Here is a 53,907-nt window from a genome sequence, read left to right on the forward strand (position 1 = left end):
CTGAGCAAAGCGTTTTTTCAGTTCCGCCTCATAGGGCAGATGCCGGTTGGCCACCATCCACAGATCGCCCTGCCCCGAGAGGATCCGCGCGGCAGCGGCCACAAAGGCCTGACCGATCTGCGGCTCGGCAGCGCGGCCTGTGTGGAAGGGCGGGTTCATCACCACGGTATCCATCCGGTGCGGCGGCTGCCACTGGGTGGCATCCTCCCAATGGAACACGGCGCGATCGTCGGTGACGTTATGGCGCGCGCATTCCAGCGCCATATGCCCGGCCTCGACCAGATGCACCGTCTTCACCTTGGGCCGCGTCAGAACATGCGCCGAAAGGAAACCCCAGCCTGCCCCCAGATCGGCCACTTCGGCCCCGAGGTTGTCGGGCAGTACATCCACCAAGAGCGCCGAAGCCAGATCGACCCCATCGGCAGAGAACACCCCCGGCGCGGTCCAAAAGCCGCCGTCGGTCTGGGCAGGACCGGCCTCCCAATCAGCGAAAAAATCGCTCGCGCCGGCTTCGATCCAGTAAAGCTTGCCATGCGCCTTGGAGATCGGCCCCTGCACCGTCACCCGCGCCCGCATCTCGCGCAGAATGGAATCCGCGCCATCGGTCTTTTGCCCGTCGACCACCACCGGCCCGTCGCTCACGGCACAGGCCTGAGCGACCAAAGCGCGGGCCTCATGTTTGGCCCGCGGCAGACAGACGATGGCCGCGGCATAGCGCCCCTCGACCGAATGCGCCGCCTCATAGCCCCGCGCGGTCCATGCATCATAAGCAGGCTTGAAATCGTGAATGATCTTGCACCGCTCCGGCGGCAGACCGGCCAGATCCGCATCCACGGGGGGCTGAAACACAGCGATCGCCCCAGTTTCAGGCAGGTCCAGCCCACCGCCGTTCAGGGCCAGTTCCAGTCGCGGATCAATCACGTGTTATTCTTCTTTTTCCATGGTGCATTGCAGCGGATGCTGGTGACGCCGGGCGAAATCCATCACCTGCGCCACTTTCGTCTCCGCGATCTCGTGGCTGAAAACGCCAACCACGGCCAGCCCCTTCTTGTGAACCGTCAACATGATCTCGAACGCCTGCGCGTGGTTCAGACCAAAGAAACGTTCCAAGACATGCACCACGAATTCCATCGGGGTGAAGTCGTCGTTCAGCAGCATCACCTTGTAGAGCGGCGGGCGTTTTGTCTTGGGACGGGTCTTGGTCAACAGCTCGCTGTCGCCGTCATCCTTGGGGCCGTCCGCCATCATCCACGCGCCCGATGCGGACCGGCCTGCGGGCTGGATCGTCCAATCTGATTTCACGTCGTCACGGTGCATTGCTGCTCCTGCGGCTGGGGGTAGAGCTTGTTCGTCGTGCAGCCGTCTATATAACCCCTGAACCAATTTAGGAAAGAGGCAGCACATATGGGCGGGGCACTCACAACCATCGGTTTCGATGCGGATGACACATTGTGGCATAATGAGCGCTACTTTGCACTCTCTCATGACCGTTTTGCAGCCCTTCTGGCCGAACATAGTGAACGCGATCACCTCATGGCACGATTGCTGGAGGCTGAGCGGCGCAATCTGCCGCATTACGGCTATGGGATCAAAGGCTTCACCCTGTCGATGATCGAAACCGCGATCGAGGTGACCGAGGGCAAAGTCCCCGCCGAGGTGATCAGCGATCTGCTCGCCGCCGGGCGCGAGATGCTGGACCACCCCATCGAACTGCTGCCCCATGTCGAGGACGTGCTGGAAAACCTGCGCGGCGACTACCGGCTCATCGTGGTGACCAAAGGCGACCTGCTGGATCAAGAGCGCAAACTGGCGCAATCGGGCCTGCGCGACAGGTTCGATGCGGTCGAAATCGTCTCTCACAAGACCGAAGCCGCCTATCGCCACATTTTTAAGCAGCACGGGCAGGGCGCCGAACGGGGGCTGATGGTCGGCAACTCGATGGCCTCGGATGTGCGCCCGATGATCGCCGCAGGCGGCTGGGGCGTCTATGTGCCGCATGACCTCACATGGGCGATGGAACATGCCGAAGCGCCAACCAATTCGCCCCGTTTCGCCGAGATCAGCGATCTCTCGAGCCTCCCGGAAACGGTGCAAAGGATCGTGTCGGGGTGACTCGCCCCCGCAACTGAGTCGCCCTAACGCACCGCCCCAAAATGCCGCACTTCGAGCCACTTATTGCCCTATTCTTGCCTTATTCGCGCTTATAGTGGGTAGCTCTGCACAAGCCTCTACATATTGCAGGAGAGATCCGCCCCTTTTTCCATGTTCACTGGATTCGACGGCTTCCGCGATGCGGTATCCTATGCTAGCCTTGAACCAATCAATAAATGGTCAGCCAGAAATCGGCGGCCTGAGGCAGTAAAAGGCAGGCAAATATGAAGGCTCGGCGCATTCAGCCGGCCCGTTACGGGCTATTTCTATTCGCGGCACTCTGGGTTCTGGTTGTCCTACCCCTCAGCGCGATCGCTGCCCCCTACGCCGCCTATGTCATCGACGCCCGCACCGGCAAAGAAATCCACGCCGAGAATGCCGATACCCGCCTGCATCCGGCTTCCCTGACCAAGATGATGACCCTCTACATCGCCTTCCAAGCGGTCGAACAGGGGGAAATCTCTCTCGATACCCAAGTGACGATCTCGAAAAATGCGGCATCCGAGCCGCCCAGCAAATTGGGCATGCGCCCGGGCCAAAAGATCGCTCTGCGCTACCTCATCCGCGCCGCCGCCGTGAAATCCGCCAATGATGCCGCCACCGCGATCGGTGAGGCCATCGGCGGTTCTGAGGCCGCCTTCGCCCGCCGGATGAACCGCACCGCCAAACAGCTTGGCATGACGCGCACGACTTTCAAGAACATGCACGGTCTGACCGAGAGCGGCCACCTCTCCACCGCGCGTGACATGACCCGCATGGGCCGTCACCTGCTCTATGATTACCCGCAATACTACAACCTCTTTTCGCGCATCACCGCCGATGCGGGCGTGCGCAAGGTCTCCCATACGAATCGCCGGTTTCTGGGGTCCTACAAAGGGGCGGACGGCATCAAGACAGGCTACACCCGCGCCGCCGGTTTCAACCTCACCGCCTCGGCCGAACGGGGCAACGAGCGCATCATCGTGACCGTCTTCGGCGGCAAATCCACCGCCTCACGCAACGCCAAAGTGGCCGAACTTATGGACCTCGGCTTCCGCCGCGCGCCCTCCTCCGCGCCGCTGCGCAAACCGGTCCCGCCGGTCTATGCCGATGTCGAAGACACACCCGCCCCCGGCGCCGCAGGCAAAACGATTCGCCTCGTGGGCGCTGTCACCACCTCCAAACGCCCGCAACTGCGCCCCCGCAGCGACGTCGTGGTCGTGGCCACCGCCGCCGCCCCCGAGGCAACCAGCGTGGTATCCAACAGCGATATCACCGCAGCGCTGCGCGAAGCGGTTGAAACGGCCCCAACCCCGCCCGCCGCCACGCCCACACCAGAGGCTAAGGAGGCAGAGGTCGTTCTCGCCACCGCCAAAGCCTCCCCCCGCCCCGAACCGCGCCCCAAGGACGTGACACTGGCCGTCCAGCAAGCGGTAGAACAGGAAATCGTAACCCGCGTCTCCACCTCCGGTGGGCGCCACTGGGGCGTGAACGTGGGCCGCTTCCCCAGCCGCTACGCCGCCGAGAAAGTCCTGCTGAAAACCGCATTGGCCGAAATGTCGACCCTCGATGGCACGCTGCGCAAAGTGGTTCAGCGCCCACAAGGCTTTGACGCGAACTTCCTCGGCATGTCCCGCGAAAGCGCCGACCTCGCCTGCCGCCGTCTGGCCGCGCGCAACGTCAGCTGCTTCATGATCGGCCCCAGCGAGGGCTAAAGCGCTACCGGGCAGCCAAAGCGCCGCCAAACCAACTTCATTCTTTCAAAAATACCGCGGGGGAATCGCGCCCCCGGCGCGATGGGGGCAGCGCCCCCCCCTTCCCTCTCCGCAAACGCGACGCCCGCTTATCCTGCCGCCTGCAACAGGTTCCGCGTGTATTCCGTCTGCGGATCGTCATAAAGCGCATCGACGTCGCCGTATTCCACCACGTCGCCGCGCTTCATCACCATCACCTTATGCGACATCGCGCGCACCACCTTCAGGTCGTGGCTGATGAAAAGGTAGGCCAGCCCGTATTTCGCCTGCAAATCCCGCAGCAGATCGACGATCTGCACCTGCACGGTCATATCCAGCGCCGAGGTCGGCTCGTCCAGCACCAAGAGCTTCGGCCGCAGCACCATGGCGCGGGCGATGGCGATGCGCTGGCGCTGGCCACCTGAGAATTCATGTGGGTAACGGTCCATCGTCGCGGGGTCGAGCCCCACTTCGGTCATCACCTCGGCGACCAGCTCGCGCTTGTCGCGGCCCTTGTCGATCTTGTGGATCGCGAGCCCTTCGCTGATGATCTGAAAACAGGTCATCCGCGGGCTGAGCGAGCCGAAGGGGTCCTGAAAGACGATCTGCATGTCGGCGCGCAACCGGCGCAGTTTCTTGGTCGACCATTTGCGCAGGTCCTCGCCGCGGAAGGTCACCTTCCCTTCCGAGCCGATGAGCCGCATGATCGCCAGCGCCGCCGTGGTCTTGCCCGAGCCGCTTTCGCCGACGATGCCCAGCGTCTCGCCCGCGCGGACCGAGAGGCTGGTGTCGTTCACGGCCTTCACATGGCCCACAGTGCGGCGCAACAGACCCTTCTGGATCGGGAACCAGACCTTGAGGTTGTCGGTGCGCAGCACCTCGGGCGCATCCTCGGCCACGGGCGCAGGCGCGCCGGTGGGTTCGGCAGCCAAGAGCTTCTGGGTGTAGGGGTGCTGCGGGTTGTCGAAGATCTCGCCCGTTGGGCCTTCCTCGACCACCAGCCCCTTCTGCATCACGAAGACGCGGTCGGCGATGCGGCGCACGATGCCGAGGTCATGGGTGATGAACAAAAGCCCCATGCCCATCTCGTCTTTCAGATCCTTCAACAAGTCGAGGATCTGCGCCTGAATTGTCACGTCGAGCGCGGTCGTCGGCTCATCCGCGATCAGGATGTCGGGCTTGTTGGCCAGCGCCATGGCGATCATCACGCGCTGCCGCTGCCCGCCTGACAACTGGTGCGGATAGGCACCCATGCGGCTTTCCGCGTCGTTGATACCGACCTGCTCAAGCAGGCTCAGCACCCGCGCCCGCGCCTCGGCCCCTTGCAGCCCCTGATGCAGCGCCAGCGATTCCGCGAGCTGCTTCTCGATCGTGTGCAGCGGGTTGAGCGAGGTCATCGGCTCCTGAAAGATAAAGGAGATGTCGTTGCCGCGCACATCGCGCAACAGCTTGTCGTCGGCGCCGATCATCTGCTGGCCGTTATAGGTGACCGAGCCGCTGACCTCCGCACTCTCGCCCAGCAGCGACACGATCGACAGCGCCGAAACCGACTTGCCCGAGCCGCTTTCGCCCACCAGCGCCACCGTCTCGCCACGGTTGACGGCAAAGCTCACGCCGCGCACCGCCGGGATCAACTGCCCGTCCTGCCGGAAGGAAACTTTCAGGTCTTTGACGTCCAACAATGCAGTCACGAGAAGGTCTTTCTGGGGTCGAAGGCGTCGCGAATGCCCTCAAAGATGAAGACCAGGAGCGACAGCATGATGGCAAAGGTGAAGAAGGCCGAGAAGGCGAGCCAGGGCGCCTGCAGGTTCTGCTTGGCCTGCAGCGTCAGCTCGCCCAACGACGGCGCCGAAGAGGGCAGACCGAAGCCGAGGAAATCGAGCGTCGCCAGCGTGGAGATCGTGCCGGTGATGATGAAGGGCAGCATCGTCAGCGTCGCCACCATCGCGTTGGGCAGCATGTGGCGCAGCATGATCGTGCCGTTGCCAACGCCAAGCGCCCGGGCTGCGCGGACGTATTCAAGGTTGCGCGCACGCAGGAACTCGGCCCGCACCACGCCCACGAGCGCGGTCCATGAGAACAGCACCAGCAGGATCACCAGCAGCCAGAAACTCCGCCCCAGAATGGCGAACATGATGATGATGACGTAAAGCGACGGGGTCGAGGACCAGATCTCGATGATGCGCTGGAAGATCAGGTCGAGCCAGCCGCCGAAGAAGCCCTGCACCGCGCCGGCGAGGATGCCGATCAGCGAGGCCGCCCCGGTCACGATCAGGGTGAAGACCACCGACAGCCGGAAGCCGTGGATCACGCGGACCATGACGTCACGCTTGGTGCCATCGGTCCCGAGCCAGTTCTGCCCGTTGGGCGGGAGCGGTGCCGCGCCCGGACGGTCGACGGCGGTGTCGTAGGAATAGGGAATGACAGGCCAGATCGACCAGCCTTTCTCGATCGCCTCGCCCTCGACCTCGCCATCCTCGGCGTCGAGAATATAGCCCTCGGGATCGTCGAAACAGGCATCCAGCCCACCGGTGGCGATGAGGCATTGCACCTCCGGATCGCGGTAGGCGGCCTCGGTCTGGAAATCGCCGCCAAAGGCGGTCTCGGGGTAGAAGTTGAAGATCGGCGTATAGTACTCGCCGCGGTAGCTGACGAGGATCGGCTTGTCGTTGGCAACGAACTCGGCCAGCAGCGAAATGCCAAGGAGGATCGCGAAGATCCACAGCGACCAATAGGCGCGGCGGTTCGCAGTGAAATTGCGCCAGCGGCGCTGGTTCAGCGGCGACAGCGCCATCAGCCTTCCCTCTTCTCGAAGTCGATGCGCGGGTCGACAAGCACATACATCAGGTCAGACAGGATGCCGACGACAAGGCCGATGAGGCCGAAGATGAAGAGCGTGCCGAAGACGATCGGATAATCCCGCGCCACCGCGGCCTCGAAGCCCAAGCGCCCCAGCCCGTCGAGGCTGAAGATCGTTTCGATGATGATCGACCCGCCAAAGAAAACCGAGATGAAGACCGCCGGGAAACTGGCGATCACGATCAGCATCGCGTTGCGGAAGACATGGCCGTAGAGAACCTTGCTCTCCGAAAGGCCCTTGGCGCGGGCGGTGATGACATACTGCTTCTTGATCTCGTCGAGAAAGCTGTTTTTCGTCAGAAGCGTCAAAGTGGCGAAAGCCGAGATCGTGGAGGCCAGCACCGGCAGGGTGATATGCCAGAAATAATCGGCCACCTTGCCCAAGGGGCTGAGACTGTCGAAATTATCCGACGTCAGACCGCGCAGCGGGAAGATCTGCCAATAAGAGCCACCGGCGAAAAGCACCAGCAGCAGGATCGCGAAGAGAAACCCGGGGATCGCATAGGCCGCGATGATCGCGCCCGAGGTCCAGGTGTCGAACCGGCTGCCGTCGCGCACCGCCTTGCGGATGCCCAGTGGGATCGACACCAGATGCGCGATCAGCGTCGACCACAGCCCCAGCGTGATCGACACCGGCAGCTTTTCCTTGATCAGGTCAATCACGCTGATGGCGCGGAAGTAGCTCTCCCCGAAATCGAGCCGCATGTAATTCCACAGCATGTGAAAGAACCGCTCCACGGGCGGTTTGTCGAAGCCGAATTCCTTCTCCAACTCCTCGATCAACTCCGGCGGCAGACCGCGCGCGCCGACATAGGTGCTGTCGGAGCCGCGCGCCATGGTGTCGACCCCGGCATCGTTGTTGCCCCCGGCAAAGCCGCCGAAAACATCCCCGCCGCCCTGAATCCGGGCGATGGCCTGTTCCACCGGGCCGCCGGGCACGAATTGCACCAGTGCGAAGTTGACCAGCATGATGCCGAACAGCGTCGGGATCACCAGCAAAAGCCGTCTGAGAATATAGGCACCCATGTGGTGGCCTTACCGCAAGGCGCCCGAGGCGCGCAACTGCTGCGCGGCCTCTTCGTCGTACCACCAGAAATCGAGGTAGCCCAAGGCATAGGGCGGGATGTTTTCGGGGTGCTCATACTGGTCGTAATAGGCGACCCAGTAGCTGTCGTTGTACCAAGTCGGGATCATGAAGAACTCGTGCCGCAGCGCCCGGTCGAGCGCCATGAGGGCGGCGGATTCCTCCTCCGAGGTCTCGGCGTCGAGCGAGGCGTCGATGATCGCGTCCACCAGCGGGCTCGCGAGCCCGGCGGGGTTGAAGAGCGAGAACGCGGCGGCCTCTGAGCCATAGCGCTGCGCCAGACCGGTGCCGGTGCCGAGGAAGGCGGCATAGGCGTCGTAGATCATGTCATAGTCGCGGTCGCGCTCGCGGGCAGTGTATTGCGAGCTGTCCACCTTCTCGAGCCGGGCGTCGATGCCGATGGAAGTGAGATTGTTCACGAAGTTCTCGATCACCGCCGAGATCGTCGGCGACCCGGCGGAGTTCATCAGGAAGTTCAGCCGCAGGGGCTCGCCCGCCTCGTTCACGCGCATGCCGTTCTGCACGGCCCAGCCCGCTTCTTCGAGCAGCTTGGAGGCCCGGCGCGCGTTGCGGCGGTCCAGCAGCCGCGAAGGGTCGGAGGTATGCGGCACCACGGCGGGTTCGGTCAGCAACTCCTCCGGCACCAGATCGCCGAGGCTTTCCAGAAGCGCCAGTTCCGCCCCCTCGGGCGCGCCCTGCGCCATCAGCGGGGTGTCCTGCGTGAAAGAGGCACGGTGGTTGAACAGCCCATATTGCAGCGACTCGTTGGTCCACTCGAAGTTGAACATCAAAGCCACGGCCTCGCGCACGCGGCGGTCCTGCAGCGTCTCGCGGCCAAGGTTAAAGATGATGCCCGAGGGTGTGGGCGGAGAGCCGTCCGGCAGTTCGGCCTTGACGATGTCGCCATCGGTCACCTTGGAGAAATCATAGCCCGTCGCCCATTTCTTGGAATCCCCCTCGGCGCGGAAGGTGTATTCACCGGCCTTGAAGGCCTCGAAGGCAGAGGTGTCGTCGCTGAAGATCTCCAGCCGGATGTGGTCGAAGTTCATGCGGCCGCGGTTGATCGGCAGGTCGCGGCCCCAGTAGTCGGGGTTGCGTTTCAACACAATGCGCTTGGTCAGATCGACGCTCTCGACCATATAGGCGCCCGATCCGGGTGGCGGGTCCATCCAGCTATCTTTCAGGGTGTTGCCGGTCTCCTCGAACCAGTGTTTCGGCCAAGCGGGCACGCCGCCCACCGTCTCGATCAGGCTGCGGCGCGAGATGCCATCGGCGAAGTGGAATTTGACCGTGTGATCGTCCAGCGCCTCGACCTTGGGGATGCGCTTGCGCACCGCATCGGCGTAGGACTTCAGCCCCTCGTCCAGCAGCAGGTTGTGCGAGAATACGATGTCATGCGCGGTCACCGGCGTGCCGTCCGAAAACTTGGCCTCGGGCCGCATGTTGAAGATCACCCAGGACTTGTCCTCGGGGTATTCGAGGCTCTCGCACAGCAGGCAATAGCTCTCGCCATAGACGTCCGAGGGCAGCGCCTCGCCCGAGGGGGCTTCGCCCAGCAGGCTCTCGAAACCGAAGATCGAGAAGAGATGCGCGCGGCCCTTGCCGGAATAGGGGTTCATCGAATCCAACGTGCCGACGAAGGGGATCGAGATTTCCCCGCCCTTGGGGGCATCGGGGTTCACATAGTCGAAATGCTCATAATCCGCCGGATAGGTCAGATCGCCGTAGAAGGAATAGCCGTGGCTTTTGATGATCTTCTGCTCCTGTGCCACGGCGGCACCGGGCAGCAGGGCCGCCACCATCAGCGTCAGCGTCGCGCGCCAGAGCGGCAGGTCATCAAAGACCGAAGGACGGGTCGCGGCGCGGGTCTGGGCACGGGGCATAGGTCACTCCTTGGCGTGGCGTAGTCCGGATAGGCGTCATCTAGGCTAACGCTGTGCGACGCCAAGATACAAGTTGCGAATATGTAAGGTTGCCCCGCACGGGCGGTCCACCGCAAAGCCTGTCCCCGTGGATTGGCGGTTTCCCCCGCTCCCACTCGCGACAATGTGTAGCCCGCTGCCCCCGTATCTTCGCGGCCCGGCCCGTTTCTCGCCCTAAAGTTAACAGATTCTTCATGCAGGTTAACGATGCGTAAACTGGAGCTATACATGAGAACCTACCCGATTCCCTTTAATGAAGAAGCCCGTCTGCGCGCCGTTTTCGATGTGCCCGGCCTTACAGTCGAGAACGAAGCACTGTTCGACACCATTTGCGAGGCCACCCGCCGCCTGCTTGACTGTCCGATCGCGCATATCAGCGTCGTGGAAGCAGATACCCAATGGTACAAATCCGTGGTCGGCTACCCGCTGGAGCCGATGCCAAAAGATACCGGGTTTTGCAGCCATACGATCATGTCGGACGCGCCGCTGGTGGTGCCGGACCTCAGCAAAGACCCCCGGTTCGCGCGTCATCCCATGGTCGCCAAGGGCGGCCCCGAGGCGCGTTATTACTGCGGTGTGCCGCTGATCCTGTCGTCGGGCCACCGCTTTGGCAGCCTTTGCGCGCTGGACCTGCAACCGCATGAGGCGCCCTCTGATAAGCAGATCGCCCTTTTGGAAGATATGGGCCGCATGGTGGTCGCGGCCCTTGAACGCCGCCAGCCGGATGCGGCCGAGCAAGAGGCCGACAACAGCGCCGAAGCCACCTTCCTGACGCTGGTGGGCCATGAACTCCGCACCCCGCTGACGGTTCTCTTCGGCAGTCTGCGCATGTTGGAGGCCAAGGCCGAACAGGGGGTCAATCCGCTACTGATCCGCTCGGCCCGCCGGTCCGTCGACCATCTGAGCGCCTTGATCGAAACGATCATTTCCTACAGCAATGTCAGCACCGGGGAGCTGCGCCTGAACGAGCGGAAATGCAATCTGAGCGACCTTTTGCAATCGGTCTCGGCCTTGCATTTTGCGACTTTGGACGCGACGGCCAAGACCATCACGCTGCGCGATAGTTTCCCGCTTGAAGAGATGCACATCGACGGCGACCAGATCGAATTGGCAGTCACGGCACTTGTGTTGAACTCCGTCCTGCATGGCGGCAGCGAGATCGCCTTGGAGACGTTCAAGGACGCCGAGGGCAATATCGAGATTTCGATTGTCGACAACGGCTCTTTCGACGATCACGTCGATCTGGCCGAGCTTTATAAACCCTTCGTCGTCGGCGGCATGATGGAGCACCGTAGCACCAAGGGCGGGCTCGGCCTTGGCCTGCCGCTAACCCGCAAGCTGATCGAAATGCATGGTGGGGATTTCGAGGTGCATGTGGAAGCGGGCCAAAGCCGCGCCGTGATCCGCCTGCCCGCTTGGCGTTGCGATATCGGCGGAATTGCTGCTGCAAACGTCACCGCCCCGGTGATCGCCGCGCAGTAAAGTCGGAACGGGGCGCGCGCGATGTCGCGCCCCGCGTCAGATCACTGGCCGTCGACCCTTCTGATCAAGGCGTTGATCTCATACGCCAGCACCCCGGGATGATCCTCGGGCGTGAAATGCTTGCCCCCTTCGATCCGGCGCAGCGGCGCATTCCGGTCTTTCGCCAACCGCTCCCCATATTCGATCTTTTGGAAATCATCCGCAGCACCCCCAGACGATCCGCGCGGGGATATTGAGGGGGGGCAGCTTGCCTGCGATGGCCTTGGTATCTTCCATGTCCAGCGCCTGCGCCAGCCCGGACAAAGGCTTCGGCCTCCCCCGTGCTGCGCGTAATGCGGGGCGTATGCGTCGAAAGCCGCCTTGGCTGCGGCGCCGGACCAATGCGATCAGCTATGATTCGTGGCCCGTTCCGCTGGTCAGCGCGGTGGCCAAGACCGGCGGCGTGGCGAAACATGCGCCGATGGCTCATTCCACCCATTGCTGAAGATGATCTTCTCGAAAGGCCGACCGTGGTTTTGTGGCTTTGCATGGCGCGTCGCCTTTCGGTGTGGACGTTTCATGGCCCAACCTCTGCATGGATAAGACGTTCCGCCCCGCCCAAACGCAAAAGCCGCCCCGGGGGGCGGCTTTCTCTCACGCGATGGCGCGGGGTATCAGTTGGAGACGCTTTGCAAGTAAGCGATCACGTCGGCACGGTCTTCGACCTTACGCAGACCGGCGAAGCCCATGGTGGTGCCGGGCGCGTAGCCTTTGGGGCTTGCAAGGAAGGCGCTCAGCTCTTCCGGGGTCCAAGAGCCTTCGAGCGAGGTCAGCGCGCCGGAATAGCCGAAACCGTCAACCGAGGCGATATCGCGGTCGACCACACCGTCAAGGTGCGGACCAACGGCGTTGGACCCGTCGACCTTGTGGCAGGCGGCGCATTTGCGGAACACTTTCGACCCGCTGTCGGCATCGGCTTCGGCCATCACGGCGGCAAAATCGATCTCTTCGCCGCCTTCGTCACCACCGGCGTCGGCCACTTCGATGACATAGGACGCTTCCCCATGTGCATCGGCGTGGTAAATCTCTTCACCCGCCCATTTGCCCAGCAGAAGTACCAACCAGGCGCCGAATACGCCGGCTGCGATTTTGGTCAGGGTCATTGTATCGAACATGCGTCAGGGTCCATCACTTGGTATTGGCACCATGGGCGGGCCATGGTTCTTGGCATCGTTGCCCGCGTATCTATTGCTTTCCCTTGGCGCAGGCAAGGTGTAGTTACCGCGACCAATTGCCCTTCTCCGCGCCTTTTGCAGCAGGATACGATCCATGACCGCCCAGACCACGCCGCGCATCGCCTTCCAAGGGGCCCTTGGCGCCTATAGTCACGAGGCCTGTCTTCAGGCCTGCCCCGACATGGAACCGGTGCCCTGCCAATCGTTCGAAGGCGTGATCCGGGCCGTAAACGAAGGCCGCGCCGAACTGGCCATGCTGCCGGTCGAGAACACGACCTATGGCCGGGTGGCCGACATCCACCGCCTGCTGCCGGAAAGCGGCCTGCACATCATCGGCGAAGCCTTCGTCCGGGTGCGCATTGCCCTGATGGCCCGCCCCGGCGTGGCACTGGAAGACATCAAACATGTCCGCGCGCATCTGGTGCTTTTGCCACAGGCGCGCAGCTTTTTGCAGCAACATGGCATCACCTCTGAACCCGCCGCCGATTCTGCCGGGGCCGCCGCCGAACTGGCCGCAACCGAGGGCAGCACCGATGGCGTTTTGGCAGGCGAGGTCGCGGCAGAGATCAACGGCCTCACCGTGCTGGCCCGCGATATCGAGGATATGGACCATAACACCACCCGCTTCTTGCTGATGGCGCCCAAGATCGACCTCTCGCGCCGGGCCGAGCGGATGCTGACCACCTTTGTCTTCGAGGTGCGCAACATTCCCGCCGCGCTTTACAAGGCGATGGGGGGCTTTGCGACCAATGGCGTCAACATGACCAAGCTGGAAAGCTATATGGTCGGCGGCTCCTTCACCGCGACGCAGTTCTACGCCGATATCGAAGGCCACCCCGAAGACCCGGCGGTCAAACGCGCGCTGGATGAACTGGGGTATTTCACCAACAAGCTGGAAATTCTCGGCGCCTACCCTGCCCATCCCGGCCGGGGCGCGCCGACCGGGATGTGAGGCGGGGCGCGCAGGCTCAGACCTTGACGCCGCTGGCGTAGCGCTTTTCCATCCCGCGGGCATATTCCGCCACGCGGTCCTTGTACTTCTGGGTCAGGGTGGTCTTGGCCAGTTTGAGCGATTGCACCCAAAAACGCGCCGACAGGGTCAGCGGCTTGACCTCAAGAGCGACCAAAACCCGCGTGCTGTTACGCGACAGGGGCATCAATTCAAAGGACATCTGCCCCGCCAACCCCTGCGACATGCTGTCGATCACCATCTCGTTGGGCCGGTCGAAGGTCACCATCTCAAGCGTCAACTCGCGCCGCTTGCCGCGCAGGGGGAAGACCGCCTTCCATGTCATCCCGACGCCGGGCTGATGCAGCCTATCGGCGCGCTGCACCTCCGCCCCGCGCCGCATCGCTGCCCGCTCAAAGCTTTCAAAATCGCACAACATGTCAAAGACCGCCTCGATCGGCGCTTCGACGTCTTCTTTGGTGGAGAATTTCATCCGGTCCGTTCCAATTCTTCTGCTCGCATTTGCCACCCCCGCCGCTTCGTCCGGGCCTGTCAGCGCGGTGTGTCAGGTGAGTGTATCCGCAAGCCAGTTTTCCAGCAAGAAATGCGCGATGGCCCCGCGGCGGGCGGGCAGAAGGCGCGGATGGCTTCCGGCAAAGACCTCCATCATCTCTTCGCGGGTGACCCAAAGCGCGTCTTCGATCTCAACCGGGTCGATGGTCAACTCCCGGCTCAGCGCCTCGCCGGCGCAACCCAACATCAGCGAGGCCGGAAAGGGCCATGGCTGGCTGGAGAGATAGCGCACCGCGCCGACCTGCACGCCGGCCTCCTCGAAGACCTCCCGCCGCACGGCGGCCTCTACCGTCTCTCCCGGTTCGACAAAACCCGCCAACAGGGAATACATCCCCTCGGGCCAACCGGGGGAGCGCCCCATGAGGACCGAATTGCCGTGGGTGATCAGCATGATGACCACCGGATCGGTACGCGGGAAATGCGCGCCGCTGCAGTCAGGACAGACCCGTTGCCAGCCGCCCTGTGCCAGATCGGTGGCGCTGCCGCAGCGCGCGCAATGGCGGTGGCTGTCGTGCCAGCCGAGGATCGCCTTGCCGCTGGCGGCCAGTTCGGCATCGCGCGGATCAAGCCATGTCATCACCCTGCGCAATTCGGCAAAGGCCATGTCATCGCCCAGAAGCGGATGGCGCTGTTCGCTGGGGTCAAGGAACGCGCCCAGTTGCGATTGATCCAGATCGGCGGGTTCCCAGCCGGAGATATCCACGGCAAAGCGCGGCGCCCCATCCTCGCGCCCCAGCAAGATCGCTGTGCCTTCGGCCTCTTGCAAGACGGGGTGATCCATCGCCAAGCGCACCAAAGCGGCGGGGCGTTCGGGCGCGATCAGCGGCTTGCCGCGCCAAAAGACCACCGCCCGGGCCGCCGGGTCGGCGCGCAGCTGCGCCAAGGCTTCCGGATTGCCGCGTATCTCTCCCGCCCGATCAAGGGCCGAGCCTCCAAAGGTTACCGTCTCCGCGTGACGCATGGCGCTCTCCCGATACAGGCCCGATACAGGCTTTATGCGTTTTGCCCAGCCTTGCCATGGCACATGCGAGATTGGCAATCCCAAGCCCCTTGCCAGAACGGTTGAAATCTGGTCATATCAAAACATCTTAAAGTTGCAAAATTTAACGAGTACTTACCTTTTCGGTGAACAGGCGCAGCACATATGCCTCGACCGGTGTCGTTCCCTCTGAGGGTGGCATCCCGGCCGAGGCACGTCTGCGCATTTTGGCCACCACGGACCTGCATATGCAGATCGTGGGGCATGACTATGTGGGCGACCGTTCGGTGGGCCATCACGGGCTGGCCGGAATCGCCACCTTGATCCGCACCGCCCGGGCAGAGGCGGCGGAACAGGGGGCTGCCTGTATCCTGCTCGACAATGGCGATCTGTTGCAGGGCAATGCCTTGGGCGATCAACTGGCGCAGATGGCGGTCACCCATACGCATCCGCTCGTCGCCTGTGTGAACCATCTGCATTATGACGGTCTGGGTTTGGGCAATCACGACCTCGACCATGGGCTGCCCTATCTGCGCGCCGTGGCCGGGGCACTCGACATGCCGCTGATCTCGACCAATCTGCATCTGACCGACCCCGGCCCGCTGCGTCGTTGGGCCATTGTCTCTTGCCTGCTGCCTGCCACGGCCGGGCATCCCGCGTCTGAGCTGCGGGTTGGCCTGCTTTCCGTCCTGCCGGGCCGAACCGCGATCTGGAACCGCGAGGTTTTGGAGAATGAGGCCGAGATCACCGGCCCCCTCGAAAGCCTGCGCAGCGCCGTGCTGGCCTTGCAAGCGGAGGGGGCCGATCTGACCGTGCTGTTGGCCCATATGGGCATCGCCCAGAAAGGAGAGATCACCGCCGAGGAGGACATCTGCGCCCTTGCCCAGATCGACGGAATCGACGCGGTGATCACCGGCCACACCCACCTGCGCTTTCCCGGAGAGGACCACGGCCCGCGCGAGGGGGTCGATACGCAGGCGGGCACGCTGTCCGACCGTCCGGCGGCGATGCCGGGCTTTGGCGGGTCCGATTTGGCCGTGCTGGATCTGGCCCTTGTACGGGATGCGCAGGGAGGGTGGACGGTGTCGGGCCATCAAAGCCACCTGCGCGACAACAACACAGGAACGCTGGCCGATCCCACGGTGCTGAGCGCGGCCCGGGTCAGCCACATTGGCGTGCGCAGGCATCTGGAGGAGGTGGTCGGCCATACCGATACCGCGCTGCACAACTACTTCGCCCTTGCCATGCCCACCCCCATCGACGCGCTGAGCGCCCGCGCGCAGGCCGAGGTGATCCGCCGAGGCGTCGCGGGCACCGCGGACAGCGCACTCCCGATCCTCGCCGCCACGGCGGCACATACGGCAGGCGGGCGCGGCGGGCCGGGGCATTTTCTGCATATCCCGCCGGGCGCCGTGCAACGCCGACATATCGCCGGGCTGCTTCCCTATCAAAACGCGGTCTGGGCGCTGCGCCTCACCGGTGTCGACCTGCGGCGGCGTTTGGAAAAGGCGGCAGAGGTGTTTGCCCCGCTCGGCAGCACCCCGGGCCCGCTTCTCGACCCCTGCCGCCCGCCATTTCACTGCGACACAATCTTCGGCATCACCTATGCGATTGACCCCTGCCGCCCGCGCGGCAGACGGATCACCGCTCTGTCATGGCAGGGCGCGCCGGTGCGGCCAGACCAGAAGTTCCTACTTGCGACCAACCAGTTCCGCGCGGCGGGCGGCGGCGGGTTTGACCGCGCGGCGAAGGATGACATCGCCCTGCGCAGCCCGCTTCCGCTGGCCGACGCGCTGATCGCCGCTCTCGCGGCGCCGCAGGAGCGCCCGTGGTCTGACGCACCGCCATGGCGCTTTGATGCGGCGGGGGCGCAGGCGGTTCTGTATACCTCGCCCGAGGCCCTGCCCTTCCTGCACGACATCGCGCATCTGTCGCCCGCCCCCCGCGGCATGACCGCATCGGGCTTTGCCCAAATCGCGATCCGCTTGTGAGGCTTGCACTTCGATCCATGCCCTCCTATATGGGCCTTGAGAGGTTGGTGCGGGCAAGCGCCTCGCCAACCCGGTCAGATCCGGAAGGAAGCAGCCGTAACGAGCCCCGCTTGGGTCGTTATCAGCCTCTCACCACCCTTGCATTGCTCGGCAATGCAACGCCCCGGCAGTCGCTGCGCAGAAGCGGTGAGAGGGGCAGCTTCTTCTAAATCAGATGCATTTGAGATCTAAGGCGCCCCGCCCGGCGGCACGCCGAGCATAGCTCGTAAGGCGAGGCGCCACCCTAACCACAGACACGCCTCCATCCTTCATGCTACACGCATTTTCGATAGTGGCTTGGAGCCTTGCCCTCATGATGCGCCCGCCCGTGGGCACCACGGGCATCGCCCCCCCAGGGAGGGCGCTGCCCTCACCGCCTTATAGCCGATCCGCCTCAAACGTATCGCAAGCCGCAATCTGGCCACTCTCAAATCCCCGCTCAAACCACCCCGCGCGCTGCTCTGACGTACCATGGGTGAAAGTATGCGGTTGCGGCACCTGTCCGGCCTGCCGCTGCAGATGATCGTCTCCGATCATCCGCGCCGCATTGAGGGCTTCCTGAAGGTCGCCCTTTTCCATCAGCCCTTCGACATTCGACGCCCAAATGCCCGAAAAACAATCGGCCATCAGTTCAAGCCGCACCGTCAGGGCATTCGCCTCAACCTCGGAAGACTGCTGCCGCATCCGGGCCACCTGCGGCAGAACGCCGATCTCGTTTTGCACATGATGCGCAACCTCATGGGCGATCACATAGGCCGCAGCGAAATCGCCTCCGGCGCCAAGGCGCTGGTCCAAAGTGCGGAAAAACGCGGTGTCGAGATAGGCCATATTGTCCGCCGGGCAGTAGAACGGCCCCGTCGCGCCCGAAGCCCCGCCGCAGGCGCTTTGGGTCACATTCTCAAAGACCACAAGCTGGGGCGGTGTATAGGTCTCGCCAAGTTGCTCTTGAAAAATTCGGCTCCAAACCTGTTCGGTCGTGGTGAGCACGCGGGCAGCGAAATCGACTTGCGGGTCTTCGCTATCGCTCAGCGGGCGGGACTGCTGGACCTGTCCGCCGCCTTGGCCGGTCAACAGCGGCGTCACGTCGATCCCGGTGAAATAACCGATGGCCAAAACCGCCAGCACACCGACCAGACCTAGCCCCCCCGCCTTGCCAGCCCCACCGCTGCGGCGGATGACATTCTTGCTCCGCCCAATTCCACCCAACCGCATGAACCGTCCCTCGTTATGTGAAAGCCTATTGCCACATGAACGCGCAGGGCGCAGTTTGGTTCAATGAGTGATAAGACTGACTTGGCCGAAAGCCGGACCGACTGGGCAGAGGATCGCACGATCCTTGCCAATGAACGCACCTTTGCGGGCTGGATGCGTACCGGCATGGCGGCTGTTGCCGTGGCGATCGGCCTGCGCGCCGTTTTCGGTCAGTTCGAGCCGACATGGGTGGCGAAAGCCGTGGCCTCGGTCTTCATCTTTGCCGCGCTCTACGTCTATTGGGCCGCGCAGGCCTCGGCGGCGAAAACCCAAAGGCGGCTGAGCGACCATCACGCCCATGCCCAACCCAACAGCCGGATGAAAGTCTTGGCAATCCTGCTCGCCTTCGCCTCTGCCGGGGTCGGGGCGATCCTCTGGATGCTCTGAGCCTTCCGCAAGCACGGTAGACGCCACGGCGCGGAGCGCATAGTTTACGGCCTTGACCGAATCCGATCTGGGGCACCATGACAGATACATCCGCCTACCGCGTTCTGGCCCGCAAATACCGGCCCGAAACCTTTGCCGATCTCGTCGGCCAAGACGCCATGGTGCGCACGCTGAAAAACGCTTTTGCCGCCGACCGGATCGCGCAGGCCTTTGTGATGACTGGCATCCGCGGCACCGGCAAGACGACGACGGCGCGGATTATCGCCAAGGGGATGAACTGCATCGGGCCGGACGGCAACGGCGGGCCAACAACCGATCCCTGCGGCGTTTGCGAACATTGCACCGCCATCATGGAAGGCCGCCACGTCGATGTCATGGAGATGGACGCGGCATCAAACACCGGCGTCGCCAACATCCGCGAGATCATCGATAGCGTGCATTATCGCGCCGCCTCGGCCCGGTACAAAGTCTACATTATCGACGAAGTGCACATGCTCTCGACCGGCGCCTTCAACGCGCTGCTGAAGACGCTGGAAGAGCCGCCGGAACACGTCAAATTCATCTTCGCCACCACCGAGATCCGCAAGGTGCCGGTGACGGTGCTTTCGCGCTGCCAGCGGTTCGACCTGCGCCGGATCGAGCCCGAGGTGATGATCGCGCTTTTGCGCAAGATCGCCACCGCCGAGAATGCCGAGATCACCGATGACGCGCTGGCGCTCATCACCCGCGCTGCCGAAGGCTCGGCCCGTGACGCCACCTCGCTCTTGGATCAGGCAATCAGCCACGGCGCGGGCGAGACCGGGGCCGAACAGGTGCGCGCCATGCTGGGGCTGGCCGACCGTGGCCGGGTGCTGGACCTTTTTGACATGGTGCTGCGCGGTGATGCGGGGGCGGCGCTGACCGAACTTTCGGCGCAATATGCCGATGGGGCCGACCCGATGGCCGTGCTGCGCGATCTGGCCGAGATCACCCATTGGGTTTCGGTCGTCAAGATCACGCCCGATGCCGCCGAAGACCCCACCATCGCCCCCGAGGAACGCGCCCGCGGCCAGCAGATGGCCGAGACCCTGCCGATGCGCGTGTTGACGCGGCTCTGGCAGATGCTGCTCAAGGCGTTGGACGAGGTCGCAGCCGCGCCCAACGCGATGATGGCCGCCGAAATGGCCGTGATCCGTCTGACCCATGTGGCCGATCTGCCCTCGCCCGAGGAACTGGTGCGCAAGCTGCAAAACAGCAGCCCGCCGCCCGCGCCGAACGGCGGCGGGGGCGGCGGTGGCAATGGCGCCGCACAGGGCAGCACCGGCGCGCAGGCTGTGCAACAGGCGCAGCAGCGCATGGCCTCCAACCCCGGCCCGCAGGGGCAGACCACGGCGCTGGCGCAAGACCTCAACGCCGCGCTGGCCCGTTTCCCGACATTCGAACATGTGGTCGAGTTGATCCGCGTGAACCGCGACGTGAAACTGCTGGTCGAAGTGGAAACCTGCCTGCAGCTTGCCGCCTATCAGCCGGGCCGGATCGAGTTTGTCCCCACCGACGACGCGCCGCGCGATCTGGCGCAGCGGCTGGGGCAGAAACTCCAACTCTGGACCGGCAACCGCTGGGCCGTCTCACTGGTCAACGAGGGCGGGGCCGAGACCATCGCGCAGGTCCGCGATGCGCGTGAACTGGCGCTGAAGAAACAGGCGCAGGACCACCCAATGATGCAGGCGGTGCTGGCGCAGTTTCCCAAGGCCCGGATCACCGCGATCCGCACTCCCGAAGACATTGCCGCCGCCGCCACGGCAGAGGCGCTGCCCGAGGTCGAAGACGAATGGGATCCGTTCGAGGACGGTTGATCCCCCGGCCCCCGCGCCACATATAAACGACAACGCAACAAGGAGACCCAGATGCTCAAGGGATTAGGCGGCCTCGGTGATATGGCCGGGATGATGAAAAAAGCGCAGGAAATGCAGGGCAAGATGGCCGAGCTGCAAGAGGAGATGCACAACATCACCGTCGAAGGTGAATCCGGTGCGGGCCTCGTCAAAGCGACCTGTAGCGCCAAGGGTGAGTTGAAGGGGCTCGATATCGACCCGTCGATCTTCAACAAGGACGAAAAGGAAGTGGTCGAAGACCTGATCCTCGCCGCCATCAAAGACGCGCAGAGCAAAGCCTCGGAACGCGCCCAGGCCGAGATGAGCAAGCTGACCGAAGGCATGGGCCTTCCCGCGGGCATGAAACTGCCCTTCTGATCCCGGTGGGGCGGGCCGGTCCCGCCCCTCTTTCAACGCCCATAGGTGCCATCCTTGAGCTCTACCCGCGATATTGACGCCCTGATCGAGCTGATGGCGAAACTGCCCGGCCTTGGCCCCCGCTCGGCCCGGCGCGCGGTACTGCACCTGATCCGCAAACGTGCGCTTTTGCTGACGCCCCTGTCCGACCTGATGCAGACCGTCGCCGCCACGGCACGCGAATGTCTGAACTGCGGCAACGTCGGCACCGCCGACATCTGCGACATCTGCACCTCCGAAAAACGCGCGAACGGAGAGCTTTGCGTGGTCGAAGACGTGGCCGATCTCTGGGCGATGGAGCGCTCGGGCGTGTTCAAGGGGCGCTATCATGTGCTGGGCGGCACGCTCTCGGCGCTCGATGCCATCGGCCCGCAGGAATTGCGCATCCCGCGTCTCGTGGACCGGATCGATACCGAAGGGGTGACGGAGGTGATCCTCGCGCTCAACGCCACGATCGACGGGCAGACCACGGCACATTACATCGCGGATCAATTGGAGGGCCGCGTGCGGCTGACGTCGCTCGCCCAAGGTGTACCGATCGGCGGGGAGTTGGACTACCTCGACGACGGGACGATCACCGCCGCGATGCAGGCGCGCAAGTCGCTTTAGCCCCTCCCAGAATCAAAGCGGGCCGCCCGCTCCTCCCAAAGCAGACGGCCCTTTTCCGGGGCGACGCAGATCGCGCTGTCAGAGCACGATCACATCAAGCGGCGGAAATCCATTGAACCCAACCGAACTGTAAGAGCTTGTGTAGGCTCCGCAAGCACGAATCATCACTTTATCGCCATCGCGCAGGGCCAAAGGCAGGTGGATCGGGCGTTTTTCATAGAGAATATCCGCCGAATCGCAGGAGGGGCCGGCCAAAACGCAGGGTCCGGTCTCTTCCCCGTCATGCGGTGTGACGATCTGATAGCGAATCGCTTCGCCCTCAGTTTCCGCCAGACCCGAAAAGCGGCCGATATCCAGATAGACCCAGCGGTGCAGATCGTCCGCGGATTTACGGCTGACCAGCATGACTTCGGCAGCGATATGCCCCGCCTCGGCCACCAGACCACGGCCTGGCTCCGCCATCACCTGCGCGACATCGCCAAAGCGGGCTTTGACGGCGCGCATCACGGCGGCCGCATAGGCGCGGGGCGCTTCGATGTTTTCGCCATAGAAAGCCGGAAAACCGCCGCCGAGGTTCAGCAGTTGCAGGTCATGGCCATCCGCACGGGCGGCGTGCCACAGCGGGGCCACCTGATCCAGCACCGGGTTCCAGAACTCCGCCTTGCGGGTTTGCGAGCCGACGTGAAAGGACAGGCCAAAGGGCACGAGGCCCACGGCAACCGCATGGTTCAGCAGCGCAGGCAGCGCCGAACCGGCACAGCCGAATTTGCGGCTGAGCGGCCAATCGGCCATGGAGTTTTCGACGATCAAGCGCAGGTAAACCCGCGCGCCCGGCGCATGGGCGGCGATCTTGTCCAATTCGGCTTCGCTATCCGCCGCAAACAGGGTCACCCCCGCCGAATGGGCAAAAGCGATGTCCGAGGCACGTTTGATGGTATTGCCGAAAGAGATGTTCTCGGGCTTGGCCCCTTGGCTCAGGCACAGTTCGATCTCGGCCCGCGAGGCTGCATCAAAGCCAGAGCCTTTGTTGACCAGCAGACGAATGATTTCCGGCGCCGGGTTCGCCTTCACCGCGTAATGGATATGCGCCTCGCCCAGACCTTTGTGCAGCGCGTCATATTGCGCGGCCACGCGGTCACGGCTGATCACAAGCGTCGGCTTGTCAAAGCTGTTGGCGGCGATATAGGCCGCAGCTGGGTCGGCGTGAAAGGACGGTGCGGCGCGCAGGGCGCCGGGGACTGTAGCATTCATGGTCATCTCCAAAGAGCAGGTGGGGCTGGTTCCCCGCGTGTCGTTTCAAGAGACGTTACCGTCGCTACATAAACGCGGGTCAGTCAGAGTAGGAACTGACCGGCCAGAGGCGCGTGCGTTGGCGTCTGTAACGCGCCACATACGCCGTTTTTGGATTCGTACAAGGGGTAAAATTGCCCCTAGGGCAAATTGTTAGTTTTCCTCATCCTCCCAATCGCTGCCGATCGGTTCACGGTCTCTTTTCTGTTCTTCTTTGATCATATTCACGGCCTCTTGCTCTTCATCCGGGTTGGTTTCTTCGGGGTCGCTTTCGGCGGCTTCGGTCTCGGCCATGGCAAGGACGAACCACATCGGGAAGTGGTCCGATCCGATCTTGTCCAAACGGTCCATCTCTAGCAAACGGAACTGCGGATCGTGGAAAAGGTGATCCAAAGGCCAGCGCATCCAAGGCATCGTCGCGCTGAAAGTGTTGTACATGCCCCGCCCCACCCGCGGGTCCAAGAGCCCCGAGAACCGCTGAAAGCGCCGCGTCGTGGTCGACCAAGCGACATCGTTCAAATCGCCCGAGACCACGGCGGGCAACGGATCTTTCTCGGCCTCGATACCGACCAAGGCGATCTCACTGTCGCGCCCTTTGGTGTCATGTTCGATCACAGGCGGCTCGGGATGGACGACGTAGAGGCGGAAATCCTCCCCCACCGGCAGATGCACACGGGCGCGGATGGAGGGCACTTCTTTGGTAACCAACTCCCGCACTTCAACCTCCGACAGCGGCAGTTTCGACCTGAGGCAGAGCCCATAGCCATTGTCGAGCGGCACGTCGACGCGGTGCCCGTAGTTCTTGCCCAAACCCTCATCCAGCGCGTCGATCCAGGCCTGATCCACCTCGATTGCCATGAAGATATCCGGCACCCGCGCCTCGACCAATGCGATCAGTTTGCCGTAATCGCGGTTGGACTTTTTGACATTGGCGGCCAGCAGGCTGAACTGCCGGTCCGTCGCGCGACGCAACGCGGGCGAGGCCGCCAAAGACTGTTTGCGCCACAGCGGGGTGAACTTGGTGATGTAAAGCGCCTGAAGCGCTGCGACACCCAGCATCAGCGCAATCCCGGCGATGCCCGAAGGTGTTGTCACCCCCTGTGACAGGGCGAAACCGATTGCCAGCACCAGCGCCAGACCGAGGAACTGTTCCCGAGGAAAGGCCAGCCCGCGGATCGCCCCGAAGGGCAGCTTGCTCAGCGGCAGCAGGCTGCCCAGTATCAGCAAGCCCGCCAGCCCCCAGATCACCCAGTCCAATGCCGTTTCCAATTCCATCCCCCGGCGCGATGCACCCTTTCTTGCAAAGTAAAACAGGGCGTCGGAAATCCCGACGCCCTGTCAATTCAACACATCTTTACGGCGAAAGTTCCTTTCACCACACCGGCCTGAGAGGGGCCTGAGAGGGCTTAGCCCTTGGCTTTGTCTTCGTCCTCATCGTCTTCGTCACTGCTGTCGGGCAACGAGAAGAAGCTGTCGGCATCGGAGTAATCGCCCTTGGTGTGGCTCTCTTCTTCCTCGTCATCCGCGCTGTTGCCCGACAGGGTGAAGGTCTCCAGCCCTTCGATGGCCGTGGGGATCTTCGGCTCGCTCTCCATGCCAAGGCTCTGCTCGGTCGAGACCAGCTTGCGACGCTCGTCGTCGTTCATCACCTCGCCCGCAGCGGCCTTCTTCGCGGCGGCCTTTTGCACGGCGGCGTCAAGCTCGGACTGTTTGCACAGGCCAAGGGCAACCGGGTCAATCGGCTGGATGTTGGCGATGTTCCAATGTGTGCGCTCGCGAATCGCTTGGATCGTCGGCTTGGTGGTGCCCACCAGTTTGCTGACCTGACCATCGGAAAGTTCGGGGTGGAACTTGACCAGCCACAGGATCGACGCCGGACGGTCCTGACGTTTGCTGAGCGGGGTATAGCGCGGGCCGCGGCGTTTCTCTTCGCCCTCGGCGGCAGCGTTGAACTTGAGCTTCAGCTTATGCAGTGGGTTGTCCTGCGCCGCGTCGATCTCTTCCTGCGTCAGCTGGTTGTTGGCAACCGGATCAAACCCCTTCACGCCCTGCGCCACGTCGCCATCGGCAATGCCCTGCACTTCGAGTTCATGCATGCCGACGAAATCGGCGATCTGCTTGAAGCTGATGGTGGTATTGTCCACGAGCCAAACGGCGGTGGCTTTGGCCATAATCGGTTTTGCCATGTCACTCTCCTAAAAACGCAATTTTCCCGTCGCCTGAAAGGCTGTCCTGCTGGGCAGAACGGTCTCCATTGTCGGGGAAGTTGGCGGCTGTATACTGGCTCAAACGTCATAAGGGAAGACCCAATGCGGCCACTGCGCGCCTGTCTGCTGATCCTCGGGCTGATCGCCCCCGCTGTCACGCTGGCTGAAGGGGAGCGTTCGGGCAAATTCGACTACTACGTCATGTCCCTGTCATGGTCGCCCAATTGGTGCGAATTGACCGGCGACGCGCGGCAATCTCCGCAATGCGATGCCGCGAAAGACCACGGTTGGACCCTACATGGCCTCTGGCCCCAGTTCGCGCGGGGATACCCATCCTATTGCCAAAGCGGCCGCCGCCCGCCCAGCCGCGCCCAGACCGGGGCGATGGCCGATATCATGGGCACCGGCGGCTTGGCATGGCACCAGTGGAAGAAGCACGGCTCTTGCAGCGGTTTGGCCCCAGCGGATTATTTCGCCCTCTCGCGGGAGGCCTACGCCCGCATCAAGCGCCCCGAGGTCTTTCGCAAGCTCGACCGTACCGTGTCCCTCCCCGCGGCGGTGGTGGAGGAAGCCTTCCTCAAAGCGAACCCGGACCTGACCGCGCAGGGGATCACCATCACCTGCAAGCAAGGGCACATCCAAGAGGCGCGCATCTGCCTGTCCCGCGACCTTGAGTTCATCCCCTGCGGACCGGACGTTCGGCGGGACTGCACGCTTGATAACGCGCTGTTCACCCCTCTGCGCTAGACCCAACCGGGCCAATGTTCTGGCGAAAACGGGAGAGGCGTAATTTCCTCCCCCGCATTCAATGCCTTTCGGCTCTCTCTCCAACACGGGTGGTCAGCGTCCCGGCCACCCGTGCCTACAGTAAACGAAATACTGGTTAACAATTCGTTACTGTCTCAAGTTTTACTGATCTTCTTCACCTTGCAGTTCACCGCCCACCTTCAGGACGATCTTGCCGATATGGCCGCTTGCCTCCATCCGGCGATGCGCGTCATTCGCCTCGGACAGGTCATAGGTGCTGTCCATCACCGGCGCGACGCGGCCCTGTTCCAACAGGGGCCAGACGTTCTGCAAAAGCTCCTGAGCAATCCGCGCCTTGGCCAGATCGCTCTGCGGGCGCAGGGTCGATCCGGTCATGGTCAGGCGGCGGGTCATCAGCGTAACGAAGTTCACCTCTTGCTTGGCCCCTTGCAGGAAGGCGATCTGCACCAGCCTGCCGTCCTCGGCCAAGGCTTTGAGGTTGCGGTTGATATAGCTGCCGCCCACCATGTCGAGGATCACATCCGCGCCGCCCTCGGTCTGCATGACATCGACGAAATCCGTGTCCCGGTAGTTGATCGCCACCTCGGCCCCCAGCTTCATACAGGCCGCGCATTTGCTATCGGTGCCCGCGGTCACGAAGACCCGCGCGCCCAAGATGCGCGCCAGTTGGATCGCCGTGGTGCCGATGCCGGAAGAGCCGCCGTGAATCAGCACTTTCTCTCCGGCCTTCAGCCCACCGCGCATGAAAAGGTTCGACCAGACGGTGAAGAAGGTCTCAGGCAGGCAAGCGGCTTCTTTCAGCCCCATGCCTTCGGGAATGGGCAGGCAATGCGCTGCGGGGGTGGCCACATATTCGGCATAGCCGCCGCCGGGCAGCAGGGCGCAAACCAGATCGCCCGGGGCCAGCGTCGTCACCCCCGGCCCGACTTCGACCACCTCGCCCGAGGCTTCCAACCCCGGCAGATCGCTGGCGGTGGCGGGCGGCGCGTAGCGGCCCGCGCGCTGCAGCGCATCGGGGCGGTTCACCCCGGCATAGGCGACCTTGATGATGACCTGACCGTGTTTCGGCTGGGGCCGCGGGCGGGTGGTGCCTTGCAGAACGTCCGGACCGCCGGGTTCGGTGATTTCGATTGCACGCATGGTCTCTGTCATGTCTGAAGTATCCTCGGGTCTGGTTTCGCCGCAGCCTAACGGGCGGCCCCGGGGCGTGCACCCGGAATCTGAGACCCGACAAAAGAGGGAGAGGCGGATGCGCGCGCAAGGCAGGTTCAATTGGCATGAGGCCGCACGGCTGTATGCGGGGGAGCGGGAACTGCGCCGCGCGCCCACGCGTCAGCACGACAGCTTCCGCGCCTTGCCAGCAACGCCCGCCTTCGATGCGCTGGCGGCCCTAACCACAGCGATCATCCAGCAAGCCCCCTTCTGCCTCAGCGACCGCCCCCTGCCCGATGACATCGCCTGCCCGCCCGCTGCCTTTCTCACCCTCACGGGCGGCGCGTCGGGGCGGCCCAAGGCGGTCCGCCGCAGCCAAGCCTCGTGGATCGCCAGTTTTGAGGTCAATGCCGACCGGTTCGCCCTTACCCCCCGCGACAGCGTGGCCGTGTTGGGGCAGCTCAGCCATTCCCTATCGCTCTATGCGGTGTTGGAAGCGCTGCATCTTGGCCTCGACGCGCATGTACTGGCCGACCACGCCCCCCGGCGGCAGGCGGCTCACATTGCCGAGGCCGGGGCGACGATCCTCTATGCCACGCCCACGCAACTCCGCTTGCTTGCCCGCGCTGCCGCTGCTCCGCTGCCCTCGCTGCGCTTGGTTCTTTGCGGCGGCGGCGCGCTTGATACGGCAACACGGGTGGCGGTGGCGCGGCTCTGCCCCCATGCGGCAGTGCATGTCTTCTACGGCGCGGCAGAGACGAGTTTTATCACGCTGGCCGATGCCGATACGCCCGAGGGCGCGGTGGGCCGCCCCTATCCCGGCGTCGAGCTGCGGCTTTTGAATGCAGAGGGTGAACCCGCTACTGATGTTGGCGAGATCTGGGTGCGCAGCCCCTACCTCTTCGATGGCTACGCCCTCGGCCACAGCGAAGAGACCCGCTGTCAGGAGGGCTTCGTGACCGTGGGTGAGATGGGCGCGCTGGATGCAAGGGGCAACCTCTGGATCAAGGGGCGGCGGCAGCGCATGGTGCAGATCGCCGACCAGTTGGTTTTCCCCGAAACGGTAGAGGCCGTGATCAGCGCCCAAACCGGCCTGCCCTGCGCGGTTCTGCCCCGAGACGATGCGCTGCGGGGGCAGCAGCTGGTCGCGGTGGTCGAGGCCGCGGCAGGAGACCCGCCCGCCGAAAAAATCATCGCCCTCTGCCGCGCGACGCTCGGGCCGCTCGCCTCCCCCCGGCGGGTCTATTTCCGCCCCGACCTTCCCCTGCTGCCCTCGGGCAAGCCCGACCTGCGCGCGCTTTCGGACTGGGTGGAGGGGCAAAGGTGACCCGCGCCTATATCGTCTCGGCCTGCCGCAGCCCGGTCGTCCCGCGCGGCGGGGCGCTGGCGCATCTTTCCCTACCCGCGCTTGCCGCGCCGGTCCTTACTGCTGCCCTCAGCCGCGCGGGGCTGGGCTCTGCGCAGGTCGACGAGGTGATCTGTAGCACCGCCCTCGGCCCCGGCGGCAACCCCGCCCGCAGCATCGCCTTGGCTGCGGGGCTGCCCGAACATGTCGCCGGCCTGAGCATCGACCGGCAATGCGCGGGGGGACTGGACGCGCTGGCGCTGGCGCGGCAGATGGTCCTTTCTGGCGCCGCCGAAATCGTCGTGGCGGGCGGGGCCGAAAGCTATTCCCGCCAGCCAATCCGCTACCGCACCTTCGCCGATGGCCGCCCGGCTGAGGCCTATAGCCAAGCGCCCTTCACCCCATGGCCCGAACGCGACCCCGACATGGCGGAGGCTGCCGCGGCGCTAGGTTGGTCCCAAGGCATTTCCCGCGCCGCACAGGATGACTGGGCCGTGGAAAGCCACGCGAAGGCCCGCGCGCACCCCCCAACCGAAGCGGAACTGGTGCGGCTCGCGGGCGTCTTAACCGATGCCTTCACCCGCCGCCTCACCCCCGCGCTTTGCAGCCGCGCCAAGGTGCTTTCCGGCGACATCACCGCCGCCAATGCCGCCGTCGCCGCCGATGCAGCGGCCTTTTGCGTCGTCGTGTCAGAGCGGGTGGCGGCGCCCCTCGCCCTGCCGAAAGTCGAACTCATCGCGGCGGCGACGAAGGGCAGCCGCCTCGAAGAGCCGGGGCTGGCCCCTTTGGTGGCCATCGGGGACGTCTTTCGCCGCACCGGATTGCAAGCCAGCGATCTGAACCGCGCCGAGATCATGGAGGCCTATGCCGTGCAGGCCATCGCCTGCGTCACCGGCGCAGGGATCGCGCCGCGGATCGTCAACAGGGGCGGCGGCGCCTTGGCGCGCGGGCATCCAATTGGCGCCTCGGGCGCGATCAATGCGGTGCGGCTGTGGCATGAGTTGGTGGCGCGGGGATCGGGCACCGGCTTGGCGGCGATTGCCGCCGCCGGGGGGATCGGCTCTGCCGCGCTGATGCGGCTGTAGCGGCCCGCCCCCATGGGGAGCGGGCCAATCGTTTAGCTGCGCGACAGCACGCTTGCGGGGCGCGCCTTGGCCAGACCGGAGGTGATGAACCCCGCCAGCACGGCTTTGATCAGGTCACCGGGGATGAAGGCTTGGACCAGCAGGGTTGCCTCGACCAGCGTTTTGTTCAGCGTCATCATCATGCCAAAGATGCCGAAGGCATAGACCACGAGGATGCCGCCCAAGACCGCCGACACCCCAGCCGCGAGGCCCACCGGCGCGCTGCGCCACTGGTCCATGATAAAGCCGGTCACGAAAGCCCCGATCGGGAAGCCGATGAGGAAACCCACGGTCGGCGAGGCAAAGACGCCCAGACCGCCACGGCCCCCGGCCAGAAGCGGCAGACCCAGCGCCACCAGCGCCACGAACAGCAGTGCCGCAAGGCCACCGCGCCATGCGCCCAGCACCGTGCCACAAAGCATGACACCCAGCGACTGCGCCGTGATCGGCACGCCGAAGCCAAGCGTGAATTTCGGAATCAGGCCCAGCGCCGCGATCAACGCGGCAAAGAGGGCGATCATGGTCAGATTGCGTTCCATTGGGAGTATCCTTGGGTTGAATTTTCCATTGCCTAGGCCACCCCCCTGCCCCGGTCAAGCATTACAGCCCGCCCCGCGCGCGCAGCGCCTCGGCCACATGTTCGGCGTCATCAATGGCCAGAACCGTAAAGGGCATCACCACGCGCCAGCCCGCCCGCCTGCGCGACCGCGCCCGCCATGCCAGCGACAGCATCTGCCCCTTGGCCGCCAGCACCGGGGTGAAACGCACCACCAGCGCCACGGCCAACTCAAGGCTGCGCGTGCGCAGCCCGAAACGGCGCAGCGGGGCGGCGAGCCAATGCACAACCCCCATCATATCGCTGAGCTTCGTGGTCATGGTGACAAGGTTCGCCAACCCCACGGCGGTGACCATCCGCAGCGCGATCACGAGCCCCGCCTCCGCATCGTCGGTCAAGACATGCCACAGCAGGATCAGCCCGACGAAAGGCCAGAGCATCCACAGACGCCCCACCCCGGCCCGCAGGAAGGCCCGCCCCGGCAAGGCATAGAGCAGCAGCATCCCCGCACAGAAGAGGATTTGCCAAACCGGCTCCTCCACCCCGAAAAGCAGCAGGGTGGCCGCGCAGAGCGCCCCCAGCTTGGCCCCGGCGGGCCAGCCATGGGCGCGGGTCTCAACCGGCGAGGTCAGAGAGATCATCGCTCGCCCCCAATTCCTTCATCCGCGTTTCAAAGGCGCGCAGCACCGGGCGGGCGCTGCCTTGCTGGACGACCTCGCCGCGCTCCAGCCAAAGGGCGTGATCGTATGCCGCCACCGCCGCCGGATCGTGGGTGATATGGACCAGGGTCAGGTCCAGCCCCGCCAAAACCCGTTCAAGGTGCAACCGCGTGGGGATGTCGAGCCCGGCAAAGGGTTCGTCCAACACAACCACCCGCGGCTGCATCGCCAAAACCGCCATCAGGCAAACCAACTGCCGCTGCCCTTGGGAGAGTTGGTGGATCGACGCCTGCGCCCAATGGCGCTTGTCGAATTGACCAAGGATCGCCGCCACCCCCCGCGCGGCCTCGGCCTTGGATTGGCCCATTTGCCGCAGACCAAAGGCGAGTTCCTCTTCCACGGTGGGAAAGATGATCTGATGGTCCGGGTTCTGAAACAGGATACCCACCGCCCCGATCGCGCGGCGGCGGTCCCGGGCCACATCGACCCCGGCAATCCGCACTTGCCCCTCATCGGCGGCCACGAGCCCCGACAGAACCCGCGCAAAAGAAGTCTTGCCCGAGCCGTTGCGGCCCAGGATTCCAATCCGCGCGGCATCGGACCTCAAGCTCACATCCCGCAGCACCGGCGTGCCGCCGGGGGTGTAGCTGATGCTGTCGATATCAATGAGCGGAAGGGTCGGGTTGGTCATCGGGCGCCTGTGGTAATACCGGATGCCCCGCCCTACCACCTGCCGCCCGGGCGGGGAAGCCCGCAGCGCGCCTCAGCTCGGCGGCGTCCAACGGCCCGGCAGATCGGGATCCCGTTGCCCGCGCGGCGCCTTGATATGGCTCAACAGCCAGTTCGGCCCGGCCATCAGACGGCTCAGCGTCGGGCTTTCACGCACATGGGATTTGAGCTTTTCGATCTGCATCACATCGTCGATGCGCCGGTCGAGGAAAGACCATGTTGCCTGATGCCCCTCGCTGGCATCGCCCAGCCAGTAGAGCAGCGTGGCCGAATAGACCCCCGATAGCGTGGCCCGCTTGCTGTACCAATTCACATCTTCCGAAGTATCGCCAAGGGCGGTCCAAATCTTATCGCTGGTCTCCCAAATCAGCCCGGCCCCTTCGGGCGCGTGATGCGGCAGGGCAAAGAGCGTGCTGCCCCGCCGGATCGCTTCACGATCCCCGGCTTCGAGCCGCAGGCGCACCGCCTTGGCGATACGGTCCCTAAACCGCAACTCCGACAGAGCGGCCTGCGCCAAACCTTCGACCATCTTGGCGTCACCGCGCCGGTGATAGGCCACGGCGAGATCGACCGCCCCGCGCGGGCAGACCGCACGGGCCAGCGCCGGGTCCAGACCGCTGTCTTTGATCGCGGCATTGAAGGTCGCGGGCGACCAGCCGTCAAACGGCACGTGCATCAATGCGGCATCAAGCAATTGGTCCTTTGGGTCGGCCTTGGGCAGTGTCATGGCGGGCTCCTATCGCGGCGTGATGGGGTGGACAAACGTGATATAGGCTGTTATAGGTCCATTTCCTGCAATTCCTTGCAACTTTATCCTAGAAAGGTGGTGACAACCACATGCAGGTTAGTGTTCGCGACAACAACGTCGATCAGGCCCTTCGGGCTCTGAAGAAAAAGCTCCAGCGCGAAGGCGTTTTCCGTGAAATGAAGCTCAAGCAACATTTCGAGAAACCGTCCGAGAAAAAAGCGCGCGAGAAAGCTGAAGCGATCCGCCGTGCCCGTAAGCTGGCACGCAAAAAAGCGCAACGCGAAGGTATGATGTAAATCATCCCCGCGACACGCGACAGATATAGAACCCCCGGTGCCCTTGGCAGCGGGGGTTTTGTTTTGTGGGGGAGCGCAGCGGAGCCGGGCAGCGCCAGACCGCGGGATGGCGCTCGAAGGCCCTCCAACTAGGCAGTTTATGGCGACTACCCATGTGAAGGGCTTCGGGCCAGCACTCCGATTGCAAAAGCGCCAGCCCGTTCGGGCGGTCTGACGCTGCCCGGCGGCCTTCGGCCTTGATTCCGGGCTTTCCAACTACACCGGCAGCGCCGTGGTCTTGCAGACCGTCCTGAGGGCAAAACTCGACTGCATCTGCGCCACGCCGGGCAGCCGCGCCAAATGCTGACGGTGAATCCGGGCGAAATCTTCCGTGTTCTCGGCCACGATCTTCAACAGGTAATCCGCCGTTCCCGCCATCAGGTGACATTCCAAGACATCGGGAATGCGCGAGACCGACTTCTCGAAAGCCTCCAACACCTCTTCGGCCTGCGCCTGTAAAGTGATCTCAACAAAGACCGTCGTCGGCATATCCAGCTTGCGCGGGTCCAAGAGGGCCACATAATCGCGGATATACCCTTCCTTTTCCAACCGCTGCACACGGCGATGACAGGCCGAGGGCGACAGATGCACCACCTCCGACAATTCGGCATTGGACATCCGCCCATTGCGCTGCAAAGCCCGCAGAACACGCCGATCAATCTCATCCAAGGCCATATGCGCAATACTTTCGCGTAAAGGGGTAGTTGAGCGCGATTATATTCGAAGGATGCGCCCCTTGGCGACCCCAATTTCGCAGCGATATGCAAGGCAGATGTGATAAGCCTGTCCCACTACGGAGGAGGAGTGACCCCCATGAAAATCGGATGCCCGACAGAAATCAAACCGCAGGAATTCCGCGTCGGCCTGACGCCCAATGCCGCACAAGAAGCCATTGCCCACGGGCATGAGGTTATCGTGCAGGCGGGGGCCGGGGTCGGCGCGGGCTTTGAGGATGCGGATTACACCGCCGCCGGGGCGCGCATCATCGACACGGCCGAGGAAATTTTTGCCACGGCGGACATGATCGTCAAGGTGAAGGAGCCCCAAGCGGGCGAACGCAAGATGCTACGCGAAGGGCAATTGCTCTTTACCTATCTGCATCTCGCGCCCGACCCGGATCAAACCCATGATCTGCTGGCATCGGGCTGCACGGCGATTGCCTATGAGACGGTGACCGACCGCAATGGCGGCCTGCCCCTGCTGGCTCCGATGTCCGAGGTCGCAGGCCGTTTGGCCCCCCAGGTCGGCGCATGGACGCTGCAAAAGGCCAATGGCGGGCGCGGCGTGCTGATGGGCGGCGTGCCCGGTGTTGGCCCGGCTAAGGTTATGGTCATCGGCGGCGGCGTCGTCGGCACCCATGCGGCCCGCATCGCCGCGGGCATGGGCGCGGATGTGACCGTGCTCGACCGCTCCCTGCCCCGGATGCGCTATCTCGATGACATCTATGGCGGCACCTTCAAAACCGCCTATGCCAGCGCGGGCAACACCATCGAACTGGCGCGTCAGGCCGATATGATCATCGGCGCGGTGCTGATCCCCGGGGCGGCGGCCCCCAAGCTGATCAGCCGCGCGCAACTGTCCGAACTCAAACCCGGCGCGGCGCTGGTCGACGTGGCAATCGACCAAGGCGGCTGTTTCGAGACTTCCAAGGCAACAACGCACCAAGACCCGGTTTATGAGGTCGACGGAATCATGCACTACTGCGTTGCCAATATGCCCGGCGCCGTGGCGCGCACCTCGACGATCGCGCTTGGCAACGCCACCATGCCCTTCATGCTGGCACTGGCCGACAAGGGTTGGAAACAAGCCTGCGCGGATGACCCGCACCTCAAAGCTGGGCTAAACGTCCACGCGGGCAAGCTGACCTATGCCGCCGTGGGCGATGCGCTTGGGATCGACAGCATCACCGCGGATCAAGCCATCGCGAGCTGAACGACAGCGGCTAAACAAAAGGCCCGCCAGAGTGGCGGGCCTTACCATTTCGAAAACCGCGCTCAGCGCGTTTTCAATGCGTCGCGAATTTCCAGCAATACATCGAGTTGCGACGGGCCGGTCTTGACCTCTGGTGCCACCTCATCCGGCTTTTCCGCTGCCGCCTTCACCCGGTTCACCATCTTCACCAAGATGAAGACCACGAAGGAGATGATGAAAAAGTTGATCACGGCCATCAGGAACGAGCCATAGGCAAAGACCGAAGCCCCCGCTTCCCGTGCCTGCTCAAGCGAAGCATTGGCGGGCACATCGCCCGACAGCACCGCGTAGTTGTTGGTGAAATCCACCCCACCGGTGAAAAGCCCGACAATCGGGTTGATCATATCGGCGACCAACGACGACACGATCGCCGTGAAGGCCGCGCCGACGATGATGCCGACGGCCATGTCCATGACATTGCCCTTGGCGATGAAATCTTTGAATTCTTGAATCACAGTTCTGTCCCTATTTTGCTGCGCGCCGATGGCCCCGCTGTCTCACATGATAGTGCGGACTGCCGCGTAGAGCGGTCAATAAAGTTTTCCGATAAATCGCCCGTTTTACGGCTCTCGGGCCGCTTGATCCCGAAAACAGACCCGCAAAAGCGCGCCTTCGCTGGTAAACTCGGTGGTCAGACGCCCGTTCAACTGTTCGGCGGCCGTGGCCATCAGCATCCGCCCAAGCCCCGTGCTATCGGCCCCCGGAACGGCACCGTCATGGCCGCAGCCATTGTCGCGACATTCCAAAAGCCAGCCCAAAGACCCCTCCTGCCGCCGGAGAGAGATTTTTGATCTCCCCTGCCCGGTCCCCGGCAAAGGCGTGTTTGATTGAATTGGCCACGAATTCGCTCACGATCATGCCAAGAGCCGATGCCTGCGCGGCCTGCAACTCACCCGGCGCGGCCTCGCAAAAGATGGCGACGTGATCCGGCGCGCCGGCAGAGAGGAGCTTGTTCAGCTGTTCGAGGTAGGACTTGGTTTGCACCTTGCTTCGGCCACCCTGCCCCATCAATTCACTATGCAGCGATGCCACCGCGCCGAAACGGCGCTCGACAAGGGCAAGCACATCCCTGGCGTCGGGGTCTTGCACCTTGCGTGTCGCCATGCGCAGCAGGGAGGCGATGGTCTGGAACGAGTTCTTTACCCGGTGGTCCATCTCAGCGCGCAAAGCGGCTTCGATGCGGATCTTCTTGCGCAGTTCCAACTGCATCATCACATGACGCGACAGGGTTTGCAGCGCTTGGCGCTGGAAATCGGTCAAGGTCCGCGGCTTGGTATCCAGCACGCAGAGCGTGCCAATCGGCTGGCCATTCGGCGCGACAAGGTTTGCGCCGGCGTAGAATTTCACCCGAGGATCGCCAACATGCAGCGGATTGTCCGAGGTGCGCGGATCCGCCCCCATATCCGCAATCTCGGTATAGCCCTCGTCGAGAATGGCATGAGAGCAGACCGATTGATCAAGGGTCGTCTCATGCGGTTCGAACCCGACGCGCGCCTTGAACCATTGGCGATTTTCATCCACCAGACTGATCAGAGAGACGGGCGTTTCGCAGATTTTGGACGCAAGCTCGACGATGTCGTCGAAATCAGCTTCGGCTTCGGTATCGAGAATATCGTAGGAATAGAGCGTCTCAAGACGCTCGTCCTGCTCTGCGGGCGTGTCGGCTAAAATGGACCTTCTCCTTCCAAAGTTAACCCGCCGCGCAGCTATGGCACGACAGCGGGGGTCGGATATGGCCTGCCTTTCGGGGGGCAGATCTGGGCTGCTGAACCTCCAGCTTCGTGAAGGTTTAGCCCGCAAAGCAGCGGCGTCCACCTCGCTGCCGAATCGTTTTGCGTATAAACCCTTGATAAATGTTAAATTTTGATGCGGCTAGCCCTGCATCCGCATCAGCCCGGCAGCGTGCCGGTCAACACATAGCGCAAAATCTCGACCACCTGCGCAGGCTCGGACGCCACCGCGAGCGCGGCGGCGTCGACCTCTTTCAGCGCATGGGCGTGGTCGGGGCCGTGCAGGATGATCAGCGATTTGCCAAGCGCGGCGGCATAGCCCGCGTCGAAGGCCGCGTTCCATTGCTTGTATTGATCGCCGAAACGCACGACGACGACATCCGCCTCGGCAATCGCCTTGCGGGTGCGGATCGCGTTGATCTGCGCGCCCTTGCGGTCGTGCCAGAACTTGTCGTCCTCCGGCCCGAGGATCGCCACGCCGCAGTCATCAGAGGCGGCGTGGTCGGTGACGGGTGCGGTAAAGGTCACGTCGAGACCCTTGGCCCCTTCAGTGATCTGTTCGCGCCAATCGGTGTGGATCTCACCGGAGAGGTAGACTTTCATCGCTTCGGTCCTTCCTTGATTCAGCCGCGCAGCACGCCGCCGGTGGCCTTGGTCACCTTCTCGACCACCTTAGCACCCACGGCCTCGATGTCTGCATCCTTCAGCGTCTTGTCGCTGGGCTGCAGGCGCACGGTGAGGGCGAGGGATTTCTTGCCCTCGCCGAGGCTGCCGCCGATGAACTCGTCGAAGACGCGGACGTCTTCGATCAGATTCTTGTCGGCGCCCTTGGCGGCATTGACCAGCGTCAGCGCCTCGACATCGGCGTCGATCACAAAGGCGAAGTCACGCTCGACCGCCTGCAGGTCGCTGATCTGCAGCGCCGGGCGCGTGGCGCCGGTGTTGCGCGGCAGCGGCACTTCGGCGGGGTAGAGGGTGAAGGCCATCGCCGGACCTTTCACGTCCATCGCCGCCAGAACGCGCGGATGCACCTCGCCGAAGACGCCGAGCACCTTTTTCGGGCCGAGGCAGATCTTGCCGTGACGGCCCGGGTGCCACCACTCATCAGCGCCACGCAGGATCTGCACCTTGGCGGGCGCACCAATGGCGGCCAGTACCGCCTCGGCATCGGCCTTGACGTCGAAGACATCCACGGCGCGCGCCGCGCCATGCACGTCGCGCGGCCCGGTGCGACCGACCAGAAGGCCAGAGACCATGACCTGCTCCTCGCCCGGCTCACCGCCAGAGAAGGCGGGGCCGACCTCGAACAGCGCCATGTCGGCAAAGCCGCGCGCCTGATTGCGGGCGGCGGCCTGCAACAGGCCCGGCAGCAGGTCGGGGCGCATGTGGCTCATGTCGGCGGAGATCGGGTTCTCCAGCCGCGTCGCATCGGTGCCACCGCCAAACAGCGCTGCCGAGGCTTGGTCAATGAAGCTGTAGCTCACGCATTCGTTGTAGCCGAGCGCCGCGGCCGTACGCCGTGCGGTCTCCACGCGGCGTTGCATGGGCGAAAGCACCGGGCGCGGCACGCCCGTGGTCAGGCGCGGCAGGGGCTTGCCTTCAAGCTGCGTCAGCGAAGCGATGCGCGCGACCTCTTCGACCAGATCGGCCTCGCCCTGCACGTCCGGCCGCCAGCTTGGCACCTGCGCCATGTCGCCGTCGAGTACGAAGCCAAGCGCGGTCAGCGTCTCGCGCTGCGCGCTTTCGGGGATCGTCATGCCGACAAGCGATTGCACCCGCGCGGCGTCGAGCTTGTAGGCGCGCGATGTGTCCGGCACCTGCCCCGCGACCACGACCTCGGAAGCCTCGCCGCCCGCGTGATCGAGGATCATCCGCGTGGCATGCTCAAGCCCCTCGGGCGTGAAGGCCGGGTCGACGCCGCGCTCGAACCGGTAGCGCGCGTCCGAATTGATCTTCAGCGCGCGGCCCGCATAGGCGATCTGCACCGGATCCCAATAGGCGCTCTCGACAAAGACGTTCACCGTCTCCTCGGTCACGCCGGTGGCCTCGCCGCCCATGATGCCTGCGATGCTTTCCACGCCGCTGTCGTCGGAGATGACCATCTGGCCCTCCTGCAGGGTGTAGGTCTTCTCATCCAGCGCGGCGATCTGCTCGCCGCCCTTGGCGCGGTGCACGCGCAGGTTGCCCTTGACCTTATCGGCGTCGAAGACATGCAGCGGGCGGTTGCGGTCGAAGGTGAAGAAGTTGGTCACATCGACAAGGAACGAGATCGGCCGCAACCCGATGGCGCGCAGGCAATCCTGCAGCCACTGCGGGCTGGGGCCGTTTTTCACGCCGCGGATCAATCGGCCGTAGAACACCGGGCAGCCGTCGAGCGTATCCTCGTCGATGCTGACGGAGATCGGCGAGGCAAAGCTGCCCGCCGCCGCATCGCAGTCGCGCGGCTTCAGCTTGCCCAGACCCCGCGCCGCGAGGTCGCGCGCGATGCCGCGCACGCCGAGCGCATCGGGGCGGTTGGGGGTGATGGCGATCTCGATCACCGGGTCGACTTTCGCCGGGTCATTCTCGGCCAGCCAGTCGATGAAACGATCACCGGGCTTGCCCGAGGGCAGTTCGATGATGCCGTCATGCTCCTCGCTCAGTTCCATCTCGCGCTCGGAGGCCATCATGCCAAAGCTCTCCACGCCGCGGATCTTGCCGACGCCGATGGTGGTGTCGATCCCCGGCACATAGACGCCGGGCTTGGCCACGACGACGGTGATGCCCGCGCGGGCATTGGGCGCGCCACAGATGATCTGCATGACACCCTCGTCGGTCTCCACCTGACAGACGTTCAGCCGGTCGGCATCGGGGTGTTTCTCGGCCGATTGCACATAGCCGAGGGTGAAGTCGGCCAGTTTCGCCGCCGGGTTCTCGACGCCTTCGACCTCGAGGCCGAGGTCGGTCAGGGCATAAGTGATCTCATCAATCGACGCCGTGGTGTCGAGATGGTCCTTGAGCCAGGAAAGGGTAAATTTCATGAGTTCATTCCAACGATCATTTTTGCGGATCCATTTCAGCTTGATCTAGCGCGGATCCGTTTGGGGAGAGCATCCATTCTCATCTGACTTAAGACGCTATCGAAAAGCTGTTGAGCCTCATCGTCAAAGTAGTGAGCGATATTTCCATCTAAATCAGCTTCGTCTTCTTTTTGTCTCAGATGTTCGATCAGCAGCCGATGATCTTGGCGAATAGCGTCGGTTGCCACGATACTCAGTTTAGCGCCGAGTTTATTCAAACTATCCCGCCGAGCAAAATGGTGCTCTGAGTTGATATTAATCTGCTTGAACATGTGGGACGCAAGTTCCTCAGCGTACTGTAGATAGAGCGCTCGACGCTCAGAAAGGATAGCATGCTGGCGCCCTCTTTCTGCCTGCAATGCATAGGTCACCACCCCGACAAGTGCCGTCAAGAGGACTGTAGCAAAGCTTAACATTACCTACTCAACCCACCATGCAAATTCGGCTGATCCAAGCTTGCAAACCCATAATGCCGCAGCCACCGCAAATCTGAATCAAAGAACGCCCGCAAATCCGGAATGCCGTATTTCAGCATCGCGATCCGGTCGATCCCCATGCCAAAGGCAAAGCCCTGCCATTTGTCGGGGTCGATCCCGCCCGCGGCCAGCACCTTGGGGTGCACCATGCCGGAGCCGAGCACTTCCAACCAGCCGTCGCCCTCGCCGATGCGCAGCTGCCCGTCGACCCAGGAACACTGGATGTCGACTTCAGCCGACGGCTCGGTGAAGGGGAAGTGCGAGGCGCGGAAGCGGGTCTTGATACCGTCGATTTCGAAGAAGGCCGAGAAAAACTCCTCCAGCGTCCACTTGAGGTTCGCCATGGAGATGTCCTTGTCGATCGCCAGCCCCTCGACCTGATGGAACATCGGCGTGTGGGTCTGGTCGTAGTCGGCGCGATACACACCGCCGGGGCAGATGATGCGCAAGGGCGCGCCCTCGGCCTCCATGGTGCGGATCTGTACCGGTGAGGTATGGGTGCGCAGCACGTGGGGGGCGCGTTCGTCACCCTCGGCCCGGTGCATATAGAAGGTGTCCATCTCGGCCCGCGCGGGGTGGTGGCCGGGGATGTTCAGCGCGTCGAAGTTGTACCAATCGGTGTCGATGCGCGGGCCTTCGGCGACCGAGAAGCCCATCTCGGCGAAGATCGCGGTCAGCTCCTCGGTCACTTGGCTCACCGGGTGGATGCTGCCTTGACGCTGGTGCCGTGTGGGCAGGGTCACGTCGAGCCATTCGCTGCGCAGACGCTCGTCGAGGGCGGCATCGGCAAGGGCCGCCTTCTTGGCCGAGAGCGCCGAGTTGATCTCATCCTTCAGCGCGTTCAGCGCAGGCCCGGCGGTCTGACGCTCCTCAGGGGTCATCTTGCCCAGTTCGCGCATCTTCAGCGCAACTTCGCCCTTTTTGCCCACGGCGGCCAGCCGGATGTCTTCCAGCGCGGATTCGTCGCCAGCATCGGCGATTTGGCTCAGGTACTTTTGCTTCAGATCGTCCATGACAGGCCCTTGGAATAATACCCCGTCCTGCTAGCCCTCTCGCCCCTCGAATGCAAGCCGTAGGGCATGGCGTCGCAGGGGCGGAACCACCACCTCGGGAAAGCGTTAGGCCGCATCCCCTCGGCGCGCCCTGCTTCAGCGGCGTGCCCAACCTCCCCCGAAAGGAGAGACCTATGAAAATCCTGATGGTTCTGACATCGCATGATGAATTGGGCGACACCGGCAACAAGACCGGCTTCTGGCTCGAAGAATTCGCCGCCCCCTATTACGTTTTCAAAGACGCGGGCGCGGATGTGACCCTTGCCTCGCCCAAGGGCGGGCAGCCGCCGCTCGATCCCAACAGCAACAGCGAAGACGCGCAGACCGACGCCACCCGCCGGTTCAAAGACGATGACGCCGCGCAGCAGGCGCTGGCCTCGACCAAAGTGCTCGGCGATGTTGACGCGGATGGTTTCGACGCGATCTTCTACCCCGGCGGCCACGGTCCGCTGTGGGATCTGGCCAATGACGCCGACAGCAAACGCCTGATCGAAACCTTCTGGGCCACCGACCGCCCCGTGGGGGCCGTCTGCCACGCGCCTGCCGTGTTCAAGGACACTCAAGCCAACGGCAAGCCGCTGGTCTCGGGCAAGCGCGTCACCGGCTTCACCAATACCGAGGAAGAAGGCGTTGGCCTGACCGACGTGGTGCCCTTCTTGGTCGAAGACATGCTGAAAGAGAACGGCGGCAACTACAGCAAAGGCGACGATTGGGCGTCCTATGTGCTGGTCGACGGCAAGCTGGTCACCGGCCAGAACCCCGCCTCTTCCGAGGAAGCGGCGAAAGAGATGTTGGCGCTTTTGAAGTGACGGCAGGAGGGGGCGCAAAGCGTGCCCCCTCTCCCCCCCTCGGGCGGAACCGCCGCTGGCCGTGCCGTGTTTTGCCCATGAAAGGAGCCTCCGACATGGCAGATTATGACCGCAGCACCGGCGCCCCATGGAGCGCCGAAGACCTAGAACAGCTTCGCATCCTTGCGGCAGAGGGCACGGCGACCAGCGTGATCGCGGTGCAACTGAACCGCAGCGAAGAGGCGATTGCCCATCGCGCGGCACAGGACGGGATTGCCCTGACCGCCGCCAGCCACAATCCTTATGACCCCAACACCCTAGACCGATAGCAAGGCGCGCCCGTTTTTCTTGTGCTTCGCGACCAACCGCTTTTGCACGGGCCCTGCGGGGATCTGATGCGCCGGGGTGCCGAAACCCTCGCCATCAACCAAAGCGGGGAAGAGCGTCGCAAACTCCTCGCGCTGCGCCTGACCGAGGGTTTTCACTGTCTCGGCATTCAGCAAAAAGCTTTCACTCGGCGCGCCTTCGGCATAGACGATCTGGTGCTTTGCAAAGATGAGGTGGAAATATTCCACCTGCGAGACGCCCTCATCCACATGCACCCCCGGAAGTTCGGTCAGCCGGATCGCAGCGACGAGCACGGCCATCGCCCCGCAGATCCGCTTTACGATGCCCGAACGGGCGACCATGCGATGCTGCCTTGAGACCATAAGATCGCGTTTGGGCAGCCCCGCGCCCAAGGATCCGGCGCTGATCCGAATGGGGTAGAGCTTGGGGTTCTTCGCCAATTCCCCCGCCCCAACCCTGCGGCGCAGCGCGGCGACGAGTTCCTGATAGCCATGGCCTTGGGTCAGCACGCGCACGCCGGGGGCCAAAGCCTCAACCGGAAGATCGCCCGCCTCGGTGGTAATCAGCGTGCCGCGCGCGAAACAGGCCACACCGGTCGAGACCAGATCGCCCTCTTCGCGCATCGTGTCGATGTCGGATTTCCACGCCAAATTGCCCAGTAACCCGCCCTCGGGCAATGCAGAGAAATCGACGGTCATGGTGGTGAAAAGATCCCCCGCAGGCGGGCTGCCCGCGAGGTTGACGATGCCCGAGTAGGTCACCTCAAGATCACCGGCCAAATCCCGCGAACCGGAGTCCACGCGGAAGGGAAACCCCTCCAGCGAAGTGGGCGTCGAGCCGCCATTGGGGTCATCGTCCGCCGTGGTGGTGGTGTCGAAGACGGAACTGGCGGGCTGGAGGTCGATCTCCATCGTGGCGAGCGGCTTGGTCGTCTCAAGATGGTGCCAGTCATAGCCAAAGGACATCTGCGTATGCTCGCCCACCGCAGCACCATTCGTATAGGGATCCGTTGCGTGCCACGTGAGCGTCTCGACCGAGCCGTCGGCATAGGTCAGCGTGATCCGCGCGCCCTCCAGATCGACGCCGCGCGAACTGGTATCGTCGCGGATGCCGTAGACCGTCTCATGGGGGTCTTCGTCCAACCTATTGATTACAATTCCCGGCATAAACGTCCCCACCTTTTATAAATAACTTGCCGACGAACAGCGCAAATTGCTGCGGCACAGGTGCAGATAGGCTGCACAGTGACCTGTCGCTGGGGCAGATTGTCCACGGGGGTGAGGAGCAGGCAAGGCCGTGGCAAGGGATTCTCGGGGCAAGATTATGGCAAGGCCCGTGCGCCCGGCCCGAAACGCGCCCGATGCCAACACAGGTCCCCTCAAACGCAAAAAGCCCCGCCATCCGGCAGGGCTTTCGCAGATTCAAAGCGATCTCGGCTTAGGCCGCCAGCGCGTCCTGCGCTTGCTTGACGATCGCACCGAAGGCTTCGGGCTCGTGCACGGCCAGATCGGCCAGAACCTTGCGGTCCACTTCGATGCCGGCCAGCGTCAGACCGTTGATGAAGCGGCTGTATGTCAGCGCCTCGTCGTGGCTGCGCACGGCGGCGTTGATCCGCTGGATCCACAGGGCGCGGAAGTTGCGCTTGCGATTCTTGCGGTCACGCGTTGCATATTGGTTGGCCTTGTCGACCGCCTGTGTGGCGACCTTGAAAACGTTCTTGCGCCGACCATAGTAGCCCTTTGCGGCTTTGATGATCTTCTTGTGACGCGCGTGGGTGACTGTACCACCTTTAACTCGGGACATCTCGGCTCTCCTTAATCAGCGGGCGTAGGGCATGAAGCCCTTGACGATCTTTGCATCGGCTTCCGACAGGGTTGTCGTGCCGCGTGCGTTACGGATGAACTTGTTGGTCCGCTTGATCATGCCGTGCTGCTTGCCGGCTTGGCTGGCGATGACCTTGCCGGTCGCCGAGACCTTGAAGCGCTTCTTGGCGCTCGATTTCGTCTTCATCTTGGGCATTTCCGTCTCCGTCTTTTGAGTTCGGTATAAACACGACTCGGCATGCCACTTGAGGCCGGTCGTGCAGGCTAAGATGCGCCGTATAGGCGCGGTCGGTCAGGGATGCAAGAGGTTTCGCACAGCCCTCAGGGCAGGAAGTCTGCCGCCACCGAGACGAAAACCTCCGGCAGGCTGGAGAAGGAATAGCGCCCCGGATTTTCGCGCAGCGCAAAAATGATCAGCCCGCCCGCGATCAAGATCGTGATGGCCGAGGCGCGCGGCGACCGACGGTCGGTCACCGCAGACAGGATCGAGGGGATCGACAGCACCGCCAGAACGATGCCCACCACCATTGCCAAGTCCGCGTCCACGCAACATCCCCCTATCCGGGGAAAGGCTACTCTGGATCGGCGGCGTAAATCAAACGTTCGTCACAGGGCGCGACGCGCAGAATATTGGTGCTGCCCGGCACGTTAAAGGGCACCCCGGCGGTGACCACGATATGATCCTCCGGCCCGGCATAGCCCTCTGACAAGGCGGCCCGCGCGGCGCTCAGCACGGCCAGTTTAAACCGGTCATGCCCATCGGTGATGATGCAATTCGTGCCCCAGCTGAGCGCCAGACGCCGCGCGGTGTTGACCAGCGGCGACAGGGCGATGATCGGCACGCGGGGCCGCTCGCGTGCGGTCAGCAGCGCGGTGGTGCCCGATTGGGTAAAGCAGCAGATCGCCTTGATGTCCGTCGTCTCGGCAATCTCACGCGCGGCGGCGACGATGCCATCGGCCACGGTGGTACGATCCGCCGTGCGCGAGGATTCGATGATCTGCGTATAGGTCGGATCGGCTTCGACCTCTTGGGCCACGTTATCCATCGTCGCCACGGCCTGCAGCGGGTAATCCCCGGCGGCGGATTCGGCGCTCAGCATCACGGCGTCGGCCCCTTCGTAAATCGCGGTCGCCACGTCCGAGACTTCGGCGCGGGTCGGCATCGGGCTTTCGATCATCGATTCGAGCATCTGAGTCGCCACGATCACCGGCTTGGCCGCCGCCCGGCATTTACGCACCAGACGCTTCTGGATCGGCGGCACGTTCTGCACCGGCAGTTCCACGCCCAGATCGCCCCGCGCCACCATGATGCCATCGCTGACATCCAAGATCGCCTCGAACCGCTCCACCGCCGCGGGCTTCTCGATCTTTGACAGCACCGCCGCCCGGCCTCTGACCAGATCGCGCGCCTCGGTCACATCCTCGGGCCGCTGGACAAAGCTAAGGGCGAGCCAATCGACCCCCAACTCGCAGACGAACTCCAGATCGGCGCGGTCTTTCTCGGAAAGCGCTGCCAGCGGCAGCAGCACGTCGGGCACGTTCACGCCCTTGCGGTTCGAGATGACACCGCCCGTGACCACTTCGCAATCGGCGAAATCCGGGCCACAGTCGCGCACCTTGAGACGGATTTTGCCGTCATTGACCAACAGGCTCGCCCCCGGCTCAAGGGCCGCGAAAATCTCCGGATGGGGCAGGCAGACGCGGGTCACATCGCCCGGCGTCTCATCAAGATCGAGCCGGAAAGACGCGCCCTCTTCCAAGGTCGGCCCGTCGCCCTCGAACACGCCAACGCGCAGTTTCGGCCCCTGAAGGTCCGCCAGAATGCCGATCGCGCCGCCGGTCTCTTTCTCGATATCGCGGATGATCCGGTGCTTTTCGCGAATCTCTTCGTGACTTCCGTGGCTCATGTTCAGGCGGAAAACATCCGCCCCGGCGTTGTGCAATGCCGCGATCACCTCCCGGGTTTCGGAGGCGGGCCCGAGCGTGGCCACGATCTTTACATTGCGCAAACGTCTCATATCTGTTCCTTCGTGTCCTATGTCCCCAGAGCGGATGTTAACGATAACATCGCCTGTCCGGTGGCCTAGCGCCCCCATGAGTGCCTGTCAAAGGTTTCATCAGAATGACGGTCCCTCACGGTCCCGTCCAGTGATATGAGAAGGAAGCTGTCATGCCCAGCCAACAAGAGATCGAACTGCAAGCCGCCGCCTTTCGCCGGTTGCAGAAACACCTGATGCAAGACCGCACGGATGTGCAGAACATCGACATGATGAACCTCGCCGGTTTTTGCCGCAACTGCCTGTCGCGCTGGTATCAGGAGGCCGCCAATGAACGCGGGATCGAGATGGGCAAGGACGAGGCGCGCGAGTTGTTCTACGGGATGACGATGGACGAATGGAAAGCCAACTATCAGACCGATGCGAACGACAGCCAGAAAGAGGCGTTCAAGACGGCCTTTGAAGAGAATGTCGGAAAGGGTTGAGCAACCCGCTTCAGTGGCCTCACAAAGCGGGCGTGCCCCCCCTGTGCGCCCGCCTTTGCCTCGGCCAAGCGCGCTCAAAGGCGTCGCCTAGAACTGATAAAGCACAAGCCAATCCGCCTTGAGCGCGGGGCGCGCGGCGCCTTCGATCTCTACCGTTGCGGCAAAGCGGGTCATCAGGTCACCCCGCCCCCGCCGTCGCGCCTCGGCCAGCGTGAACCGCCCCCGGATGCGCTTGCCGGAATGCACGGGCGCCACGAAGCGCACGCTGTCGAACCCGTAGTTTATCGACGCCTTCGTGCCCGCCACCACCGGCAGCGCGCCGTAAGCCATGCCCGACATCATCGACAGGGTGAGCATCCCATGGGCCACGGTGCCGCCGAAATCCGTCTTGGCCGCGCGGAGCGGGTCGACATGGATGAACTGGTGGTCCTCGGTCACATCGGCGAAAGCGTCGATCCGCGCCTGATCCATCACGAACCACGGCGAGACGCCCAATTCACGGCCCACGGCGGCCTCCATCTCTGCCCGGTCAATCTCTCTGCGCATCGCGGCCTCCTGTTTCGCGCCAGTCTAGCCGCGCGGGCGTTCGCTGCGAAAGCCCTTGCGCCCGGCGGGACATCTTTCATGCTGGGGCCAAACAGAGCGGAGCCGCCATGAACACCCCGATCCTCGCCCTCATTACCGTCGCCATCGCCGGGGCCGCCGTGGCCCTGCAAACCCCGATCAATGCCGCCCTGGGGCGCAACATCGGCAGCGGCGTCGCCGCGGCGGCGGTGTCCTTTGGCGTCGGCTTTGCGATCCTGCTCGGGGTCTTACTGCTGCGGGGCGAGTTGAGCGCCCTGCCCCGCGCGGCCTCGGCCTCTCCCGTTTTGCTCTTGGGTGGGGTGCTGGGGGCGTTCTACGTCTGGTCGGTGCTTTGGGCGATCCCGACGCTGGGGGCTCTGACGGTGATCTCGGCGTTGATCCTTGGCCAATTGAGCGCAGCACTGGTAATTGATGCCACGGGGCTCTTGGGCCTGTCGGTGCAGGCCATCACCCCCACCCGCATCGCCGCCGCCGCGCTGGTGGCGGCGGGGCTGGTCTTATCGCGGTTCTAAAGCTCAGATCGCGGTTTTGCGCATCTCTTCGAGATAGATTTCACGCAAACGGGGCGCCAATTTGCCCGGCGTGCCGCTGCCGATCTTGGCCCCGTCGATCTCGATCACCGGCGTCACGAAAGCGCTGGCCGAGGTGACGAACGCCTCATCCGCCTGCTGCGCCTCTTCGATGGTGAAGTTCCGCTCTTCCACCTGCATCTGCGCCTCGCGGGCCAGTTCCAGCACCGCTCTGCGGGTGATGCCGTGCAGGATGTCGTTCGAGGTTTCGCGCGTCACGATCTTGCCGTCCTTGACGATATAGGCGTTGTTCGACGTGCCTTCGGTGACGAAACCGTCTTCGACCATCCAAGCGTCTTCGACACCGGCTTTCTTGGCCATCATCTTGCCCATCGACGGGTAGAGCAACTGTACCGTTTTGATATCGCGGCGGCCCCAACGAATGTCTTCGATGCTGATCACGCGGATGCCGTCACGGGCGGCGGGATTGTCGGCCAGCCCCGGCTTGGATTGGGTGAACAGCACCAGCGAGGGCGCGGTGGTCTCGGGGTCAGGGAAGGCGAAATCGCGGTCGCCATCCGACCCGCGCGTCACCTGAAGATAGATCAACCCGTCATTGATATCGTTGAGACGCACCAACTCGCGATGAATTTCCAGCAGTTCATCGGTCGTCGCAGGTGCGCGCATGTCGAGCTCGTTCATCGAGCGGGTCAGACGCTCGGCATGGCCGTCAAAGGCGATGAGCTTGCCGTCCAGCACACTCGTTACCTCATAGACCCCATCGGCCATCAGGAATCCCCGGTCGAAGATCGAGATCTTGGCCTGATCCTCGGGCAGGTATTCGCCGTTCACATAGACAGTTCGCATGGTCACCCCCAAAGCGCTGCGGCGGGGGGATGCACGCCCGCGCCGTCGAATTTCAAAGCATTGTCGCGGTCTTCGGCCAGAAGCAGCGGGCCGTCAAGGTCCACCACCTTCGCGCCTTGCGCGACCAGCGTCGCGGGGGCCATCGCCAGCGACGAGCCAACCATGCAGCCCACCATGACCTCAAACCCCGCGGCCCGCGCTGCATCGCGCAGTGCCAGTGCCTCGGTCAGACCGCCGGTCTTGTCGAGCTTTATGTTCACCACATCGTATTTGCCCTTGAGGCCCGGCAGGCTGGCGCGGTCATGGCAGCTTTCATCTGCGCAGACGGGCACGGGGCGGTCCATGCCCAAAAGCGCGTCGTCTTCGCCCGCGGGCAGAGGCTGTTCGACCAGCGCCACGCCCAGACGAACCAGATGCGGGGCGAGGTCGGCATAGACCTCAGCCGACCAGCCTTCATTGGCGTCGATGATGATGGTGGAATCGGGCGCGCCCGCGCGCACCGCTTCGAGCCGCGGCATGTCGTCGGGGGTGCCGAGCTTGATCTTCAGCAGGGGCCGATAGCTGTGTTTCGCCGCCTGCGCGCGCATTGCCTCGGGTTCGTCCAGCGAGAGGGTATAGGCCGTGATCTCTGGCCCCGGCGCGGTCAGTCCGGCCAGTTCCCACACCCGTTTGCCTGCGCGCTTGGCCTCTAGATCCCATAGCGCACAGTCGACCGCGTTGCGTGCGGCCCCGGCAGGCAGCAGATCATAGAGCGCTTGGCGGGTGATATCGCCCGGCAGGCCGTTGATCTCAGCCGTGACCGATTCGAGGGTCTCGCCATAGCGCGCGTAGGGCACGCATTCGCCCCAGCCGGTCACGCCGCCTTCGGTCACGCGGACGGTCAGCACCTTGGCCTCGGTCCGCGAACCGCGGCTGATGGTAAAGACCTGCGCCAGTTTGAACGTATCTGCGGAAACGTCGATCTGCATGGTCACAGCGCCGCCAGCGCATCGGCCAGTCGCGCTGCCCCTTGGCGGAAGGGATCGACCGCGGGCAGGCCAAGACGCTCCTCAACCTCGGCCAGATAGGCGTCCGCCTCGGCCTCGGACATATGGTAGGTGTTGACCGAGATACCGACGACCTTGCAGTCCGGGTTCGGCACCTGCGCCAGCGTCAGCGCCATGTCGCGCACCGCTTCGAGACTGGGCAGGCTGTATTCCGGCAACCCGCGCATATGGGTCCGGGTCGGCTCATGGCAGAGGATCAGCGCATCGGGCTGGCCGCCGTGGATCAGCGCCATGGTCACGCCTGAGTAGGAGACGTGGAACAGGCTGCCCTGCCCTTCGATGATGTCCCAATGGTCATCGTCATTGGCGGGGGTGAGATATTCCACCGACCCGGCCATGAAATCGGCGATCACGGCGTCCAGCGGCACGCCTTCGCCGGTGATCAGGATGCCGGTCTGACCCGTGGCGCGGAAGGTGCTTTTCATGCCCTTCCCGCGCATCGCCTCGTCCAGCGCGAGGGCGGTGTACATTTTCCCGACCGAGCAATCGGTGCCCACGGCCAGAACCCGCTTGCCGCTCCGTTTCTTGCCATCGGCGATGGGATATTCGACGCTGGGCACGCGCACGTCATGCAATGTGGTGCCGTTGGCCTCGGCAGCGGCGACCAGATCGGCTTCGTTGCGCAGCAGGTTGTGCAGGCCCGAGGCGATGTCGAAGCCCATGTTCAGCGCCTCGATCAGCACCTCTTTCCAAGCCGCACTGATTTTACCGCCACGGTTGGCGACACCGATGACCAATGTCTCGGCCCCCGCCTCACGCGCTTCGGCCAGCGTCATGTCTTGCAGACCGAGATCGGCCTTGCAGCCCTCCATGCGGAACTGACCGACCGCATTGTCGGGCCGCCAGTCCTTGATGCCTTGGGCGACCTTGGCGGACAGAGAGTCAGGCGCGTCGCCCAGAAAGAGCAGATAGGGGGTTTTGATCATGGCAAGCCTCCGGCATTGAATTTGTCCGCATATTGCGCGCGAGAATACGCAAGTGCGTGGCGTTGTCGACGCATCTGCATGCAAATGCGCTGTATTTCCCGCAAATTACCCTTGGCTGCGCAAAATTCGTGCGCGGCATTCGCCGAGGGGCGAACCTTTCGTAATGCTGCAACTGCGAAAACCTCCTTGCGATTGGTGGCGCAATTTCATACCAGAATGGAGACACGTGATGAAACAATATTACCCATAGGTGCCCCATGAGCTTCCGCATTCAGCCTGCCGCCCCTGCCCGCCCGAACCGTTGCCAATTGTTCGGCCCCGGCTCCCGTCCGGCGATCTTTGAAAAGATGGCGGCGTCGGATGCCGATGTGATCAACCTCGACCTCGAAGACAGCGTGGCACCTTCGGACAAAGACAGCGCGCGCGCCAATATCATCAAGGCGATTTCCGAGATCGACTGGGGCAACAAGACGCTTTCGGTGCGGATCAACGGGCTTGATACGCCCTATTGGTATCGTGACGTGGTGGAACTGCTGGAGCAGGCCGGGCCGCGGCTTGATCAGATCATGATCCCCAAAGTGGGTTGCGCGGCGGATGTCTATGCCGTCGATGCGCTGGTGACGGCGGTGGAAACTGCCAAGGGCCGCGAGAAGAAGATCAGTTTCGAGGTCATTATCGAATCCGCCGCTGGCATCGCCCATGTGGAAGAGATCGCCGCCTCTTCTCCGCGTTTGCAGGCGATGTCGCTGGGGGCCGCGGATTTCGCCGCCTCCATGGGCATGCAGACCACCGGCATCGGCGGCACGCAAGAGAACTACTATATGCAGCGCGGCGAGCAGAAACATTGGTCGGACCCTTGGCACTGGGCACAGGCCGCCATCGTCGCCGCCTGCCGCACCCATGGCGTGCTGCCGGTCGACGGGCCCTTTGGCGATTTCTCGGACGACGAGGGGTTCCGCGCACAGGCGCGCCGCTCGGCCACGCTGGGGATGGTGGGCAAATGGGCGATCCACCCCAAACAGGTCGCGCTGAGCAACGAGGTGTTCACCCCGTCGGAAGAGGCCGTGGCCGAGGCGCGCGAGATCCTCGCGGCGATGGAGGAAGCCAAGGCCAAGGGCGAAGGGGCCACCGTCTATAAGGGGCGGTTGGTGGATATCGCCAGCATCAAACAGGCGGAGGTGATCGTGCGGCAATCTCAGATGATCGCCGGGGGCTGAGCGCTTTTGGCAAGCCGCCGGGGGGGCCCTGCCCCCGGACCCCCGAGGGTATTTGAAAAAGGATGAAAAGGAAGGGGCGTGGGCTTGCCTGCCTTGTAAACCCGCGTTGCAAACCGGCGCGCGGCGCTCCATATACACAGGCAACAAGCCGGAGCATTCAATGACCCAATATCTGGATTTCGAAAAACCCCTGGCCGAGATCGAAGGCAAGGCGGAAGAGCTGCGGGCGCTGGCCCGGTCCAACGAAGAGATGGACATCACCGATGAGGCCCGCGCGCTGGACAAGAAAGCCGCCGGGATGCTCGAAGACCTTTATGGCTCTTTGACGCCTTGGCGGAAATGTCAGGTAGCGCGGCATCCGGAACGGCCCCATTGCAAGGATTATATCGAGGCGCTTTTCACCGAGTTCACGCCTTTGGCGGGGGATCGGAACTTTGCCGATGATCTGGCGGTCATGGGCGGGTTGGCACGGTTCAACGATATGCCTGTCGTGGTGATTGGCCATGAGAAGGGCAATGACACCAAAAGCCGGATCGAGCGCAATTTCGGCATGGCGCGGCCTGAGGGGTATCGCAAGGCGGTGCGGTTGATGGATCTGGCGGATAAGTTCAATCTGCCGGTTGTGACCATCGTCGACACGCCCGGCGCCTATCCCGGCAAGGGCGCCGAAGAGCGTGGCCAGTCCGAGGCGATTGCCCGTTCGACCGAGAAATGCCTGCAGATTGGCGTGCCTTTGGTCAGCGTGATCGTGGGCGAAGGCGGCTCTGGCGGGGCGGTGGCATTCGCCACGGCGAACCGTGTCGCGATGTTGGAACATTCGGTCTATTCCGTGATCACGCCCGAAGGCTGTGCGTCGATCCTGTGGAAGGACAGCGAGAAGATGCGCGAGGCTGCCGAGCAGATGCGTCTGACGGCGGATGAGCTGAAAACGCTTGGCGTGATCGACCAGATCATCCCCGAGCCGATGGGTGGGGCGCATCGCCATGCCGAGGAATCGATCAAGGCCGTGGGCAAGTCGATCGAAGCGATGCTCAAGGAACTTGATGGCAAGGACGGCAAGACGCTGGTTCAGGAACGCCGGACCAAGTTCCTCGAGATGGGGCGCAAGGGGCTGGCGGCCTAAGCCAGCCGCCGCCGAAAACGCGGATCAGGCGTGAGTTGATCGAAACCGGCGGCGCGGTAGAAGCCCTGCGCGCGCCGGTTTTTTGTATCCGTGCCCACGGTCACATAGCTGCATCCTTGGCTCTGGGCATGGTCCAGCGCCGCCTCGACCAGCGCGCGGCCAATGCCGCGGCCGCGGGCCGTGTCGCAGACGAAGAGGTGGTGCAGGTCCATCCCCCTTGCGCCGAATTGCAACTGCATCTGCGGGCAGAGCGCGGCATAGCCATGCAGGCCGGTGGCGCCTTCGGCCACCAGAAGGGTCACCCACGGGTTGGGGCCAAAGCAGTCACGTTCCAGCGCGGCGCGGGTCACGGTGGCAGTGTCGCCGTGGTAGGCGGCCAGCGCGTGGGCCAGATCAAGCACCATCGGCAGGTCGGATTTCACGGCGGGTCGAATGGGGGGCATGTCGTCTCTTTCTGTGAAGCCACAGGGAGACAGGATAAGCCGCGCTGTGGCGGCTTGTGGATATGGGAATGGGTGCCGCGCCGCTCAGGAGCGGGGGTAATAGACAGATGTGAAGCTGGTCTTTTCCATATGCCTTTGATGCGCCGCTGCGGCACGGCTGTCAAGCCATGGGCAGGATCAGCTGGCCAGCATGCGCAGCCCTTGGGTCACATCCGAACGCACTGCCAGCCGCAGCCCCGGCTCATCGCCCGCGCGCAGGGCGGCGATAATCAGGCGGTGGAAATGCGGCGGCTCGGTCCGGCGCAGGCGGCCATAGAGCGCGCGCATGGTGGGGCCGAGTTGCAGCCAGACCGTTTCCGCCATGGCGAGCATGGCCGGCGCTTGGGCGCGCAGGTAGAGCGTGCGGTGAAATTCGAGATTGGTGCGGATGTAGCTGACGGCATCGCGGTGGGCCACGGCCTCGGCGATATTGGTGTTGATCGTCTGCATCCGCTCGATCAGCGCCATATGGGCGCGCGGCAGGGCGCGAGAGGCAAGCTCGACCTCCAAGAGTGCGCGGAGGGCGGCCAGTTCCTCGATCCGCTCGTTGCTAAGTTCGGGGGTGGAGATGCGTCCGGAGGTCGACATGGTCAGCGCCCCCTCTGCCGCCAGCCGCCGCACCGCTTCGCGGGCCGGGGTCATCGAGACTTCATATTCCTTGCCGATGCCGCGCAGGGTCAGCGCGTGGCCGGGCGGCAGATCGCCATGCATGATCCGCGCGCGCAGGCGGCGGTAGACACGATCATGGGCCAGCGGCGTGGCCTCGACAGGGCGCGGGGTCAGGTTCATGATGCGGTTGTGATCACAAAGGAGCCACCCGTCAAGCGCGGCATTTTGCAGCCAAGATGCGATCACCCGTTGTCCCGGGCTCTGCGGCGATTTATCGGAGGTCAAACTGCCATAAGGAGACGCGCCCGTGACCAAACGAAACTTCATCCGTCATGTGGTCTTTTTCTCGGCCAAAGACCCCAAGGACATTCCGACGATCGTGGCGGGGCTTTGGAAACTGGCCGACATTCCGCATTCGACGACTTTCGA

At 63.6% G+C, this 53,907-nt stretch carries 60 protein-coding genes and 1 other RNA gene (2 of these 61 running past the window's edge); 23 read left to right on the forward strand and 38 right to left on the reverse strand.

Annotated elements, in window-relative coordinates:
- Both ACGYLC_RS00315 and clpS read right to left on the reverse strand, forming a co-directional pair.
- Window positions 1-921 carry the 5' portion of a class I SAM-dependent methyltransferase gene (locus ACGYLC_RS00315; RefSeq protein WP_394420968.1) on the reverse strand. 72 nt of this gene lie to the left of the window's left edge, so the window shows 921 of its 993 coding nt (coding positions 1-921); the start codon lies at window positions 919-921; the stop codon falls past the left edge of the window.
- A 3-nt stretch (window positions 922-924) separates the two neighbouring features.
- Window positions 925-1,248, reverse strand: coding sequence for an ATP-dependent Clp protease adapter ClpS (clpS, locus tag ACGYLC_RS00320; protein WP_394402596.1), 324 nt, complete (start codon window positions 1,246-1,248; stop codon window positions 925-927).
- A 156-nt stretch (window positions 1,249-1,404) separates the two neighbouring features.
- Here clpS and ACGYLC_RS00325 point away from each other — a divergent pair, with 156 nt between their 5' ends.
- Both ACGYLC_RS00325 and ACGYLC_RS00330 read left to right on the forward strand, forming a co-directional pair.
- Window positions 1,405-2,112, forward strand: coding sequence for an HAD family hydrolase (locus tag ACGYLC_RS00325; protein WP_394420970.1), 708 nt, complete (start codon window positions 1,405-1,407; stop codon window positions 2,110-2,112).
- A 263-nt stretch (window positions 2,113-2,375) separates the two neighbouring features.
- Window positions 2,376-3,845, forward strand: coding sequence for a serine hydrolase (locus tag ACGYLC_RS00330; RefSeq protein ID WP_394402550.1), 1,470 nt, complete (start codon window positions 2,376-2,378; stop codon window positions 3,843-3,845).
- Window positions 3,846-3,973: 128 nt separating this feature from the next.
- Here the strand turns inward: ACGYLC_RS00330 and ACGYLC_RS00335 are convergent, their stop codons facing one another.
- From ACGYLC_RS00335 to ACGYLC_RS00350, 4 genes are read right to left on the reverse strand one after another with little or no spacing between them, the layout of a single operon-like run.
- Window positions 3,974-5,554, reverse strand: a complete 1,581-nt coding sequence (locus ACGYLC_RS00335) for an ABC transporter ATP-binding protein (protein WP_394420972.1) — start codon at window positions 5,552-5,554, stop codon at window positions 3,974-3,976.
- On the reverse strand, window positions 5,551-6,657 hold the full coding sequence (locus ACGYLC_RS00340; RefSeq protein WP_394420974.1) for an ABC transporter permease: 1,107 nt from the start codon (window positions 6,655-6,657) through the stop codon (window positions 5,551-5,553). Before ACGYLC_RS00340 ends, ACGYLC_RS00335 begins: the two co-directional genes overlap by 4 nt.
- On the reverse strand, window positions 6,657-7,748 hold the full coding sequence (locus tag ACGYLC_RS00345) for a microcin C ABC transporter permease YejB (protein WP_067268603.1): 1,092 nt from the start codon (window positions 7,746-7,748) through the stop codon (window positions 6,657-6,659). Before ACGYLC_RS00345 ends, ACGYLC_RS00340 begins: the two co-directional genes overlap by 1 nt.
- A 9-nt stretch (window positions 7,749-7,757) precedes the next feature.
- On the reverse strand, window positions 7,758-9,689 hold the full coding sequence (locus ACGYLC_RS00350) for an extracellular solute-binding protein (protein ID WP_394420975.1): 1,932 nt from the start codon (window positions 9,687-9,689) through the stop codon (window positions 7,758-7,760).
- 267 nt (window positions 9,690-9,956) lie between these two features.
- On the opposite strand from ACGYLC_RS00350, the gene ACGYLC_RS00355 reads away from it, so the two are divergent.
- Window positions 9,957-11,210 carry a GAF domain-containing protein gene (locus ACGYLC_RS00355; protein WP_394402558.1) on the forward strand — a complete coding sequence of 418 codons (1,254 nt, stop codon included), beginning with the start codon at window positions 9,957-9,959 and terminating at the stop codon, window positions 11,208-11,210.
- 41 nt (window positions 11,211-11,251) lie between these two features.
- Here ACGYLC_RS00355 and ACGYLC_RS00360 read toward each other — a convergent pair whose 3' ends face one another.
- The gene (locus tag ACGYLC_RS00360; protein WP_394420976.1) at window positions 11,252-11,377 is read right to left on the reverse strand and encodes a hypothetical protein; all 126 of its coding nucleotides are present in this window, start codon (window positions 11,375-11,377) and stop codon (window positions 11,252-11,254) included.
- Window positions 11,378-11,553: 176 nt separating this feature from the next.
- On the opposite strand from ACGYLC_RS00360, the gene ACGYLC_RS00365 reads away from it, so the two are divergent.
- On the forward strand, window positions 11,554-11,694 hold the full coding sequence (locus ACGYLC_RS00365; protein ID WP_394420977.1) for a hypothetical protein: 141 nt from the start codon (window positions 11,554-11,556) through the stop codon (window positions 11,692-11,694).
- A gap of 169 nt (window positions 11,695-11,863) precedes the next feature.
- Here ACGYLC_RS00365 and ACGYLC_RS00370 read toward each other — a convergent pair whose 3' ends face one another.
- Entirely contained in the window at window positions 11,864-12,364 is a 501-nt protein-coding gene (locus ACGYLC_RS00370) for a c-type cytochrome (RefSeq protein ID WP_394420979.1), read from the reverse strand.
- Between the two features lie 154 nt (window positions 12,365-12,518).
- Here ACGYLC_RS00370 and ACGYLC_RS00375 point away from each other — a divergent pair, with 154 nt between their 5' ends.
- On the forward strand, window positions 12,519-13,376 hold the full coding sequence (locus ACGYLC_RS00375) for a prephenate dehydratase (protein ID WP_209216552.1): 858 nt from the start codon (window positions 12,519-12,521) through the stop codon (window positions 13,374-13,376).
- Between the two features lie 16 nt (window positions 13,377-13,392).
- Here the strand turns inward: ACGYLC_RS00375 and ACGYLC_RS00380 are convergent, their stop codons facing one another.
- The gene (locus tag ACGYLC_RS00380) at window positions 13,393-13,866 is read right to left on the reverse strand and encodes an SRPBCC family protein (RefSeq protein WP_394420980.1); all 474 of its coding nucleotides are present in this window, start codon (window positions 13,864-13,866) and stop codon (window positions 13,393-13,395) included.
- A gap of 72 nt (window positions 13,867-13,938) precedes the next feature.
- Window positions 13,939-14,907, reverse strand: a complete 969-nt coding sequence (nudC, locus tag ACGYLC_RS00385; protein WP_394420982.1) for an NAD(+) diphosphatase — start codon at window positions 14,905-14,907, stop codon at window positions 13,939-13,941.
- Between the two features lie 164 nt (window positions 14,908-15,071).
- Between nudC and ACGYLC_RS00390 the strand changes: the two genes are divergently transcribed.
- A complete protein-coding gene (locus tag ACGYLC_RS00390; RefSeq protein ID WP_394420983.1) occupies window positions 15,072-16,916 on the forward strand; it encodes a 5'-nucleotidase C-terminal domain-containing protein in 1,845 nt (614 codons plus the stop codon).
- A gap of 37 nt (window positions 16,917-16,953) precedes the next feature.
- Window positions 16,954-17,051, forward strand: an RNA gene (gene ffs, locus ACGYLC_RS00395) — signal recognition particle sRNA small type.
- A gap of 282 nt (window positions 17,052-17,333) precedes the next feature.
- Here ffs and ACGYLC_RS00400 read toward each other — a convergent pair.
- The gene (locus ACGYLC_RS00400; protein ID WP_394420985.1) at window positions 17,334-18,167 is read right to left on the reverse strand and encodes a neutral zinc metallopeptidase; all 834 of its coding nucleotides are present in this window, start codon (window positions 18,165-18,167) and stop codon (window positions 17,334-17,336) included.
- 63 nt (window positions 18,168-18,230) lie between these two features.
- Here ACGYLC_RS00400 and ACGYLC_RS00405 point away from each other — a divergent pair, with 63 nt between their 5' ends.
- The 4 genes from ACGYLC_RS00405 (at window position 18,231) to recR (ending at window position 21,472) form a co-directional block, all read left to right on the forward strand.
- Window positions 18,231-18,593, forward strand: a complete 363-nt coding sequence (locus ACGYLC_RS00405; protein WP_394420987.1) for a YidH family protein — start codon at window positions 18,231-18,233, stop codon at window positions 18,591-18,593.
- A gap of 77 nt (window positions 18,594-18,670) precedes the next feature.
- Complete coding sequence (locus ACGYLC_RS00410; RefSeq protein WP_394402571.1) at window positions 18,671-20,428, forward strand: DNA polymerase III subunit gamma/tau; 1,758 nt, start codon at window positions 18,671-18,673, stop codon at window positions 20,426-20,428.
- A gap of 51 nt (window positions 20,429-20,479) precedes the next feature.
- Window positions 20,480-20,824: a YbaB/EbfC family nucleoid-associated protein gene (locus tag ACGYLC_RS00415; protein ID WP_007118099.1), complete on the forward strand. Its 345-nt coding sequence runs from the start codon at window positions 20,480-20,482 to the stop codon at window positions 20,822-20,824.
- Between the two features lie 54 nt (window positions 20,825-20,878).
- On the forward strand, window positions 20,879-21,472 hold the full coding sequence (recR, locus tag ACGYLC_RS00420) for a recombination mediator RecR (RefSeq protein ID WP_174860611.1): 594 nt from the start codon (window positions 20,879-20,881) through the stop codon (window positions 21,470-21,472).
- A gap of 78 nt (window positions 21,473-21,550) precedes the next feature.
- Here the strand turns inward: recR and ACGYLC_RS00425 are convergent, their stop codons facing one another.
- The 3 genes from ACGYLC_RS00425 to ACGYLC_RS00435 form a co-directional block, all read right to left on the reverse strand.
- Window positions 21,551-22,729 (reverse strand): type III PLP-dependent enzyme, encoded by a 1,179-nt coding sequence (locus ACGYLC_RS00425; protein WP_394420989.1) that lies wholly within the window; start codon window positions 22,727-22,729, stop codon window positions 21,551-21,553.
- 186 nt (window positions 22,730-22,915) lie between these two features.
- Window positions 22,916-24,037: an endonuclease/exonuclease/phosphatase family protein gene (locus ACGYLC_RS00430; RefSeq protein WP_394420990.1), complete on the reverse strand. Its 1,122-nt coding sequence runs from the start codon at window positions 24,035-24,037 to the stop codon at window positions 22,916-22,918.
- Between the two features lie 131 nt (window positions 24,038-24,168).
- Window positions 24,169-24,948 carry a DUF1013 domain-containing protein gene (locus ACGYLC_RS00435; protein WP_394402576.1) on the reverse strand — a complete coding sequence of 260 codons (780 nt, stop codon included), beginning with the start codon at window positions 24,946-24,948 and terminating at the stop codon, window positions 24,169-24,171.
- A 123-nt stretch (window positions 24,949-25,071) separates the two neighbouring features.
- Here ACGYLC_RS00435 and ACGYLC_RS00440 point away from each other — a divergent pair, with 123 nt between their 5' ends.
- The gene (locus ACGYLC_RS00440) at window positions 25,072-25,716 is read left to right on the forward strand and encodes a ribonuclease T (RefSeq protein WP_394420992.1); all 645 of its coding nucleotides are present in this window, start codon (window positions 25,072-25,074) and stop codon (window positions 25,714-25,716) included.
- Window positions 25,717-25,878: 162 nt separating this feature from the next.
- Here the strand turns inward: ACGYLC_RS00440 and ACGYLC_RS00445 are convergent, their stop codons facing one another.
- Window positions 25,879-26,889 (reverse strand): NAD(P)H-quinone oxidoreductase, encoded by a 1,011-nt coding sequence (locus ACGYLC_RS00445; RefSeq protein WP_394420994.1) that lies wholly within the window; start codon window positions 26,887-26,889, stop codon window positions 25,879-25,881.
- Window positions 26,890-26,986: 97 nt separating this feature from the next.
- Between ACGYLC_RS00445 and ACGYLC_RS00450 the strand changes: the two genes are divergently transcribed.
- Both ACGYLC_RS00450 and ACGYLC_RS00455 read left to right on the forward strand, forming a co-directional pair.
- Entirely contained in the window at window positions 26,987-28,216 is a 1,230-nt protein-coding gene (locus tag ACGYLC_RS00450; protein ID WP_394420995.1) for a class I adenylate-forming enzyme family protein, read from the forward strand.
- Entirely contained in the window at window positions 28,213-29,319 is a 1,107-nt protein-coding gene (locus ACGYLC_RS00455) for an acetyl-CoA C-acyltransferase (RefSeq protein WP_394420997.1), read from the forward strand. The genes ACGYLC_RS00450 and ACGYLC_RS00455 overlap by 4 nt, the downstream gene beginning before the upstream one ends.
- A 32-nt stretch (window positions 29,320-29,351) precedes the next feature.
- Here the strand turns inward: ACGYLC_RS00455 and ACGYLC_RS00460 are convergent, their stop codons facing one another.
- The 4 genes from ACGYLC_RS00460 to ACGYLC_RS00475 form a co-directional block, all read right to left on the reverse strand.
- Window positions 29,352-29,897 (reverse strand): biotin transporter BioY, encoded by a 546-nt coding sequence (locus ACGYLC_RS00460; protein WP_394402585.1) that lies wholly within the window; start codon window positions 29,895-29,897, stop codon window positions 29,352-29,354.
- Between the two features lie 61 nt (window positions 29,898-29,958).
- The gene (locus ACGYLC_RS00465) at window positions 29,959-30,555 is read right to left on the reverse strand and encodes an energy-coupling factor transporter transmembrane protein EcfT (protein ID WP_394420998.1); all 597 of its coding nucleotides are present in this window, start codon (window positions 30,553-30,555) and stop codon (window positions 29,959-29,961) included.
- Complete coding sequence (locus tag ACGYLC_RS00470; RefSeq protein WP_394421000.1) at window positions 30,530-31,264, reverse strand: energy-coupling factor ABC transporter ATP-binding protein; 735 nt, start codon at window positions 31,262-31,264, stop codon at window positions 30,530-30,532. The genes ACGYLC_RS00465 and ACGYLC_RS00470 overlap by 26 nt, the downstream gene beginning before the upstream one ends.
- 72 nt (window positions 31,265-31,336) lie before the next feature.
- The gene (locus ACGYLC_RS00475) at window positions 31,337-32,029 is read right to left on the reverse strand and encodes a COQ9 family protein (protein ID WP_394421003.1); all 693 of its coding nucleotides are present in this window, start codon (window positions 32,027-32,029) and stop codon (window positions 31,337-31,339) included.
- 110 nt (window positions 32,030-32,139) lie between these two features.
- On the opposite strand from ACGYLC_RS00475, the gene rpsU reads away from it, so the two are divergent.
- Entirely contained in the window at window positions 32,140-32,346 is a 207-nt protein-coding gene (gene rpsU / locus ACGYLC_RS00480) for a 30S ribosomal protein S21 (protein ID WP_007118112.1), read from the forward strand.
- A gap of 255 nt (window positions 32,347-32,601) precedes the next feature.
- Here the strand turns inward: rpsU and ACGYLC_RS00485 are convergent, their stop codons facing one another.
- Window positions 32,602-33,060: an Lrp/AsnC family transcriptional regulator gene (locus ACGYLC_RS00485; protein WP_120351940.1), complete on the reverse strand. Its 459-nt coding sequence runs from the start codon at window positions 33,058-33,060 to the stop codon at window positions 32,602-32,604.
- 138 nt (window positions 33,061-33,198) lie between these two features.
- Here ACGYLC_RS00485 and ald point away from each other — a divergent pair, with 138 nt between their 5' ends.
- Entirely contained in the window at window positions 33,199-34,317 is a 1,119-nt protein-coding gene (gene ald, locus ACGYLC_RS00490; protein ID WP_394421005.1) for an alanine dehydrogenase, read from the forward strand.
- A gap of 62 nt (window positions 34,318-34,379) precedes the next feature.
- Here ald and mscL read toward each other — a convergent pair whose 3' ends face one another.
- From mscL to pheS, 7 genes are all read right to left on the reverse strand, one after another.
- Window positions 34,380-34,811, reverse strand: coding sequence for a large conductance mechanosensitive channel protein MscL (gene mscL, locus ACGYLC_RS00495; RefSeq protein ID WP_394402595.1), 432 nt, complete (start codon window positions 34,809-34,811; stop codon window positions 34,380-34,382).
- A gap of 105 nt (window positions 34,812-34,916) precedes the next feature.
- A complete protein-coding gene (locus ACGYLC_RS00500; protein WP_394421007.1) occupies window positions 34,917-35,114 on the reverse strand; it encodes a hypothetical protein in 198 nt (65 codons plus the stop codon).
- On the reverse strand, window positions 35,071-36,156 hold the full coding sequence (locus tag ACGYLC_RS00505) for a histidine kinase dimerization/phosphoacceptor domain -containing protein (protein ID WP_394421008.1): 1,086 nt from the start codon (window positions 36,154-36,156) through the stop codon (window positions 35,071-35,073). The genes ACGYLC_RS00500 and ACGYLC_RS00505 overlap by 44 nt, the downstream gene beginning before the upstream one ends.
- 89 nt (window positions 36,157-36,245) lie before the next feature.
- The gene (locus ACGYLC_RS00510; RefSeq protein WP_394403295.1) at window positions 36,246-36,689 is read right to left on the reverse strand and encodes a YtoQ family protein; all 444 of its coding nucleotides are present in this window, start codon (window positions 36,687-36,689) and stop codon (window positions 36,246-36,248) included.
- 20 nt (window positions 36,690-36,709) lie between these two features.
- A complete protein-coding gene (gene pheT / locus ACGYLC_RS00515; protein WP_394421010.1) occupies window positions 36,710-39,106 on the reverse strand; it encodes a phenylalanine--tRNA ligase subunit beta in 2,397 nt (798 codons plus the stop codon).
- Window positions 39,107-39,141: 35 nt separating this feature from the next.
- The gene (locus ACGYLC_RS00520; RefSeq protein ID WP_394421012.1) at window positions 39,142-39,561 is read right to left on the reverse strand and encodes a hypothetical protein; all 420 of its coding nucleotides are present in this window, start codon (window positions 39,559-39,561) and stop codon (window positions 39,142-39,144) included.
- The gene (gene pheS / locus ACGYLC_RS00525; protein ID WP_394421014.1) at window positions 39,561-40,634 is read right to left on the reverse strand and encodes a phenylalanine--tRNA ligase subunit alpha; all 1,074 of its coding nucleotides are present in this window, start codon (window positions 40,632-40,634) and stop codon (window positions 39,561-39,563) included. The genes ACGYLC_RS00520 and pheS overlap by 1 nt, the downstream gene beginning before the upstream one ends.
- Window positions 40,635-40,807: 173 nt before the next feature.
- Here pheS and ACGYLC_RS00530 point away from each other — a divergent pair, with 173 nt between their 5' ends.
- Both ACGYLC_RS00530 and ACGYLC_RS00535 read left to right on the forward strand, forming a co-directional pair.
- Window positions 40,808-41,482, forward strand: coding sequence for a type 1 glutamine amidotransferase domain-containing protein (locus ACGYLC_RS00530; protein WP_394421016.1), 675 nt, complete (start codon window positions 40,808-40,810; stop codon window positions 41,480-41,482).
- A gap of 95 nt (window positions 41,483-41,577) precedes the next feature.
- On the forward strand, window positions 41,578-41,790 hold the full coding sequence (locus ACGYLC_RS00535) for a hypothetical protein (RefSeq protein ID WP_394421017.1): 213 nt from the start codon (window positions 41,578-41,580) through the stop codon (window positions 41,788-41,790).
- Here the strand turns inward: ACGYLC_RS00535 and ACGYLC_RS00540 are convergent.
- The 5 genes from ACGYLC_RS00540 to pyk form a co-directional block, all read right to left on the reverse strand.
- Complete coding sequence (locus ACGYLC_RS00540; RefSeq protein WP_394421018.1) at window positions 41,779-42,975, reverse strand: Hint domain-containing protein; 1,197 nt, start codon at window positions 42,973-42,975, stop codon at window positions 41,779-41,781. The genes ACGYLC_RS00535 and ACGYLC_RS00540 overlap by 12 nt on opposite strands.
- Window positions 42,976-43,246: 271 nt before the next feature.
- Window positions 43,247-43,612 carry a 50S ribosomal protein L20 gene (gene rplT, locus ACGYLC_RS00545; RefSeq protein WP_067264504.1) on the reverse strand — a complete coding sequence of 122 codons (366 nt, stop codon included), beginning with the start codon at window positions 43,610-43,612 and terminating at the stop codon, window positions 43,247-43,249.
- Window positions 43,613-43,627: 15 nt separating this feature from the next.
- On the reverse strand, window positions 43,628-43,828 hold the full coding sequence (gene rpmI, locus ACGYLC_RS00550) for a 50S ribosomal protein L35 (RefSeq protein ID WP_067264506.1): 201 nt from the start codon (window positions 43,826-43,828) through the stop codon (window positions 43,628-43,630).
- A 125-nt stretch (window positions 43,829-43,953) separates the two neighbouring features.
- The gene (locus ACGYLC_RS00555) at window positions 43,954-44,178 is read right to left on the reverse strand and encodes a hypothetical protein (RefSeq protein WP_394421019.1); all 225 of its coding nucleotides are present in this window, start codon (window positions 44,176-44,178) and stop codon (window positions 43,954-43,956) included.
- 26 nt (window positions 44,179-44,204) lie between these two features.
- A complete protein-coding gene (pyk, locus tag ACGYLC_RS00560) occupies window positions 44,205-45,650 on the reverse strand; it encodes a pyruvate kinase (RefSeq protein ID WP_394403311.1) in 1,446 nt (481 codons plus the stop codon).
- A gap of 152 nt (window positions 45,651-45,802) precedes the next feature.
- Here pyk and ACGYLC_RS00565 point away from each other — a divergent pair, with 152 nt between their 5' ends.
- Complete coding sequence (locus tag ACGYLC_RS00565; RefSeq protein WP_394403313.1) at window positions 45,803-46,114, forward strand: DUF1244 domain-containing protein; 312 nt, start codon at window positions 45,803-45,805, stop codon at window positions 46,112-46,114.
- A gap of 87 nt (window positions 46,115-46,201) precedes the next feature.
- Here the strand turns inward: ACGYLC_RS00565 and ACGYLC_RS00570 are convergent, their stop codons facing one another.
- Complete coding sequence (locus ACGYLC_RS00570; protein WP_394421021.1) at window positions 46,202-46,660, reverse strand: MaoC family dehydratase; 459 nt, start codon at window positions 46,658-46,660, stop codon at window positions 46,202-46,204.
- A gap of 107 nt (window positions 46,661-46,767) precedes the next feature.
- Here ACGYLC_RS00570 and ACGYLC_RS00575 point away from each other — a divergent pair, with 107 nt between their 5' ends.
- Window positions 46,768-47,211 (forward strand): DMT family transporter, encoded by a 444-nt coding sequence (locus ACGYLC_RS00575; RefSeq protein WP_209216582.1) that lies wholly within the window; start codon window positions 46,768-46,770, stop codon window positions 47,209-47,211.
- Between the two features lie 3 nt (window positions 47,212-47,214).
- Here ACGYLC_RS00575 and ACGYLC_RS00580 read toward each other — a convergent pair whose 3' ends face one another.
- From ACGYLC_RS00580 to dgcN, 3 genes are read right to left on the reverse strand one after another with little or no spacing between them, the layout of a single operon-like run.
- On the reverse strand, window positions 47,215-48,075 hold the full coding sequence (locus tag ACGYLC_RS00580) for a D-amino-acid transaminase (protein WP_394421022.1): 861 nt from the start codon (window positions 48,073-48,075) through the stop codon (window positions 47,215-47,217).
- A 2-nt stretch (window positions 48,076-48,077) separates the two neighbouring features.
- Window positions 48,078-49,043, reverse strand: a complete 966-nt coding sequence (gene dgcA, locus ACGYLC_RS00585; protein WP_394421024.1) for an N-acetyl-D-Glu racemase DgcA — start codon at window positions 49,041-49,043, stop codon at window positions 48,078-48,080.
- A 2-nt stretch (window positions 49,044-49,045) separates the two neighbouring features.
- Window positions 49,046-50,047: an N-acetyltransferase DgcN gene (gene dgcN, locus ACGYLC_RS00590; RefSeq protein WP_394421026.1), complete on the reverse strand. Its 1,002-nt coding sequence runs from the start codon at window positions 50,045-50,047 to the stop codon at window positions 49,046-49,048.
- Window positions 50,048-50,304: 257 nt separating this feature from the next.
- Here dgcN and ACGYLC_RS00595 point away from each other — a divergent pair, with 257 nt between their 5' ends.
- On the forward strand, window positions 50,305-51,264 hold the full coding sequence (locus ACGYLC_RS00595; protein WP_394421027.1) for an L-malyl-CoA/beta-methylmalyl-CoA lyase: 960 nt from the start codon (window positions 50,305-50,307) through the stop codon (window positions 51,262-51,264).
- 160 nt (window positions 51,265-51,424) lie between these two features.
- Window positions 51,425-52,387, forward strand: coding sequence for an acetyl-CoA carboxylase carboxyltransferase subunit alpha (locus ACGYLC_RS00600; protein ID WP_394421029.1), 963 nt, complete (start codon window positions 51,425-51,427; stop codon window positions 52,385-52,387).
- Here ACGYLC_RS00600 and ACGYLC_RS00605 read toward each other — a convergent pair.
- Both ACGYLC_RS00605 and ACGYLC_RS00610 read right to left on the reverse strand, forming a co-directional pair.
- The gene (locus ACGYLC_RS00605; protein ID WP_394421031.1) at window positions 52,384-52,830 is read right to left on the reverse strand and encodes a GNAT family N-acetyltransferase; all 447 of its coding nucleotides are present in this window, start codon (window positions 52,828-52,830) and stop codon (window positions 52,384-52,386) included. The genes ACGYLC_RS00600 and ACGYLC_RS00605 overlap by 4 nt on opposite strands.
- A gap of 177 nt (window positions 52,831-53,007) precedes the next feature.
- Entirely contained in the window at window positions 53,008-53,658 is a 651-nt protein-coding gene (locus ACGYLC_RS00610) for a GntR family transcriptional regulator (protein ID WP_067264652.1), read from the reverse strand.
- Window positions 53,659-53,785: 127 nt separating this feature from the next.
- Here ACGYLC_RS00610 and ACGYLC_RS00615 point away from each other — a divergent pair, with 127 nt between their 5' ends.
- Window positions 53,786-53,907: the start of a Dabb family protein gene (locus tag ACGYLC_RS00615; RefSeq protein ID WP_394421032.1), read on the forward strand. The gene runs 172 nt beyond the window's last position; only the first 122 of its 294 coding nucleotides appear in the window; its start codon is at window positions 53,786-53,788; its stop codon lies beyond the right edge, outside the window.

This window comes from Sulfitobacter sp. 1A12157 (assembly GCF_043557345.1).
Classification (GTDB): Bacteria; Pseudomonadota; Alphaproteobacteria; order Rhodobacterales; family Rhodobacteraceae; genus Sulfitobacter.

Excerpts from the sequence above, each read along its gene's own strand:
- clpS (WP_394402596.1), bottom strand. The coding sequence starts at position 1,248 with ATGATGGCGGACGGCCCCAAGGATGACGGCGACAGCGAGCTGTTGACC.
- ACGYLC_RS00325 (WP_394420970.1), top strand. The coding sequence starts at position 1,405 with ATGGGCGGGGCACTCACAACCATCGGTTTCGATGCGGATGACACATTG.
- ACGYLC_RS00330 (WP_394402550.1), top strand. The coding sequence starts at position 2,376 with ATGAAGGCTCGGCGCATTCAGCCGGCCCGTTACGGGCTATTTCTATTC.
- ACGYLC_RS00340 (WP_394420974.1), bottom strand. The coding sequence starts at position 6,657 with ATGGCGCTGTCGCCGCTGAACCAGCGCCGCTGGCGCAATTTCACTGCG.
- ACGYLC_RS00345 (WP_067268603.1), bottom strand. The coding sequence starts at position 7,748 with ATGGGTGCCTATATTCTCAGACGGCTTTTGCTGGTGATCCCGACGCTG.
- ACGYLC_RS00350 (WP_394420975.1), bottom strand. The coding sequence starts at position 9,689 with ATGCCCCGTGCCCAGACCCGCGCCGCGACCCGTCCTTCGGTCTTTGAT.
- ACGYLC_RS00355 (WP_394402558.1), top strand. The coding sequence starts at position 9,957 with ATGAGAACCTACCCGATTCCCTTTAATGAAGAAGCCCGTCTGCGCGCC.
- ACGYLC_RS00365 (WP_394420977.1), top strand. The coding sequence starts at position 11,554 with ATGCGTCGAAAGCCGCCTTGGCTGCGGCGCCGGACCAATGCGATCAGC.
- ACGYLC_RS00370 (WP_394420979.1), bottom strand. The coding sequence starts at position 12,364 with ATGTTCGATACAATGACCCTGACCAAAATCGCAGCCGGCGTATTCGGC.
- ACGYLC_RS00375 (WP_209216552.1), top strand. The coding sequence starts at position 12,519 with ATGACCGCCCAGACCACGCCGCGCATCGCCTTCCAAGGGGCCCTTGGC.
- ACGYLC_RS00380 (WP_394420980.1), bottom strand. The coding sequence starts at position 13,866 with ATGAAATTCTCCACCAAAGAAGACGTCGAAGCGCCGATCGAGGCGGTC.
- nudC (WP_394420982.1), bottom strand. The coding sequence starts at position 14,907 with ATGCGTCACGCGGAGACGGTAACCTTTGGAGGCTCGGCCCTTGATCGG.
- ACGYLC_RS00400 (WP_394420985.1), bottom strand. The coding sequence starts at position 18,167 with ATGCGGTTGGGTGGAATTGGGCGGAGCAAGAATGTCATCCGCCGCAGC.
- ACGYLC_RS00405 (WP_394420987.1), top strand. The coding sequence starts at position 18,231 with ATGAGTGATAAGACTGACTTGGCCGAAAGCCGGACCGACTGGGCAGAG.
- ACGYLC_RS00410 (WP_394402571.1), top strand. The coding sequence starts at position 18,671 with ATGACAGATACATCCGCCTACCGCGTTCTGGCCCGCAAATACCGGCCC.
- ACGYLC_RS00415 (WP_007118099.1), top strand. The coding sequence starts at position 20,480 with ATGCTCAAGGGATTAGGCGGCCTCGGTGATATGGCCGGGATGATGAAA.
- ACGYLC_RS00425 (WP_394420989.1), bottom strand. The coding sequence starts at position 22,729 with ATGACCATGAATGCTACAGTCCCCGGCGCCCTGCGCGCCGCACCGTCC.
- ACGYLC_RS00430 (WP_394420990.1), bottom strand. The coding sequence starts at position 24,037 with ATGGAATTGGAAACGGCATTGGACTGGGTGATCTGGGGGCTGGCGGGC.
- ACGYLC_RS00435 (WP_394402576.1), bottom strand. The coding sequence starts at position 24,948 with ATGGCAAAACCGATTATGGCCAAAGCCACCGCCGTTTGGCTCGTGGAC.
- ACGYLC_RS00440 (WP_394420992.1), top strand. The coding sequence starts at position 25,072 with ATGCGGCCACTGCGCGCCTGTCTGCTGATCCTCGGGCTGATCGCCCCC.
- ACGYLC_RS00445 (WP_394420994.1), bottom strand. The coding sequence starts at position 26,889 with ATGACAGAGACCATGCGTGCAATCGAAATCACCGAACCCGGCGGTCCG.
- ACGYLC_RS00450 (WP_394420995.1), top strand. The coding sequence starts at position 26,987 with ATGCGCGCGCAAGGCAGGTTCAATTGGCATGAGGCCGCACGGCTGTAT.
- ACGYLC_RS00460 (WP_394402585.1), bottom strand. The coding sequence starts at position 29,897 with ATGGAACGCAATCTGACCATGATCGCCCTCTTTGCCGCGTTGATCGCG.
- ACGYLC_RS00465 (WP_394420998.1), bottom strand. The coding sequence starts at position 30,555 with ATGATCTCTCTGACCTCGCCGGTTGAGACCCGCGCCCATGGCTGGCCC.
- ACGYLC_RS00470 (WP_394421000.1), bottom strand. The coding sequence starts at position 31,264 with ATGACCAACCCGACCCTTCCGCTCATTGATATCGACAGCATCAGCTAC.
- ACGYLC_RS00475 (WP_394421003.1), bottom strand. The coding sequence starts at position 32,029 with ATGACACTGCCCAAGGCCGACCCAAAGGACCAATTGCTTGATGCCGCA.
- rpsU (WP_007118112.1), top strand. The coding sequence starts at position 32,140 with ATGCAGGTTAGTGTTCGCGACAACAACGTCGATCAGGCCCTTCGGGCT.
- ACGYLC_RS00485 (WP_120351940.1), bottom strand. The coding sequence starts at position 33,060 with ATGGCCTTGGATGAGATTGATCGGCGTGTTCTGCGGGCTTTGCAGCGC.
- ald (WP_394421005.1), top strand. The coding sequence starts at position 33,199 with ATGAAAATCGGATGCCCGACAGAAATCAAACCGCAGGAATTCCGCGTC.
- ACGYLC_RS00510 (WP_394403295.1), bottom strand. The coding sequence starts at position 36,689 with ATGAAAGTCTACCTCTCCGGTGAGATCCACACCGATTGGCGCGAACAG.
- pheT (WP_394421010.1), bottom strand. The coding sequence starts at position 39,106 with ATGAAATTTACCCTTTCCTGGCTCAAGGACCATCTCGACACCACGGCG.
- ACGYLC_RS00520 (WP_394421012.1), bottom strand. The coding sequence starts at position 39,561 with ATGTTAAGCTTTGCTACAGTCCTCTTGACGGCACTTGTCGGGGTGGTG.
- pheS (WP_394421014.1), bottom strand. The coding sequence starts at position 40,634 with ATGGACGATCTGAAGCAAAAGTACCTGAGCCAAATCGCCGATGCTGGC.
- ACGYLC_RS00530 (WP_394421016.1), top strand. The coding sequence starts at position 40,808 with ATGAAAATCCTGATGGTTCTGACATCGCATGATGAATTGGGCGACACC.
- ACGYLC_RS00535 (WP_394421017.1), top strand. The coding sequence starts at position 41,578 with ATGGCAGATTATGACCGCAGCACCGGCGCCCCATGGAGCGCCGAAGAC.
- ACGYLC_RS00540 (WP_394421018.1), bottom strand. The coding sequence starts at position 42,975 with ATGCCGGGAATTGTAATCAATAGGTTGGACGAAGACCCCCATGAGACG.
- rplT (WP_067264504.1), bottom strand. The coding sequence starts at position 43,612 with ATGTCCCGAGTTAAAGGTGGTACAGTCACCCACGCGCGTCACAAGAAG.
- rpmI (WP_067264506.1), bottom strand. The coding sequence starts at position 43,828 with ATGCCCAAGATGAAGACGAAATCGAGCGCCAAGAAGCGCTTCAAGGTC.
- pyk (WP_394403311.1), bottom strand. The coding sequence starts at position 45,650 with ATGAGACGTTTGCGCAATGTAAAGATCGTGGCCACGCTCGGGCCCGCC.
- ACGYLC_RS00565 (WP_394403313.1), top strand. The coding sequence starts at position 45,803 with ATGCCCAGCCAACAAGAGATCGAACTGCAAGCCGCCGCCTTTCGCCGG.
- ACGYLC_RS00570 (WP_394421021.1), bottom strand. The coding sequence starts at position 46,660 with ATGCGCAGAGAGATTGACCGGGCAGAGATGGAGGCCGCCGTGGGCCGT.
- ACGYLC_RS00575 (WP_209216582.1), top strand. The coding sequence starts at position 46,768 with ATGAACACCCCGATCCTCGCCCTCATTACCGTCGCCATCGCCGGGGCC.
- ACGYLC_RS00580 (WP_394421022.1), bottom strand. The coding sequence starts at position 48,075 with ATGCGAACTGTCTATGTGAACGGCGAATACCTGCCCGAGGATCAGGCC.
- dgcA (WP_394421024.1), bottom strand. The coding sequence starts at position 49,043 with ATGCAGATCGACGTTTCCGCAGATACGTTCAAACTGGCGCAGGTCTTT.
- dgcN (WP_394421026.1), bottom strand. The coding sequence starts at position 50,047 with ATGATCAAAACCCCCTATCTGCTCTTTCTGGGCGACGCGCCTGACTCT.
- ACGYLC_RS00595 (WP_394421027.1), top strand. The coding sequence starts at position 50,305 with ATGAGCTTCCGCATTCAGCCTGCCGCCCCTGCCCGCCCGAACCGTTGC.
- ACGYLC_RS00600 (WP_394421029.1), top strand. The coding sequence starts at position 51,425 with ATGACCCAATATCTGGATTTCGAAAAACCCCTGGCCGAGATCGAAGGC.
- ACGYLC_RS00605 (WP_394421031.1), bottom strand. The coding sequence starts at position 52,830 with ATGCCCCCCATTCGACCCGCCGTGAAATCCGACCTGCCGATGGTGCTT.
- ACGYLC_RS00610 (WP_067264652.1), bottom strand. The coding sequence starts at position 53,658 with ATGAACCTGACCCCGCGCCCTGTCGAGGCCACGCCGCTGGCCCATGAT.